Source organism: Flavobacterium tiangeerense (genome assembly GCF_007830355.1).
Lineage (GTDB): Bacteria > Bacteroidota > Bacteroidia > Flavobacteriales > Flavobacteriaceae > Flavobacterium > Flavobacterium tiangeerense.
Map to the genome: position 1 here is coordinate 115343 of NZ_VLKO01000006.1, position 57671 is coordinate 173013.

The 57671-nt window shown below is 32.8% G+C and carries 47 protein-coding genes, 1 tRNA gene and 1 pseudogene (2 of these 49 running past the window's edge); 16 read left to right on the forward strand and 33 right to left on the reverse strand.

From position 1 onward, the window contains the following. Positions 1-142 carry the 5' end (the start) of a YeeE/YedE family protein gene (locus IQ05_RS08255; RefSeq protein WP_144891891.1) on the reverse strand. It extends 419 nt beyond the left edge of the window, so only the first 142 of its 561 coding nucleotides appear in the window; its start codon is at positions 140-142; the stop codon falls past the left edge of the window. 169 nt (positions 143-311) lie between these two features. Here IQ05_RS08255 and IQ05_RS08260 point away from each other — a divergent pair, with 169 nt between their 5' ends. From IQ05_RS08260 to IQ05_RS08275, 4 genes are all read left to right on the forward strand, one after another. After that, positions 312-761: a 2-dehydro-3-deoxyphosphooctonate aldolase gene (locus IQ05_RS08260; RefSeq protein ID WP_144891893.1), complete on the forward strand. Its 450-nt coding sequence runs from the start codon at positions 312-314 to the stop codon at positions 759-761. A 146-nt stretch (positions 762-907) separates the two neighbouring features. Continuing rightward, the gene (gene kdsA / locus IQ05_RS08265; RefSeq protein WP_144891895.1) at positions 908-1726 is read left to right on the forward strand and encodes a 3-deoxy-8-phosphooctulonate synthase; all 819 of its coding nucleotides are present in this window, start codon (positions 908-910) and stop codon (positions 1724-1726) included. Positions 1727-1789: 63 nt separating this feature from the next. Then, positions 1790-2590, forward strand: a complete 801-nt coding sequence (locus IQ05_RS08270) for a hypothetical protein (protein WP_144892111.1) — start codon at positions 1790-1792, stop codon at positions 2588-2590. 167 nt (positions 2591-2757) lie between these two features. Further along, positions 2758-3852, forward strand: coding sequence for a PAS domain-containing sensor histidine kinase (locus IQ05_RS08275; protein WP_144891898.1), 1095 nt, complete (start codon positions 2758-2760; stop codon positions 3850-3852). 35 nt (positions 3853-3887) lie between these two features. Here IQ05_RS08275 and IQ05_RS08280 read toward each other — a convergent pair whose 3' ends face one another. The 7 genes from IQ05_RS08280 to corA all read right to left on the reverse strand — a co-directional run bounded on the left by IQ05_RS08280 (position 3888) and on the right by corA (position 13791). Next, positions 3888-5267 (reverse strand): M28 family peptidase, encoded by a 1380-nt coding sequence (locus tag IQ05_RS08280; protein WP_144891900.1) that lies wholly within the window; start codon positions 5265-5267, stop codon positions 3888-3890. Positions 5268-5521: 254 nt separating this feature from the next. Continuing rightward, positions 5522-6202: an ATP-binding cassette domain-containing protein gene (locus IQ05_RS08285; protein ID WP_144891902.1), complete on the reverse strand. Its 681-nt coding sequence runs from the start codon at positions 6200-6202 to the stop codon at positions 5522-5524. Then, the gene (locus IQ05_RS08290) at positions 6202-7116 is read right to left on the reverse strand and encodes an ABC transporter permease (protein ID WP_144891905.1); all 915 of its coding nucleotides are present in this window, start codon (positions 7114-7116) and stop codon (positions 6202-6204) included. The genes IQ05_RS08285 and IQ05_RS08290 overlap by 1 nt, the downstream gene beginning before the upstream one ends. Positions 7117-7182: 66 nt before the next feature. Continuing rightward, positions 7183-9282 carry a glycoside hydrolase family 97 protein gene (locus IQ05_RS08295; protein WP_144891907.1) on the reverse strand — a complete coding sequence of 700 codons (2100 nt, stop codon included), beginning with the start codon at positions 9280-9282 and terminating at the stop codon, positions 7183-7185. A gap of 11 nt (positions 9283-9293) precedes the next feature. Further along, complete coding sequence (locus IQ05_RS08300; RefSeq protein WP_144891909.1) at positions 9294-10493, reverse strand: acetate/propionate family kinase; 1200 nt, start codon at positions 10491-10493, stop codon at positions 9294-9296. Between the two features lie 84 nt (positions 10494-10577). Further along, positions 10578-12671, reverse strand: coding sequence for a phosphate acetyltransferase (gene pta / locus IQ05_RS08305; protein WP_144891911.1), 2094 nt, complete (start codon positions 12669-12671; stop codon positions 10578-10580). A 49-nt stretch (positions 12672-12720) separates the two neighbouring features. Continuing rightward, positions 12721-13791: a magnesium/cobalt transporter CorA gene (corA, locus tag IQ05_RS08310; RefSeq protein WP_144891913.1), complete on the reverse strand. Its 1071-nt coding sequence runs from the start codon at positions 13789-13791 to the stop codon at positions 12721-12723. Between the two features lie 310 nt (positions 13792-14101). Here corA and IQ05_RS08315 point away from each other — a divergent pair, with 310 nt between their 5' ends. Beyond that, the gene (locus IQ05_RS08315) at positions 14102-16666 is read left to right on the forward strand and encodes a zinc-dependent metalloprotease (protein WP_144891915.1); all 2565 of its coding nucleotides are present in this window, start codon (positions 14102-14104) and stop codon (positions 16664-16666) included. 565 nt (positions 16667-17231) lie between these two features. On the opposite strand, the gene IQ05_RS08320 is transcribed toward IQ05_RS08315, so the two are convergent. After that, on the reverse strand, positions 17232-17957 hold the full coding sequence (locus IQ05_RS08320; RefSeq protein WP_144891917.1) for a bacteriorhodopsin-like: 726 nt from the start codon (positions 17955-17957) through the stop codon (positions 17232-17234). 106 nt (positions 17958-18063) lie between these two features. Here IQ05_RS08320 and IQ05_RS08325 point away from each other — a divergent pair, with 106 nt between their 5' ends. Continuing rightward, positions 18064-18963 carry a Brp/Blh family beta-carotene 15,15'-dioxygenase gene (locus IQ05_RS08325; RefSeq protein WP_144891919.1) on the forward strand — a complete coding sequence of 300 codons (900 nt, stop codon included), beginning with the start codon at positions 18064-18066 and terminating at the stop codon, positions 18961-18963. A gap of 107 nt (positions 18964-19070) precedes the next feature. On the opposite strand, the gene dnaK is transcribed toward IQ05_RS08325, so the two are convergent. The 4 genes from dnaK to IQ05_RS15405 form a co-directional block, all read right to left on the reverse strand. Then, entirely contained in the window at positions 19071-20954 is a 1884-nt protein-coding gene (gene dnaK, locus IQ05_RS08330) for a molecular chaperone DnaK (RefSeq protein WP_144891921.1), read from the reverse strand. A gap of 252 nt (positions 20955-21206) precedes the next feature. After that, positions 21207-21590 carry a YchJ family protein gene (locus IQ05_RS08335; protein ID WP_144891923.1) on the reverse strand — a complete coding sequence of 128 codons (384 nt, stop codon included), beginning with the start codon at positions 21588-21590 and terminating at the stop codon, positions 21207-21209. 28 nt (positions 21591-21618) lie between these two features. Then, on the reverse strand, positions 21619-21849 hold the full coding sequence (locus IQ05_RS08340; RefSeq protein ID WP_144891925.1) for a hypothetical protein: 231 nt from the start codon (positions 21847-21849) through the stop codon (positions 21619-21621). 6 nt (positions 21850-21855) lie between these two features. Beyond that, a complete protein-coding gene (locus IQ05_RS15405) occupies positions 21856-22005 on the reverse strand; it encodes a hypothetical protein (protein WP_167496932.1) in 150 nt (49 codons plus the stop codon). A gap of 251 nt (positions 22006-22256) precedes the next feature. Here IQ05_RS15405 and IQ05_RS08345 point away from each other — a divergent pair, with 251 nt between their 5' ends. Both IQ05_RS08345 and IQ05_RS08350 read left to right on the forward strand, forming a co-directional pair. Continuing rightward, a complete protein-coding gene (locus IQ05_RS08345) occupies positions 22257-25100 on the forward strand; it encodes a PAS domain S-box protein (protein WP_144891927.1) in 2844 nt (947 codons plus the stop codon). Further along, positions 25097-25492 carry a response regulator gene (locus IQ05_RS08350; protein ID WP_144891930.1) on the forward strand — a complete coding sequence of 132 codons (396 nt, stop codon included), beginning with the start codon at positions 25097-25099 and terminating at the stop codon, positions 25490-25492. Before IQ05_RS08345 ends, IQ05_RS08350 begins: the two co-directional genes overlap by 4 nt. Before the next feature lie 15 nt (positions 25493-25507). On the opposite strand, the gene IQ05_RS08355 is transcribed toward IQ05_RS08350, so the two are convergent. Further along, on the reverse strand, positions 25508-26050 hold the full coding sequence (locus tag IQ05_RS08355) for a hypothetical protein (protein WP_144891932.1): 543 nt from the start codon (positions 26048-26050) through the stop codon (positions 25508-25510). Positions 26051-26135: 85 nt separating this feature from the next. On the opposite strand from IQ05_RS08355, the gene IQ05_RS08360 reads away from it, so the two are divergent. From IQ05_RS08360 to IQ05_RS08380, 5 genes and pseudogenes are all read left to right on the forward strand, one after another. Further along, positions 26136-26381 carry a hypothetical protein gene (locus IQ05_RS08360; RefSeq protein WP_144891934.1) on the forward strand — a complete coding sequence of 82 codons (246 nt, stop codon included), beginning with the start codon at positions 26136-26138 and terminating at the stop codon, positions 26379-26381. Positions 26382-26543: 162 nt separating this feature from the next. Further along, entirely contained in the window at positions 26544-26984 is a 441-nt protein-coding gene (locus IQ05_RS08365; RefSeq protein ID WP_144891936.1) for a KTSC domain-containing protein, read from the forward strand. A 213-nt stretch (positions 26985-27197) separates the two neighbouring features. Further along, a complete protein-coding gene (locus tag IQ05_RS08370; protein ID WP_144891938.1) occupies positions 27198-27962 on the forward strand; it encodes a DUF4369 domain-containing protein in 765 nt (254 codons plus the stop codon). An 18-nt stretch (positions 27963-27980) separates the two neighbouring features. Then, a pseudogene (locus IQ05_RS08375) lies at positions 27981-28367 on the forward strand (TlpA family protein disulfide reductase); the annotation flags it as partial. A 173-nt stretch (positions 28368-28540) separates the two neighbouring features. Next, a tRNA-Tyr gene (locus tag IQ05_RS08380) sits at positions 28541-28621 on the forward strand. Positions 28622-28767: 146 nt separating this feature from the next. Here IQ05_RS08380 and IQ05_RS08385 read toward each other — a convergent pair. Continuing rightward, the gene (locus IQ05_RS08385) at positions 28768-31896 is read right to left on the reverse strand and encodes a TonB-dependent receptor (protein WP_144891942.1); all 3129 of its coding nucleotides are present in this window, start codon (positions 31894-31896) and stop codon (positions 28768-28770) included. Positions 31897-32076: 180 nt separating this feature from the next. Here IQ05_RS08385 and IQ05_RS08390 point away from each other — a divergent pair, with 180 nt between their 5' ends. Continuing rightward, complete coding sequence (locus IQ05_RS08390; RefSeq protein WP_144891944.1) at positions 32077-32409, forward strand: ArsR/SmtB family transcription factor; 333 nt, start codon at positions 32077-32079, stop codon at positions 32407-32409. Positions 32410-32491: 82 nt separating this feature from the next. Here the strand turns inward: IQ05_RS08390 and IQ05_RS08395 are convergent, their stop codons facing one another. From IQ05_RS08395 to IQ05_RS08430, 8 genes are all read right to left on the reverse strand, one after another. Continuing rightward, positions 32492-33223: a rhamnogalacturonan acetylesterase gene (locus IQ05_RS08395; protein WP_144891946.1), complete on the reverse strand. Its 732-nt coding sequence runs from the start codon at positions 33221-33223 to the stop codon at positions 32492-32494. 7 nt (positions 33224-33230) lie between these two features. Next, positions 33231-34577 carry a glycoside hydrolase family 28 protein gene (locus IQ05_RS08400; RefSeq protein ID WP_144891948.1) on the reverse strand — a complete coding sequence of 449 codons (1347 nt, stop codon included), beginning with the start codon at positions 34575-34577 and terminating at the stop codon, positions 33231-33233. Positions 34578-34807: 230 nt separating this feature from the next. After that, positions 34808-35830, reverse strand: a complete 1023-nt coding sequence (locus IQ05_RS08405) for a pectinesterase family protein (RefSeq protein ID WP_244289547.1) — start codon at positions 35828-35830, stop codon at positions 34808-34810. 44 nt (positions 35831-35874) lie between these two features. Next, positions 35875-37062: a glycoside hydrolase family 88/105 protein gene (locus tag IQ05_RS08410; RefSeq protein ID WP_144891952.1), complete on the reverse strand. Its 1188-nt coding sequence runs from the start codon at positions 37060-37062 to the stop codon at positions 35875-35877. Positions 37063-37082: 20 nt separating this feature from the next. Continuing rightward, positions 37083-38042: a DUF4861 family protein gene (locus IQ05_RS08415; RefSeq protein ID WP_144891953.1), complete on the reverse strand. Its 960-nt coding sequence runs from the start codon at positions 38040-38042 to the stop codon at positions 37083-37085. Between the two features lie 116 nt (positions 38043-38158). Continuing rightward, positions 38159-39814, reverse strand: coding sequence for a RagB/SusD family nutrient uptake outer membrane protein (locus IQ05_RS08420; RefSeq protein WP_144891956.1), 1656 nt, complete (start codon positions 39812-39814; stop codon positions 38159-38161). Positions 39815-39825: 11 nt separating this feature from the next. Continuing rightward, on the reverse strand, positions 39826-42966 hold the full coding sequence (locus IQ05_RS08425; protein ID WP_244289548.1) for a SusC/RagA family TonB-linked outer membrane protein: 3141 nt from the start codon (positions 42964-42966) through the stop codon (positions 39826-39828). Positions 42967-43000: 34 nt separating this feature from the next. Further along, the gene (locus tag IQ05_RS08430) at positions 43001-44446 is read right to left on the reverse strand and encodes a glycoside hydrolase family 28 protein (RefSeq protein WP_144891958.1); all 1446 of its coding nucleotides are present in this window, start codon (positions 44444-44446) and stop codon (positions 43001-43003) included. Between the two features lie 306 nt (positions 44447-44752). Between IQ05_RS08430 and IQ05_RS08435 the strand changes: the two genes are divergently transcribed. Further along, entirely contained in the window at positions 44753-45781 is a 1029-nt protein-coding gene (locus tag IQ05_RS08435; RefSeq protein WP_144891960.1) for a LacI family DNA-binding transcriptional regulator, read from the forward strand. Between the two features lie 81 nt (positions 45782-45862). Here IQ05_RS08435 and IQ05_RS08440 read toward each other — a convergent pair whose 3' ends face one another. The 10 genes from IQ05_RS08440 to IQ05_RS08485 all read right to left on the reverse strand — a co-directional run bounded on the left by IQ05_RS08440 (position 45863) and on the right by IQ05_RS08485 (position 56621). Continuing rightward, positions 45863-47479, reverse strand: coding sequence for a UxaA family hydrolase (locus IQ05_RS08440; protein WP_144891962.1), 1617 nt, complete (start codon positions 47477-47479; stop codon positions 45863-45865). Positions 47480-47506: 27 nt separating this feature from the next. Beyond that, the gene (locus tag IQ05_RS08445) at positions 47507-48952 is read right to left on the reverse strand and encodes a tagaturonate reductase (RefSeq protein WP_394345200.1); all 1446 of its coding nucleotides are present in this window, start codon (positions 48950-48952) and stop codon (positions 47507-47509) included. Positions 48953-49138: 186 nt separating this feature from the next. Then, positions 49139-49954 carry an SDR family oxidoreductase gene (locus IQ05_RS08450; protein ID WP_144891966.1) on the reverse strand — a complete coding sequence of 272 codons (816 nt, stop codon included), beginning with the start codon at positions 49952-49954 and terminating at the stop codon, positions 49139-49141. Beyond that, the gene (locus tag IQ05_RS08455) at positions 49955-50635 is read right to left on the reverse strand and encodes a bifunctional 4-hydroxy-2-oxoglutarate aldolase/2-dehydro-3-deoxy-phosphogluconate aldolase (RefSeq protein ID WP_144891968.1); all 681 of its coding nucleotides are present in this window, start codon (positions 50633-50635) and stop codon (positions 49955-49957) included. A gap of 11 nt (positions 50636-50646) precedes the next feature. After that, on the reverse strand, positions 50647-51669 hold the full coding sequence (locus IQ05_RS08460; protein ID WP_144891970.1) for a sugar kinase: 1023 nt from the start codon (positions 51667-51669) through the stop codon (positions 50647-50649). A 14-nt stretch (positions 51670-51683) separates the two neighbouring features. Continuing rightward, positions 51684-52031 (reverse strand): cupin domain-containing protein, encoded by a 348-nt coding sequence (locus IQ05_RS08465; RefSeq protein ID WP_144891973.1) that lies wholly within the window; start codon positions 52029-52031, stop codon positions 51684-51686. Between the two features lie 11 nt (positions 52032-52042). Then, positions 52043-53443, reverse strand: a complete 1401-nt coding sequence (gene uxaC, locus IQ05_RS08470) for a glucuronate isomerase (RefSeq protein ID WP_144891975.1) — start codon at positions 53441-53443, stop codon at positions 52043-52045. Positions 53444-53459: 16 nt separating this feature from the next. After that, positions 53460-54245 (reverse strand): gluconate 5-dehydrogenase, encoded by a 786-nt coding sequence (locus IQ05_RS08475; protein WP_144891977.1) that lies wholly within the window; start codon positions 54243-54245, stop codon positions 53460-53462. Positions 54246-54250: 5 nt separating this feature from the next. Beyond that, positions 54251-55087 carry a 5-dehydro-4-deoxy-D-glucuronate isomerase gene (gene kduI, locus IQ05_RS08480; RefSeq protein WP_144891979.1) on the reverse strand — a complete coding sequence of 279 codons (837 nt, stop codon included), beginning with the start codon at positions 55085-55087 and terminating at the stop codon, positions 54251-54253. An 88-nt stretch (positions 55088-55175) separates the two neighbouring features. Beyond that, on the reverse strand, positions 55176-56621 hold the full coding sequence (locus tag IQ05_RS08485; RefSeq protein ID WP_144891981.1) for an MFS transporter: 1446 nt from the start codon (positions 56619-56621) through the stop codon (positions 55176-55178). An 846-nt stretch (positions 56622-57467) separates the two neighbouring features. Here IQ05_RS08485 and IQ05_RS08490 point away from each other — a divergent pair. Then, on the forward strand, positions 57468-57671 hold the start of the coding sequence (locus tag IQ05_RS08490) for a DUF547 domain-containing protein (protein WP_144891983.1). 516 nt of this gene lie beyond the right edge of the window; only the first 204 of its 720 coding nucleotides appear in the window; its start codon is at positions 57468-57470; the stop codon falls past the right edge of the window.

The window sequence follows — 57671 nt, forward strand, 5'->3', positions numbered from 1 at the left end:
TGCCTAAACCTGCAATAGAACAAAGCGATCTTAAATTAGAAGACATTCCGAAAGACTTCCCAAAATAAATAAGTGCTAACATAATAAATCCTATCAGTAAACCAGAAACATACCAAGGCCATGTTTGAAAAACTATATCCATATTCTATTTATTTAATTTCTGCAAATATAATAAGCATTGATACACACTTGGAAATAAAAATTGGCTAAAGCTCAAACATAATAATTTACGACAACAAAAACCGTTATAATAAGGGTTCTGATTATATTTGTATTATCAAATCAAGATTAAACACAGAAAAATTTAAGCTATGAAAAATACACTAGTTATATTTATACTCTTCATTACTTTATCGGGGTGTACGAGTACAAAATCTACATTACAAAATACCGACGACAATGCTCCAGACTTACAACTCACACAGAAAAATACATTTATTATAACTGAATATAGCACGGATAAAAAATACGGTTACAATAAAGATTATCCTGTCAATATTTTTTTTAATAACACCAATAACGAAACTATTAATCAAGAGCGTTTTATAAATGCACTTGCAGGACCTAAAGGAGAAAAAATCACCTTTACCAAACTAGAAAGTTGTTGCCCTTTTCCTACTAAGCGAAGCGACATGGGTGCAGGTCTGCTTGATGTTTATGAATTAAAATGGAATGGCCAAAAAACACCTGTATTGCTATATCTAAATATCTATGAAAAAGGAGTCATCAAAGTTCCTGTAGGTCTTACTTTAAAAAAATGAAGAATTTCTATTAGGTTATTATCTCAAAATAAGTTGAAAAACAGAATTAGCATAGTAATTTATTATTAATAATACTTTTAAAAACTTTATGATTTCATCAATTTAAAATAAATCATAACTACATTTGCAAACTGAAAACACACACTATGAATATTCAAAATATCCCACAAATCAAACATACTGACAGCGGTAATTTCTTTTTACTTGCGGGTCCTTGCGCTATTGAAGGCGAGACAATGGCTTTACAAATTGCTGAAAAACTAGTTGGAATTACGAATGATTTAAAAATACCTTTTGTTTTTAAAGGATCTTTTAAAAAAGCAAATCGCTCTAGAATTGATAGCTTTTCTGGAATTGGAGATGAAAAAGCATTAAAAATACTGAGAAAAGTTTCTGAAACATTTAATGTACCAACTGTAACGGATATTCATACCAATGAAGATGCTGCAATGGCGGCACAATATGTTGATGTGCTACAAATTCCAGCTTTCTTGGTAAGACAAACTGACCTTGTAGTAGCTGCGGCTAATACTGGTAAAGTTGTAAACTTAAAAAAAGGACAATTTATGAGTCCAGAAAGCATGAAACATGCTGTTCAAAAAGTATTGGATTGCCAAAACACAAATGTAATTGTGACAGATCGAGGTACCATGTTTGGGTATCAAGATATGATTGTAGATTTTAGAGGCATACCTACTATGCAACAATATGCTTCAACTGTTCTAGATGTTACGCATTCTTTACAACAACCAAATCAAACTGCAGGTGTCACAGGTGGCAGACCAGACATGATAGAAACTATTGCGAAAGCCGGAATTGCTGTAGGAGTTGATGGAATTTTCATTGAAACTCATTTTGATCCTGCAAATGCAAAAAGTGATGGCGCAAATATGTTGCATTTAGATTATTTTGAATCGCTTATGGTTAAACTTGTTGCCATAAGACAAACCATTAATAACTTTTAATTTAGAAAATTTCAATCATTGAAAAAAATAGCATTATACATCGCAATCGTAGCATTTTCAAGTATACAAATTGTAAATGCACAGCAAGACGAAAAGATTCAAGAAAGGTATACCGCTCATAATAAGGGTAAATTTTTTGTTTCATGGGGAGGTAATAGAGATAGTTATATCAAGTCTGATGTTACCTTTAAAGGAAAAGATTACAATTTCACATTAGATAATATTACTGCTGATGATAAACCGAAAGGTTGGCATATTGACTATTTGAATCCTACAAGAATGACTATCCCGCAAACTAACCTCAGGTTAGGTTATTTTATAAACGATCATTACAGCATTGCAATTGGAGTAGACCACATGAAATATGTCATGACACAAGGGCAAACTGCAAATATCTCGGGTACTATTTCAGCTGGCACTCCTTATGATGGTGTTTATAACAATAGTCCAATTGTTTTATCAAAAGATTTTTTAATGTACGAACATACAGATGGTTTAAATTATGTTAACACAGAATTTTCTCGACACGATGACATTTCTAAATTATTTAAAATTAAGAACACAGATAAAATTCAAGTTAATGTAACAGAAGGTTTAGGTCTTGGACTACTATATCCTAAAACCAATACTACATTATTAGGAAAAGAAAGACATGATGATTTTCATGTTTCAGGCTTCGGAACTTCACTTAAAGCAGGATTAAATGTTACTTTTTTTAAACATTTTTATATTCAAGGAGAATTAAAAGGAGGATATATTAACATGCCGGATATTAGAACAACAAAAAGCGCTGAAGATAGTGCATCACAGAATTTTTTCTTTTTTCAAAGAATCATTGCATTTGGAGGGATTTTTAAAGTCTAACATTACATTAACATCCAACACATAAGCTATCAAATTGATAGCTTTTTTTTTATACAAACAATTTTCAATTCAATACATAAATTTATGACCATTATTAAATTTTATTATTTAAATTTATAAATCGTTTTACTTTATAAAATTTAAGACAAATAAAATAAAAATCCTCAATGTACAAGGAAACAATCCATGAAGCTTCATCAAGAACAAATTATCATTTTGACAATTTTTTTAATATCTCAGCTGATTTCATATGCATTGCTGGTTTTGATGGATATTTCAAAAGAATTAATCCTGCAGTTTCAAAATTATTAGGTTTTACAGAAGAGGAGTTGTATGCCAGACCAATTAGTAGTTTTGTATACGCTCCCGACCTGCAAATTACTATAGAAACTAGAGAAGAAGTTTATAAAAACAACCCACTTTTAAATTTTGAAAACCGCTATTTAACTAAAAGTGGCGAAATAGTTTGGTTATCTTGGACATCAATGCCTGTTCAGTCGGAGAAATTAGTGTATGCCATCGCAAAAAATATCACTCATAAAAAAAAGGTTGAAGAAGAGCGCAATTTACTCCTTACTAATCTTACGCAAATTAATAAAGAACTAACTCTGTTGTCTCACAAAACATCGCATGATTTAAAATCTCCCATAAATAACATGCTCTCGGTTTTCAGTCTTATTGATGTCTCAAAAATAAATGATCCTGAAACATTAGAATTAATAAATATTCTAAAACAAACTAGTGAAAATTTAAAGCAAACTCTAAATGAGTCAATTGATGATTTAGTAGACAAAACAAATATTAATACAGCAATTGAAGAAATCAATTTAAAAGAATCCCTTACTGAAGTTCTTGAATCTATAAGTTCCTTAGTAAATGATTCCAAAGCAGCAATTCATATTGACTTTTCAGAATTTGAAAATGTAATATTTAATAAAGCATATATAAAAAGTATTTTTTTGAATTTAATAACTAATTCCATAAAGTATGCTAAGCCTAATCAATCGCCCGTAATAACTATTAATTCTAGAAAAATAAATGGAGTACACCAATTAATTTTTGCTGATAACGGAGTCGGTTTTGATATGGATAAAGTAAAAGATAAAATTTTTGGACTATATGAAAAGTTCCATAGTAATATTGATAGTAATGGAATAGGATTGTATTTGGTTTACAATCACATTACCAGTTTAGGCGGAAGAATTGCGGTAGAAAGTAAAATAAATGAAGGTGCCACATTTATTATTTCATTCAAATATTGAAAAAAATAATTGTGACACCTCCACAAACATTGAATTTATTTAGCTATTCCGTTTTGATCCATTAAGTATACTAATGAAGCCATAGCTGCAGCTCCTAGTTCTAGCTCTCTTTTATGAACTGCATCAAAAGTATCATTAGACGCATGATGATGATCAAAATAACGTTGTGAATCTGGCTGTAACCCCACTTTTACTATGTGTTTTGATTGCAATGGACCTATGTCAACACCAGAATTACCTTTGACGAACTTATGTATTAAAAAAGGTTCAAATAAAGATCCCCAACTTTTTATCTGATTAAAGTTTACCTCATCGGCATCTATTGAGAAACCTCTTGGAGAAAATCCACCCGAATCACTTTCTAAAGCAAAAATATGATTTTCCTTGTTTTTGCTAGATTGAATTTCATATTCCTTACCGCCTTTAACACCGTTTTCTTCGTTCATAAATAAAACTACTCGCAAGGTATTTTTTGGTTTATACCCAATATTCTTGAAGATATTTAATACTTCCATACTTTGCACACAACCTGCACCATCATCATGAGAACCGTCTCCTAGATCCCAAGAATCAAGATGCCCACCTACAACCATAATTTGCTCTGGATGTTCTGTACCTGTCATCTCGCCTACCACATTATAGGACAGTACATCGTCAAAAGTTTCACAAGATTGTTTTAAATAAAAACTAGCATTCGGATTGGTTTTTAAACTTTTACTTAAAAGTTCGGCTCCGTTTGTACTTATTGCGGCAGCAGGGATTCGTTGTTCCTTAGCAATATCTCCGTAATTAGTAGCGCCAGTATGTGGTAAATCGTCTAAACGTAAGTTCATAGATCTCACAATAACTGCCAAAGCACCCAGTTTTCCTGCCTCTCTAGCACCAGATGATCTTTGGTCTACGCAACCACTGTATGCTTTAAAAGTCTCCACAAACTCAGGATTCATGGGTCTATTAAAAAATATAATTTTTCCTTTTACTTTCGCTTCGCCAAGTGTTGCAAGCTCTTCTAAGCTTTTTACTTCAATAACGGCAGCTTGCAATCCTTTTTTCGGAGTTGCTACTGAACCTCCCAAGGCACAGATAGGAAAACTAATTTTTTGTTTCCCTAGTTGTAAATAGCCTATTTCTTTTTCACCTCTTACCCATTTTGGGACCATTACCTCTTGCAAGTACACTTTGTCTAATCCTAATGTTTCTAATTGCGCTTTAGTATATAAAACGGCTTTCTCAGCTCCTGCAGAACCTGATAATCTGGAACCAATAGCATTTGACAAGTGGTCAAGCCAAGGATAGCACTTTGCATTAGTTAAAGACGATTTATATATATCTTTTAAGGTTTGTTCTTCTTTTGATTGTGCAAAGAGGCTACACGTAGCCATAAAAAGTGACGCAACAACAATTGATTTTTTCATAGTGAATTTAGACTTTCTAAGAATTCTTAATTATAATTTAGGTTTTGGTTTTCGTTGCAATTTCGTAATTCCAAACGAATAATGTAAGGGTAATTTAAAAAAAGTAAATTTTATGTTGTTTCAGGATTATTTGTTTTGTGGCTATTAAGGTCTTTTTTTAAATAATTTTCATTGGAACAGTGGGATATCGAATTCATGGATATTTCTCATGCATCTATTTTATAATTCGCATTTAACAAAACCTCAGAAGATGATTATTTTAAATTCAATCGCTCAATTTTATTACCAATTGTAAATAATTTCATCTCATTTTCTAAAATACTAAACTCATCTTTCAAAACGCTTTGAATAATTTTCCCGCTTTTTAAAAGCATTATTTCATCGCAAGTATCACTTAAAGTCGAAAAAATATGAGACGAAATAATAATTGATTTCCCCATTTCTTTGAGTTTTTGAATTATTTCAATTATGATTATATTACTTTGAATATCAACGCCGTTAAAGGGTTCGTCTAAAATAATAACTTTATTTTCTTGCAATAGCAAAGCAGTTAATGCCAGTTTTTTTTTCATTCCTGTTGAATATTTTACAGCATATTCATGTAATGGTAAATCAAAAATATTTCTTTCACCCAAATCAGTAATCGAAATATTTCTAGCATTGCATAATAACTTGATGTACTCATTACCAGTTATTTTTGGAAAAAAGAAAGGTTCTGTTTGTAAATATCCTAAATAATTTTTTAGCAATCCAAATTCATATTTTACTATTCCTTCATGTTTTTCTAATCCAGCAATACAGTTAAATAAGGTTGTTTTTCCTGCCCCATTTTCTCCGACTATTCCATACACTTTGCCTTTCAAAAAATTTAAATTTATGTTTTCTAAAACTATTTTAGATCCATATGATTTTGACAAATTTTCAATACTAATCATTATAATATCTCTTTTAATTTTTTAAGTGACTGCATGTATAAATAGTGAATAATAAACAATAACAATGGTGGAAGCCATAAAGTTAGTCCAAATACAATTCCATATCTGATATTTAATTTATCAGGGAAAATGGAGTACTTTGCTAACATGGCTGTTAAGATAAACAGGTATCCTAAAAATTGAAAAACTAAAATAATTTCAATCTCAGAATAGAAGAACACTGATAAACCTATAATTATTGGCAAACATAAAATTGTTGCGTACAAGATTATGATCTTTAATTTGTATCTAATAAAATCTTTAGGAGACTTAGAAAAAATCCAGACATAAAATTTATCTTCAGTAGTTGTGTAATAGTTTAAACAGGATAGCATAACAACTATGAGTGAAAAAATTCCTAAATTAAAATTATGCACACTAATAGCCATAAATGTCAAAAAATAAGCGAATATGTAGATGTAATAATTTGTTCTAAAACCAACAGCAAACTCAAATGGGTATTTGTAAAAAGGAGTTGGAAACGTAAAATTAGCTTTGGTTTTAAAACTCATTAGTGATAAAAAACAAACTGTAATAAGAAGAATAACCGCATTAAAATATTTTTCTTGATAACATAAAAAAATTATGAATGCACTAGAAATAATTAAGTTTTCGAGGATTCTTATTTTGAAACATTCAACTCTTGAAAAATGAAGCTTTAAAAATTCATTTTTACGTATTTCATTTAAACTTACTATAACACCTAAAGAAATTACCATGAAGATATAGTCAGCATATTGCGTTTTTTCAAATAATTTATTTGATGAAAATACAAATACACAAAAACCTACCACATAACCTATTATTGGTTCAATTCCCCACTCGGTTAACTGTCTGTTAAACATTCTAAAACGTAAAATAAAATAGTCTTTCATTGTAATAAATGGCAAGATTGCAATTATCTAGTAACTAATTTCATTATTTGATCGGATCTGTTGCAACTATTTTTCTAATGGCTCAAAACTAACAGCTGTACCTCCGCCCGCTGCCAAGATTAATTTTAGTTTTGATTTATTAGTGACCGTCATTGTTTTTATTAGATAGGCAATTGGATTGTTTTTCCAGTCTGCATTTGCTGCATCGGCATATACAGTTGCTTTGTACTTTTTACTTGGAGTAAGAAAATCCAATTTCACTTCTGAAGTTCTTGCATTTTCATCCGTGATTGCTCCTAAAAACCACGTTTCTTTTCCTTTTGTTTTTCGGGCAACTGTTACGTAATCTCCAGGTTCAGCTTCTAAATATTTGCTTTCGTCCCAATCTGTTTCAACGTCTTTGATAAACTGAAAAGCATCCGGATATTTTTCGTAATTTTCTAATAAATCAGCAGCCATTTGTAACGGAGAATACATGGTTACATACAATGCTAATTGTTTGGCTAAAGTGGTATGAACCTGCTCTGTTTTGTTTTTGTCGTAATAACTCATTTTTATTTCAAAAATTCCTGGCGTATAATCCATAGGTCCACCTAATAGTCTGGTAAATGGCAAAATAGTTTCGTGCATAGGAGGATTTCCAACACTCCAAGCATTGAATTCATTTCCACGAGCCGCTTCGGCAGCAATATAATTTGGATACGTTCGTCCAAAGCCGGTTGGTCTTGACGATTCATGAGAGTTAATCATAATCTTGTAATCGGCAGCGCGCTTTGCAACGAAATTAAAATGGTTTACCATGGATTGCCCGTCATGAAATTCTCCACGTGGAATAATTTTACCTACATAACCCGATTTTACGGCAGGATAATCGAATTTTTTCATCAAATCAAAAGCGCGATCCAAGTGTCTTTCATAATTACTGACAGAACCCGATGTTTCATGATGCATAATCATTTTGACGTTTTTTTCTTTGGCGTAAGCCGAAAGTGCTGCGATATCAAAATCTGGATATGGCGTTGTAAAGTCAAAAACCTCTTCTTTCCAGTTGCCATTCCAGTCTTCCCAACCTACATTCCAACCTTCAACTAGAACACCATCAAAACCGTTTTTAGCAGCAAAATCAATGTATCGTTTGGTATTTTCGGTAGTAGCACCATGTTTTCCTGAGGCTTTTGGCGCATCCGCAAAATTAGTAGCATTTTGAGAACCTGCATAATCCCAAGTTGATTTCCCGACATGCATTTCCCACCAAATTCCAACATATTTCATGGGTTTTATCCAAGAAGTATCCTCAATTTTTGAAGGTTCATTCAGGTTCAAAATCATCTTTGAACCAACAATATCTCTAGCATCATCGCTAATCATTATGGTTCTCCAAGGCGATACACAAGGCGTTTGCAAGTAGGCTTTGTCACCAATAGCATTCGGAACTAATTCGGCTTTTAATTTATAATTGGTCACATCAGCATTCAAATGCATGACTGGATAATTGACTACAGCCGCTTCAAAAATATTGAGATACAATCCGGATGGTGCTTTCATCATCAAGGGCGTTTGAACCATAAATTTCCCTGGAATAGATTTTACTCCAATACCATTGTTCATATTGATTTTGCTATTATCAATTTCTGAAAATTTAGTTTCGTTGTATTCGTATTCATTGCTGTCAAAATCACCTGGAATCCAAAAAACTTTATTATTTTCAGTAAGATTAAATTGGGTAACCTCATCAGAAATGATGAAATAATTCAGCTCCGCTTGTTTTGGGAAATCATATCTAAAAGCTACCCCTTCGTCAAAAACTCGGAAAATGATATTCATTTTTACCTTCGTTTCCTTATTAAGGAGCGAAACAGTAAGTTCATTATAGTGATTTTTAATACTCGACTGCTCTCCTAAAACGGGCTTCCACGATTCGTTAAAGCTAGAAGTTTTTGAATCCAGAATATCAAAATTAGCATCTAAAGCTGGTTTCTCTTTTAATTTGATACCTAAAGCACTTTCTAAAACGACAGTCTTGTTTTTGTAATTTACAGAATAGCTTGGTTGACCATTAGGAGCTAGAGTAAAATTTACGGCTATTTTTCCCGATGGAGATTGAATGCTTTGAGCATAGCCAAAATAGGACAAGACTAGCAAGGAAATAATTATAAATTTTTTCATATTTTATTTTTTTAACTAGTCAGCAATTCAAATACTTGTTTGGCAATTTCTACTTCTTCATTTGTAGGAACCACTAAAATTTTTGTTTGTGAATCAGCGGCATTAATTTCTCGAATCTCTTTGGATCGAATTTCATTTTTGGATGCATCTAATACAATTCCGAAATACTCCATATCGGTGCACACTAACTTCCGGATATATGATGAATTTTCACCTATTCCTGCAGTAAAAACAATCGCATCTAATCCGTTTAAAACCGCTGCATAAGAACCTATGTATTTCTTGATACGGTAGGCATTCATGGCCAAAGCCAATTGGCAATCAACATTTCCGTTTTCAGCATTGGCTTCAATATCCCTTAAATCACTGTAACCGGTGAGGCCTAACATGCCACTTTGTTTTTGCAGCATCGTGTTTACAGAATCTAGTGAATAGCCTAAAGTGTTTACCAAGTAAAAAATTACGGATTGATCCACATCTCCACTTCGTGTACCCATAATCAATCCATTCATGGGACCAAAACCTAAAGTATGATCCATACTTTTTCCTTCTTTTATTGCTGTCATGCTACAACCATTTCCTAAATGAATGGTTATAATTTTAGAACTTGAGGTAAGCGAATTTTGTTTTAAATATTGAATGGCGTTCTCCGAAACATATTTGTGACTCGTGCCGTGAAAACCGTATACCCTAATTTTATTTTCGGTCAAAAGATACTTTGGAATTGCATATTGATGTGCTACAACGGGAATACTTTGATGAAAAGCCGTGTCAAAAACAGCAACTTGTTGTGCTGCTGTAAAAATTTCTTCGGCAACAATTATTCCTTCAAGATTAGCAGGATTATGCAAGGGAGCCAACTCAAATAGTTGTCTTATTTTATCTTTAACAGCATCATTAATAAGTACTGTATTCGAAAAATCATTCCCGCCATGTACCACTCGATGTCCTACCGCTTTAACTTCATCAGTACTTTGAATAACACCAATATTAGGATTCATCAGGAGCTGAGCAATTTTCTCTAAGCCGATTTTATGATTGGGAATTGAAAGTGTTTCTTCTAATTTAGTGGTACTCGTTACGTATGTTAAATTGGAAGTTTCAAGACCTATTCTATCAATCATCCCTGAGCAAATAACCTCGTTTGCTGGCATGTTAAGCAATTGATACTTTATCGATGAACTTCCTGAGTTTATGATAACTATTTTCATTTAAATTTTATTAAAAGATTAAAAAATTGAAATATTAACTGATTAATTTTTTAATCTTTTAATACTTCAATCTTTAAATTAAAACTACAATCCTTGTGCTTGAATTGCTGTAATTACAACTGTATTTATGATGTCATCAATGGTACAACCCCTACTTAAATCATTTACCGGTTTATTCAATCCTTGTAACATCGGACCAATAGCTAGCGCACCTGTTTCTCTTTGAACTGCTTTATACGTGTTATTTCCAGTATTTAAATCCGGAAAAATAAGAACACTGGCTTGTCCAGCTACTTCAGAATTGGGTAACTTACTTTTCCCAACGGTCATATCCACAGCGGCATCATATTGTATTGGACCTTCAATTTTTAAATCAGGACGTTTTTGGCGAACAATTTCGGTAGCGGCTCGAACCTTATCCACTTCATCCCCTTTACCTGAAGATCCGGAAGAATAAGAAAGCATGGCAATTTTGGGTTCAATTCCAAAAGCCAAACTCGAATCGGCAGATGAAATGGCTATTTCGGCAAGCTGTTCTGCTGTAGGATTAGGATTGATGGCACAATCCCCAAAAACGGAGACGCGATCCTCCAAACACATAAAAAATACTGAAGAAACCACGGAGGAATTCGGTTTTGTTTTAATAAACTGTAAGGCTGGCAAAATAGTATGTTGTGTAGTATGAGCAGCTCCAGAAACCATTCCGTCAGCATGACCTTTGTAAACCATCATGGTGCCAAAATACGAAACATCTTCCATCAAATCTTTAGCCATACCAAGTGTTACGTTTTTGGCTTTTCGCAACTCAAAATAGGTATTCACATAATCGTCATAATGTTTTGATTCAATGGGATTAATTATTTTAATTTTCGAAAAATCAAAATTCAAACCCAACTCAACAACTTTATTTTCTATTTGTTTTTTGTTTCCAATGATTGAAATATCAACTACATCCATTTCTAGTAATCGAGAAGCTGCGGCCAAGATTCTATCATCATTGCCTTCGGGCAATACAATATGTTTGCGGTGTTGTCTGGCTCTTTTTACCAAGTTATATTGAAACATTTTAGGAGTCATTCCATCAGCTTCAAACGTTATTAGTTTCTCGGATAACGTATCAACATCCATATACTTCTCGAAAGTAGCGATAGAAATTTCAATTTTCTGTTTGTTGTTGGCATAAATTTTAGATTTAATACCGCCTATTTTATTCGTAATATAATACGTTCCTTCCTCTACGGCAATGATCGGCACTACGGTTGAAAGTCCTTCAATTAACTTTAAAATACTTATTTCTGGCAGAATGTTTCCAGTTAATACAATACCGGAGATTGTAGGATAGTTGACCGATTCATTGGCTTGCAAAGCCCCTAGGATTATATCGGCTCTATCTCCGGGAGTAATAACAAGACTGTTTTCTTTGAGATGCAATAAGTAATTCCTTAATTGCATAGCTCCTACACTAAAGTTTCCTGTTTGATTGTTCAAGTGAGCCTCTCCAAAAAGTACTTTTGCATCCAGCTCTTTTACAATTTCTTGTACTGTAGGATTATTTAAATGATGAATCATAGGAATACTACTCACCATCACAGTATTTGGCAAGGTTTTTAATAATCCATTGGTAACTAATGTTATGTTTTCGGGTTGCACTTTATTGGCAATTACGGCAAGAACTTCTACGTCTTTCACCTTGAAAGAATCATAGGCTAGATACAAACTGTCTAATAATTCTTCGAGAGTTTTCCCTACTCCAGATCCTACAATAATGGTGGGAATTCCAAGATTTTTGGCAATAAGCACATTCATATCGAGCTCAATTACGGTTCCTTCACCACTAAACCCCGTTCCTTCTACTAGTATAAAATCAAAACGTTCTTCTAGTTTTTTATATTTTTCGATAATTAAATCTAGGACCTCCCCTATTTTTCCTTTATTTTTTTTCTTAATTAATTTGCTTTTGGTAATAGCAAAAGCATCTTCAAAAGCGATATCAAGACCAAAATGACCTAATACGGTTTCAATATGATTGTCAAAACCTCCTTCCTCGATGTCCTCAATGATAGGTCTAAAATAACCTACTTTGGCTGTTTTCCCTATAAGCATGCTCATAAGTCCAAGAGTAACAATCGATTTTCCACTATTTTGCTCGCTGGTTGCGATATATATTGCTTTGTTCATTTTTTATTTTTTTAATTATCAAAAGGAAAACTAAAGTTATTAAACAGTATTAAAACCAACGTCTTTTTTTAAAATAAATAATCATTCCAATTACTATTAAAAACATGAAACCCATTACGGTTTGATAGCCATATTTGTACTTTAATTCTGGTAGATTTTCAAAATTCATTCCATATACACCTACAATAAATGTAAGCGGAATAAATATTGCAGATACAATAGTAAGCGTTTTCATAATTTCGTTCATCTTATGCGTTTGAGCAGAAAAAAAGAAATTAGAGGCACTCTCCAATGAGTCCATATCCGAATCAATTTGCTCTAAAAGTTCTAAGCACTTTTGATGTAAACGAGCAAAAAAACTAAAAGTATCCGCCTCAACTACATTAAAAATAGAATCATCTTTTATGCTTTTAATATCGTACAAGGAATCTCGAAGTGGAATAATCGCTCGTTTTAACACATTCAAGTTGTCACGGTGTTTCTCTATTCGCTCTAAAATTATAGGATCGGGATTTTCTTTAGTTAGATTTATAAGCTCTTCTACTTTATCCTCTTCGCTTTCTAGTGTAATGTAAAAATTTTCAATAATGGCGTCTAGCAATATATACAATAAGTAATCAGGACCTTTTACACGTACAAGACCTGAATGGGTTCTAATCCTTTCTCTAATGTGTGAAAAAAAATCACTTCTTTTTTCCTGAAACGAAATTAGAATTCCATCTTTTAACAAAAAACTAATTTGTTCAATACTAATGTTCTCTGAATTCTCAAGAGGTAAAAGCGATTTAATATTGAAGAATAAAAAATCATGTGATTCTTCAAATTTTGTTCTTCGTACCGTGTTTAAAACATCTGATAAAATAAAATTATCAATATTAAAATGTTTTCCTATGGCTTGCAACCAATCTACATTATTAAGTCCGTGAATGTTGAGCCAGTTTATTTTAGAAAAATCAATTAACTGATTTAATTGTTCCACTTTAAAATCAGTGTACTCTGTAAAATCAATATCATTATAAACAAACAATTGCATCTCAGACTGCATGTCCTTGTGAATACCGGTATATTCAAGATGATACGGTACTAATTTCTTGCCCTTTTTGTATTTAATTTTTCTCATTAGTATTCAGTAAACTTCTTGTATAACGGTTTGGGGTTGTTGTAGTGATTTTAAGTAAAATCGCCACTATTTCTCACTCAAAACAAAAGTAATGAGAATTAAATGAGTACGTAATAAAATGACTCTCGAAAAATAATAAAGTTTCAAAAATCAAACGAATGTTAATTTATGTTAATTATTATCGTTTGGAAATTTTAAGAGTTCATTATTAAAAATATATCAATAGATTTGGAAATTAAAGATGAATAAATACGAATGCGCTCTATTTATTTACATAAAACTAATTATTAACTATAATATGTAGAATTACATGCTCAAAAACAAACTAACCCTAATTATTGCGTGTATCGCACTTTTTGCTGCTCCTGAGACATTTGCTCAAAGCAAAAAAAAGAAAAAAAATGACAAGACAGCTGTTGCTCAACCAGTAGCTAAACCCGCAGAGGCTAAAAAAGAACCTAAACCTTATAAAAAAGTTATAGACTCCACTGCTGTAACCCAAAAAGGATTAATTGATGTTCATAAAACAGATAACAAGTACTTATTCGAAATTCCGGATAGCTTACTTGGTAGCGAAATTATGACCATCACAAGATATTCTAAAACACCTGCTGGTGGAGGAATTTTTGGTGGTGAAGAAATTAACAGACAAGTAGTTCGTTTTGAAAAAGGAATGAACAACAACATTCTTTTACGATCAATTACCTACGTAATTATGTCACCAGATGAAGATAAACCAATGGCACAAGCCGTAAAAAATTCTACATCTGATCCTATAATTGGGAACTTTGACGTACTTGCGTACAAAAAGGATGAAGCTGGAAAAATTACAGGATATGTACTTGATTTAACTTCAACTTTTGATGGAGATGTTCAAACCTTTTCACTTGATCCTATCAAGAAACAATTGTTAAACATTCAAGCCTTTCAAAAAGACAGGTCTTATATCTCTAAGATAAGTAGTTTCCCAATTAATACTGAAATTAGAACTGTAAAAACATTTACAACAGTACCTCCTAGAATTAGCATTACTCCTACTCCACAAATTGGTGTGAACCTTCCATCAGCACTTGATGCAGGTGTAGTTACGGTAGAGATGAATACGTCTATGATTTTGTTACCAAAAAAACCCATGCGTAAAAGAGTTTTTGATGCTCGTGTAGGTTATTTTGCAAATGAATACAGTGTTTTTGAGGAAGAATCTCAAAAATCAGAAAATAAAGTATTTGCTGTAAGATGGCGTTTAGAACCAAAATCTCCAGAAGATGCTCTAAAACAAAAAAATGGAGAATTAATTGAGCCTTTAAAACCAATAGTATATTACATTGATCCTGCAACTCCTGAAAAATGGAAAAAATTCATCAAACAAGGTATTGATGACTGGCAAGTAGCTTTTGAAGCTGCAGGTTGGAAAAATGCAATTCGTGGAGAATATTGGCCAGAAAACGATCCTACTATGAGTTTAGAGGATGCTCGTTTTTCAGTACTTCGCTATTTTGCTGCCGACATTCAAAATGCTTATGGACCAAATGTACACGATCCTAGAAGTGGAGAAATTCTAGAAAGCCACATTGGTTGGTACCATAATATCATGAGTTTATTGCGTAACTGGTACTTAATACAAACGGCTGCGGTAGATCCTGCAGCGCGAGCAAAGAAATTTGATGACAAATTAATGGGAGAATTAATCCGTTTTGTATCATCACATGAAGTAGGTCATACTTTAGGATTACGTCATAATATGGGAGCTAGCTCAGCAACTCCTGTAGAAAAATTGAGAGATGCAGCATACCAAGAAAAAAATGGCCATACATCTTCTATAATGGATTATGCTCGTTTTAATTATGTTGCGCAACCAGAAGATGGAGTAAAACATTTGTTCCCAAGAATTGGTGATTATGATAAATGGGCAATAAAATGGGGTTATTCTTATTTTGAAGAGAGCAAAACTGAAGCACAAGAAAAAACAGTTTTGAACGATATGACTAAAGAAGCCTACAAAAACAATCGTTTATGGTTTGGAACTGAATCAAGCCCTTATGACCCAAGATATCAAACAGAAGACATTGGAGACAATGCTATGAGAGCATCAGAATATGGTATTAAAAACTTAAAAAGAATTTTACCTAATTTAATTGAATGGTCTAAAGAAGATGGAGAAAGCTATGCTGAATTAGATGAACTTTACGGAGCACTTACTGGACAGTTTAGAAGATACATGGGACACGTTACTAAAAACGTGGGTGGTATTTACGACAATCCAAAAACTTACGATATGACAGGAAATCAATTTCAAATAGTTCCTAAAACTATTCAGAAAGATGCAGTATCATTTCTAAATACTCAATTATTCACCACTCCAAAATGGTTATTGGATCCAAACGTTCTTTCAAAAATCAATCCTGATAGTGGCGTAGAAGCAATTAAATCAATGCAAGATGCTACGTTGTCAAGCTTAATGACAGGAGATCGTATGGTAAGACTAATGGAAAGTGCTACAGCGAGTAAAGACAACTACAGCGTAGATGAATTATTATCTGACTTGAATAAAGGAATTTTCTCTGAACTTAAAACAAGTAGCTCTATTGATATCTTTAGAAGAAATATTCAAAAAATTTATGTAGATAAAATGATTGAACTTTTAAAACCTGGTACTACAACGGTACGATCTGTACCTGTAGGAGTTACTTACGGATTTAATTCAAGAAGAGTAAACCTAGCGCAAACTGATTTACCATCTATTGCAAGAGGTCAATTAATTGCACTGAAAAATGATTTAAAAATGTCATCTTTAAAAATGACTGACAAAATAAGTAAATACCATATTCAAGATTTAATTTATCGCATAAGTGATGCTTTAAATCCTAAACAATAAATACTAAAGGGAAACTGTGTTAATGACAGTTTCCCTTTTTCTTTTATTAAAAAGTTGTAATAGACTGCTCATTTGAGTTATATAAGTTTGTACTCCTGAAATAAAATAAGCCCAATAGTATCGTAATACTTTTGGGCTTTTTTTGTGCTTTATAGCATCCCTAATTAAACCGTAGGGAGAAAGTAGATTTCCCTATAAATAACCAATCATAAATTTATATAAACGCAGTTTTAATTTACTTAAACAGACAAAATAGCCATCAACATCCTATAAATATCTACCGAAATTACATTCAATAGCGAGTTACAGTTTAAACTAAAAACTAAAAGAAATTGAATATGCTAAATATTGAAAAATCAAGTTCAAATTGTACATAAAAGATCAAAAACACCAATTACATATAATTAACTATTTTTGTTAAAATAGCAAAAAGAGCAACTTTTATGAAAAATGAAAATTTGTTTAATAATTTTCATAGAAAACCAGCACATAAAACTTATAAAAACAAAAAAACCGAGCTATTAAAAGCTCGGTTTACTAACATTAAATATAAAAAAAAAGGAAATTAATCTTTTGATGATTTTACAGCAAGGTTATAGATAACCAAACCAAAACCTATCTTATTAATTGCATCAGCAATATTATAAGCAACATCTATGTTCCCTTCTGGGATGATTCCATTGTACCATCCTGTAGTTCCCATCATGTATCCTAATGGATAAATTGACCAACCAACAAGTACAAACCAACATAGAATTTTGTGTGCTTTTTGAACTTCTGCACCAGCTGCTGCAGCAAGTTTTGAAGCCTCACCTAACCAAATTTCATAAACAATTGCAAAATAAGCAGCCCCTGAAACAGCACCCCAAAAAGCAGCACTTTCTGGCGCTACAACTTCTCCAAAATAACCTGTAACTAACATGATTACAGAGTAGATAATCATTTTCCACAATAAAGACTGTTTTGCTCCAGCTACCTTTAAAATTAAGTAAAACTCTAAACACATTAACGGCACTGTTAATACCCAGTCAACATAACGGAAGAATGTTGGTGATTCTCCAAACGAAGCCCAATAATCTCTCATGTAAAAATAATGCACTGCTGCAATAAAAGTAATTAAACCTGAAACTAAAACTGATGTACGCCATTTTTTATCAAACTGGCTCAGCGATAAGAAGAAAAAAGCTGATGCGGCCATCATAGCCATACAGCCTACAAAAAAAGTAAATCCTACATAATCTGTTGGTAGCATTTTTCCAACTAGTCCTGAAATAAACATAAAATTTGTCATAAAAATAGTTTTTAATATTTTGTTTAACCAAATATAACAAAAGTTAAACGAATAAAATAATTTTTTTTAATTTTTTTTAACTATTTTTAGACAATAATTAAAATTTATGAAAAATTATTCAAATATCGTAATTGTAGCAAGCTTTTTCGGGCTTTGGATAGATTCGTATCTTACAAGTCAATTTCAAATAATTTTGGGTTTTTTCTTAATATTTACTTTTGGAATATTGCATGGCGCCAATGATATTCTTTTAATTCAGCATCTAAATCCTGCCCAAAAAAAGAATTCTCAAAATAAAACACTTCTATATTATGTTGTAGTTGTACTTGTGGGTGTTTTATTATTCTACACTCTACCACAGATTGCCTTACTTCTATTTATTATAGTTAGTGCCTACCATTTTGGCGAACAGCAATGGCATAGTGTAAAAACCAAACTTCATAATTTAGTTTGTATTCTGTTTCAGTTTTTATACGGTTTAGTTTTACTGTTACTTTTATTTTATTTTCACAGTAACCAGGTTCAAGATATTGTACATAAAATTACGCATGTGACTGTTCCTTTAGCTGCATTCACTATAGCTTTACAAATCACGGCTATACTATTTGGACTTTTTATCTGTTACCTGTTTTGGAAATTTGAATCCTTAAGAAGTAAAATTGCTCTAGAAGTATTTTTTTTGATATTATTTGCAATACTTTTTAAGGCTTCTAGTTTAATTTGGGGATTTGCATTATACTTTGTGCTCTGGCATAGCATTCCGTCTATTATAGACCAAATTATTTTTTTGAATGGTACTTTTACATTTAAACATTTTAAAGCGTACTGTAAAGCCGCTTTTATCTATTGGTTTGTTTCAATTTTGGGGATTGCTATTTTGTTTTTCATTTGTAAAGATGAACATTTTTTTAATGCACTCTTTTTCTCCTTCTTAGCAGCAATTACATTTCCGCATGCTGCAGTCATTGCTAATATGTCTATTGAGGAAAAAATCAATACACAATAGAAAAAAAAAACCGAGTAATTGCTTACTCGGTTTTAATATCAGGATAATTTTAAATCAATTTGAAATACTATCAAAATTGATTTCCATTTACAGAATGGAATTTAAAATTATTTTACTTCTTCAAATTCTACATCTTCTACGTTATCTCCTTGATTAGCTTCACCTTGTGGTTGCTCTCCTTGTGGTTGTTCTCCTTGAGCATACATAGCTTCAGTAGCTGTTTTCCAAGCTGCATTGATGTTATCAAGAGCTGTTTGAATTGCAGGAACATCTTGAGACTGGTGAGCCATTCTCAATTCAGTTAATGCATATTCTACTGCTACTTTATGATCATCAGCTAATTTAGAACCTAATTCTTTCAATTGAGTTTCTGTTTGGAAAATCATAGAATCAGCTTCATTGATTTTCTCCGCTTTCGCTCTTAAAACTTTATCAGATTCAGCGTTAGCTTCAGCATCTTGTTTCATTCTTTCGATTTCTTCAGAAGTTAATCCAGAAGAAGCTTCGATACGAATATCGTGAGATTTTCCAGTTCCTTTGTCAGTTGCAGAAACTTTGATGATACCATTAGCATCAATATCAAAAGTTACTTCAATTTGAGGAACTCCTCTCGGTGCTGGTGGAATACCGTCTAAGTTGAAACGACCGATAGTTTTGTTATCAGCAGCCATTGCTCTAGCACCTTGAAGAACGTGTAATTCAACAGTTGGTTGAGAATCAGCAGCAGTTGAGAAAACTTGTGATTTTTTAGTTGGAATAGTTGTGTTAGCTTCAATTAATGTAGTCATAACACCACCCATAGTTTCGATACCTAAAGACAAAGGAGTAACGTCAAGTAACAATACATCTTTTACATCTCCAGAAAGAACTCCACCTTGAATAGCTGCTCCAATTGCAACAACCTCATCAGGGTTAACTCCTTTAGACGCTTTTTTACCAAAGAATTTTTCAACTTCGTCAGCAATTCTTGGCATACGAGTAGAACCTCCTACAAGGATCACTTCGTCAATATCAGAAACAGATAAACCTGCATCTTTTAATGCTCTAGCTACAGGAGCCATAGAACGTTTTACTAAAGAATCTGATAATTGCTCAAATTTAGCTCTAGATAATTTTTTCACTAAGTGTTTTGGTCCAGAAGCAGTAGCTGTTACGTAAGGTAAATTGATTTCAGTCTCTGCAGAAGAAGACAATTCAATTTTAGCTTTTTCAGCAGCTTCTTTAATTCTTTGTAATGACATTGGGTCTAAACGCAAATCAACACCTTCTTCTGATAAAAATTCATCAGCTAACCAGTCAATGATTGTTTGGTCAAAATCATCTCCACCTAAGTGAGTATCACCATTAGTAGATAATACTTCAAATACTCCGTCTCCTAATTCAAGAACAGAAATATCAAAAGTACCTCCACCTAAATCGTAAACAGCAATTTTTTGATCAGTACCTTTTTTATCTAATCCGTAAGCTAATGCAGCAGCAGTAGGCTCATTGATGATACGCATCACTTTAAGACCTGCAATTTCACCAGCTTCTTTTGTAGCTTGACGTTGTGCATCATTAAAGTAAGCAGGAACAGTAATAACTGCTTCAGTAACTGTTTGACCTAAATAGTCTTCAGCAGTTTTTTTCATTTTTTGAAGTGTCATAGCTGACAATTCTTGAGCAGTGTATAAACGACCATCAATATCCACACGTGGTGTATTGTTGTCTCCTTTTACTACACTGTAAGGAACTCTTTTTGATTCAGCCGAAACTTCACCAAAACCTTGTCCCATAAAACGTTTGATAGAAGCAATAGTCTTAGTTGGATTAGTTACTGCTTGTCTCTTAGCAGGATCTCCTACTTTGATCTCTCCACCTTCAACAAAAGCGATGATAGATGGTGTTGTTCTTTTACCTTCTGCATTAGGGATAACAACTGCTTCATTACCTTCCATTACAGAAACACAAGAGTTGGTAGTACCTAAATCAATTCCGATTATTTTACCCATTTTTATTATATTTAATTTTACTTTATACTTATTTAAAGGCTCGAAAACCAATAGTCAATCTTTGTGCCAACACTTTGTCAGTATGAAAAATGTCAGTTTAACCACTTATTGGCGGAAAATTGCTGACAACTTGACATTTTACTTTCATTTAACCATTCATACAATAAATTAGAAGATAAACATAAGAGTCTAAAAAATTATTCACTAATAAACTTTTAGTTTAAAAATTACGAACAAAAAATGGTGCCTTTTTTAATCAAAAAAAACACCATTTTCGTAAAACCAATCTCCATTTTCATTTACAAATGTAGATCGTTCATGATGAATATGACTTTTATTATACGCATCTTTATAGTACGCCTTAAACTCTACAATAGTAGGCGTAGATTCAATTATTTCTAGTTTAAGCCAAGTATTGCTTTTAGCCCACTGCAAAATATCATTAAAAGGATGCAACACTCTTACATGAGGTACAGTAGTTGCAACGAGATAAGTAGCATTATGAGTGGCATAAGCGCTGTACCTAGATCGCATTAACTCTTCGGCAGAAATAGCTTTAACACTTTTATTCAGTATTGGTCCACAACATTTTTCAAATGATTGCAAAGTTCCACAATGACATTTAATTGTACTCATAAATCATTATTATTAAACCTCGTGAAATTTAAAGTTCAAGAGAATTATTAATTTTTTGATGCAACTGATTCAGTAAAACTTGATATTTACTAATCTCTATTAAGTCCTCGTCATCATCTGAAAAATCAAGAAGATCATCAAGAGCTTCACTTACTTCTACTAATTTGTTTTTGGCGTCAAGCATATTCTTAGCAGCAATACAATCTATAATTTCTTGAACACTTAGTTTCAAGCTAGAAAATTTATTTATGTTCTCCATGACACCTTATTGCTCTGTTGTTTTATCCTCATTAAATTTTTTGGCAATCAATTTAAGCTTTTCTTTTCGCAATAAAACAGCTTGTTTGGCTTTATCTTGTGCTTTATGCAACTTATCATTGTGCTTTTTTATATTTTTCTCGTTGTTTCTACCCATAACAATTTGTATTTTGTAAATTACAATACAAAGGTCGGATATATTTGTTAAATCAAGAATTCTTTCTTTTAAATATAACAACATCAAAATTTCGATCTCTACATTTATCTTTCAAAAAAAAAAGATTTTACTATTACTAAATATTTGGTAAGTATATAAAGACATGTTTTTTTACTATCTTAAAATTATTTCATAATTTATTGTTATATTTATATTTTTGTTAATCATTACTTAAATTACCATATTATTAGATGATTTTAAAAAGGAAACACATAAAATTTTTAAGATGGTTTATAGTACGTCCTAGAACCAGTGGTGTTTTATCCTTTTTATTTTTGTGTGCTGTTACAATAATAATTACCATTCAACAATACCAATTAGTTAAGGAGCAAGAACAACGTGAAATGAATAATATCCTAAACGTGGTTCATCAAAACATTGATCAATCCCTAAAAAATTATTATACTGCTACCTTAACCCTTGCCTTAACAATAAATGATGAAGGCATTCCAAAAAACTTTGAGTATGTAAGTAAAAGATTGATTGAATCAAACAAATCCATTTTTTGTGTTCAATTAGTTCCGCAGGGAGTTATTAAATATGTGTATCCGCTTGCCGAAAACAAACCAGCATTAAACCTCAATATTTTAACCAATCCTTACTTAAAAAAAGAAGCCTTTAAATCTATTGCCGATAAAAAAATATATTTTGCAGGACCATTACAATTAAAACAAGGAGGATTAGGAATTGTGGGACGCTACCCTATTTATAGACATAATACTTTCTGGGGATTTTCGGCAGTGATTGTTAAACTTAACACTTTTCTAGCTACATCTGGCATTCAAAATATTGACAATTCAAAATATTACTTTCAATTTTCAAAGTACGATAGTGACAAAAAAAAGGAAAAATTTTATCTCAACTATTCAACTGATTTAAAAAGTAAATATTATATATCAACAGAAATATTAGATGGCGACTGGAAATTATATTTAATTTCAAAAAATAAATATTACCTGTATTCTGCTATTTTAATCCCATGTATTTTAGGCTTTATTCTCGCAGGTATATTAGGATTACTGGTAACTACATTGTTAAAAATACCAAACGAACTTCAATCATTAGTTAAGCTTCAAGCCAATAAAATTTTGGATACCGAAATGAAGTTCAAAACAATTTTTGATCAAGCCGCTCTAGGTATAGCAAGTATAGAACCTGTAACTGGAAATTTCTTGGAAATCAATAGTAAGTTTTGTGAGATGCTAGGATATACTGAAAAAGAAATGAAGCTTAAAAACTTTCAATCTATCACCCATCCAGATGATCTTGAACAAGATATAACTAATGTAGATCACTTAAAAAATGGACGTATCAATGAATATGCTATGCAAAAAAGATATTTTACAAAAAAAGGTGATATACTCTGGGTTAATCTTACGGTAACACCTTTATTAGACACCAACCAAAATAGAGAAAATCTTATTGCTATCGTTGAAGACATCACACTAAAAAAAACTACCGAAAAAATTATTAAAAAAAGTGAAACTAGATTTAAAAGCTTATTTGATGACAGTCCGCTACCGCTCCGCGAAGAAGATTTTTCAGAAGTAAAAAAATACTTAGAACAAAAAAAATTAATTCATAAAAGTACCGAGACTGTTTTAGAGTATTTTAATCAAAACCCAAATGATGTTGATGAATGTCACTCGTTAATAAAAGTGATCAATGCTAATAAGGCCTGCTTAAAACTTTATAAAGTCAAAAATATTGATGAACTAATAAGTAATAAAAACGAGCTATTTAATTTAAAGTCTAGAAATGATTTCATTAATAATTTAGTAGCCATCACTCAGGGAAAGAAGCAATTTATTATTGATACACTGATTCGCAATGGAAAAGGGGAATTCAGGGCTATTAATTTAAGATGGAATCTAGTGCAAGGATACAAAAATACATTTGAACGCGTTATTGTATCAACAGAGGACATAACTAATAGACTTGAATCTGAAAGAATTATAATCGATACAAAACAAAATGTAGAATCATTAATAAATACTATAGATGGAATTGTATGGGAATGTGATGCAACTACTTATAATTTTGGTTTTATTAGTGATAAAGTAACTAACATTTTAGGTTACACACCAGAAGAGTGGGTAAATGATCCGCATTTTTGGAGCAATCACATTTATCCAGAAGATAAAGAATGGGTACAGAGTTACTGTAAAATAAAAGTAAATGAAAATCTAGATCACGATTTTGAATACCGCATGATTGCTAAAGACGGAAAAATTGTATGGCTTAGAGATATAGTCAATATAATCTATGACCATGGAAAACCCAACATGCTACGCGGAATCATGATTGATATTACCCATAGTAAAGAAGCTGAAAATGAACTTAATACCTCTTTTGAAATTGTTAGCGAACAAAACAAACGCTTGCTCAACTTCTCCTATATTGTATCTCATAATTTAAGGTCTCATACCAGCAATATTGCCTCGATTGTTTCATTTCTCGAAAATACAGACTCTCAGGAAGAGAAAAATGAAATGCTTCAGTTATTAAAAACGGTATCAAACTCTCTAAATGAAACCATGCTTCATTTGAACGAAGTCATTAATATAAGAACTAATATTAGCTTAGTTTTAGTGCCATTAAATCTAAATGAATACATTTCAACAGCACTAAATGTTCTAACTGAACAAATTTCAAAAAATGATATTTCAATATTAAGCCACGTTCCACTTGACACGATCATAAATTACAATCCGGCTTATTTAGAAAGTATTCTTTACAACATAATTTCAAATTCCATTAGGTATAGACACCCAGATAGAACAGCGATTATAAAAATAAGTTACCATATAGAAAATAATTTAAAATTTCTTGAAATATCTGATAACGGAATAGGAATCGATCTTATAAAAAACGCAGACAAACTTTTTGGAATGTACAAAACCTTTACTACAAATTCTGAATCTAAAGGGATTGGATTATTCATTACAAAAAATCAAATAGATGCAATGGGCGGAACCATCACTGTTGAAAGTGAACCTAACATAGGAACAACATTTAAAATTTATATTAGATGACAAATAAAACGATATGGATTGTTGATGACGATCCTATTTACCAAATAATTGTTAGTAAAATAATAAACAGATCAGCTATGTTCTCAAAAATTATTCCATTTAAAAATGGAAAAGAGGCAATTGATCAACTCCAGGAAGTTATTAATAACAATGAAGCAGTACCTGACATCATTTTATTAGATATAAATATGCCAATTATGGATGGATGGGAATTTATGGAGGAATTAAACAACTTAAAACCAAAATATCTTGATAAAATCCGTATTTATATTGTAAGCTCGTCGATAGCTGTTGAAGATAAAACAAAATCAAAAAAATTTAAAACAATATTAGGATACATTTCAAAACCGGTTACAGTAAATGATATAGTATTAATTGCATCCGATGAATAATTAAAATTTCTAAAACTACTTGCACTCTTTCTTTATTTCGTCAAGTGTTTTCTCACTGTATATTAATTGCTCTACAATTTGCTTTCTCAAATCATCAATATCCGAATCAAAATATTTAGCCCATGAAGATAACTGCAGTACATTTCTAACTTGTTTGATTCGTTTTCTAGTTTCAGAACTAGTTCGTAGAACTGCTTTTTTATCAAAATCCGGATTGTTTTTATGCTGATATTGAACAAGTTCTTTATCATAATTTACTTCAAGATAATACAATAAATCAATGTCATTATCTGGATAAAAACTTTCCCAAGCTGCAAATCCTAATTTAAATTTAGAGTCCGTTTCTTGTTCCTGTGACTCTAGTCTCCATTTACAATTGGCCAACCTTCCCCAATGATTGGATAAGCGATACATTCCTTTTTTAGTATAATAATACTTGCTACCGGATTTGCTATCATATTGAACTTTAAAATCATTTATAGCGTCCAGTGACGTTTCTTGGAAAACACAAAAAGTATTTTTAAAAGAATTAGGGCTAGGTCTAAAGTTGTTTTGCATAGTGCAAATATAATCAAGAAGAGTATTTACTGATAATTCAAATTAAAAATGATTAAATTTGCTCACTTAAATAAAATAGATAAAGATGACAAAAGCTAACGAAGAAAGAATGTTACAAAAAGGAATCTACACGGGAGTTATTGAAAAAGATGAAAATAATAACTTTTTTTGTGGAGAATATTTGTTAGACTACAAAATGGCAACAAAATTCAATGTAGGTGATATGGTTACTATAAAATCAATCATTGAAAACCCAAGTGACATTAGCCATAATAAATACCCAAAGAAGTCAAAGAATTTTGATAAAGCAAATTACAAGCCACAACAATAAAGATATTAAGCAGAGCTTAAAATATTTTTCATTAAAACTATTCGAAGATTTTTTTTAGACAAAATCGCAAAAAATAAAAAAAAGTGTACCTTTGCAAAAAATTTGTCCATTTAAAACAAAATTGTATTCCTTATATACAAAAAGACAAGTAGTTACATATTTATGAAAAAAATAGTTGAATACCGCAAATTGCTAAATGTAGATAAAACTGCTGAGCTGAAAGATTTGAAGACCATTTATCGTAATGCGATGAAGGAAGCACACCCAGATAAATTTCAAGGTGATGAAGCTGGATTAAAAGCAGCTGAAGAAAATAGTAAAAAAATTATTGAAGCCTACCATTTTTTGGTTAGCATCAATCCTGAAACTATCAAAGCAAACTTACCTGAATATACTGAAACTATTTCAACATCAACAATTACAGATTATAAATTTGTTGAAGGTAGATTGATTATCAATTTTTCAAATGGCAGCGTATATGAATACATTAGTGTTCCTAAAGCTACTTATGTAAAAATGGTAAATGCTGATTCACCAGGAAGATTTGCAAAAAGACACATATTAAATGCTTTTACTTGGAGAAAAACCATCAATCAAGACTAAGCACTTATAATAAACATTCAAGCACTCCTTATGGGGTGCTTTTTTTTTTGAAAAAATTGAAAAGTTGTAAAATATACCTTCTTTATTGATTACTAAACGCTATGTTTATACATAATAAATAGCACTTTATAACAAAAAATTAGGTAGTTATTATATTTGTAATTTATTATTTTTAAATACTTTTGCAGATATAACTATATTAACTAATTTATAATGAAAAAAATAATTTTATTACTTTCTGCTACTGTCGTATTAATTTCTTGTAGCAAAGTTGGGAAAGATGAATACTTGATTACAGGTACAGCAACAGGTGTTGATAATGGTAAAACAATTGTTCTAGAAACTCAAGATGCTACTGGAATGATGCTTGCAAAAGATACTGTTAAAGTTGAAAATGGTAAATTTGAAATGAAAGGTAACATCACTGAACCTGCTTTTTATACCTTACAATTAGAAGGAGCTCAAGCTAAAATACCATTTATCTTAGAAAATGCTGAGGTAACTATTGCAATAAACAAAGACAGCATTCAAAAATCTAAAGTTTCAGGGACATATAATAATGATGAGTATATGACCTTTAATGAAGAAATCACTAAGGTTCAAAAGAAACTTATGGATTTTCAAACCAAAAACATGGCAGCTATGAATACTGCGCAACAAACAAAAGATACTGTTGTGATCAATAAGTTGATGCAAGAGTTTTCTAAAATTCAGGAAGAAGTTAATACTGCTTCAAAAAACAAATATTTGACTTATGCTGAAACACACCCTAAATCATTTATTTCAGCTTTGATTATTCAAGGTATGTTAAATGATCCTTCAACTGATGTTGCAAAATCAGAAAAACTATACAATAGTCTTGAAGAATCATTGAAAAAAACAAAACCTGGAATAGCAATTAAAACTAAAATTGCTGAAAGAAAAGCTCCTGCTGCTGTAGGTGCTGCTCCTGCTCCAGCAATGCCAGGAAGTAACTGAAGAGCAGATTTTTCAGCACCAAATCCACAAGGAAAAATAATTTCTTTGAAGGAAAGTTTAGGTAAAGTTACAATTGTAGATTTTTGGGCCTCATGGTGCGGACCATGTCGTCAAGAAAACCCTAATGTGGTAGCTTTATACAAAGAGTTACATACTAAAGGACTTAACATTATAGGTGTCTCTTTAGATAAAGATGCCAAAGCTTGGAAAGATGCAATTGCAAAAGATAATTTAACTTGGAACCAGGTTTCAAACTTAAAATTTTGGGACGAACCTATAGCTGCACAATATAAAGTAGAATCTATACCCGCTACTTTTATACTAGATGGATCTGGTAAAGTAGTTGCAAAAAACTTGCGTGGCGAGGCTCTACGAGAAAAAGTACTAGAACTTTTATCCAAATAAATATACTTTTTTGAAAAAATAAAAAAATCTCCGTAATGGAGATTTTTTTATTTTATTCAATACCAAGTGATTAAAAAAAATAGCGAAATTAAGTTCAAAATTTGTTTGGAAACTTAAAAACTGTTGTTATATTTGCACCCGGTTAGCACAACGAGTTATACTTGTTAAGTCTTGGGGAGATACTCAAGCGGCCAACGAGGGCAGACTGTAAATCTGCTGTGTAAACTTCGCAGGTTCGAATCCTGCTCTCCCCACTAAAGCGTTGCATTTGCAACGCTTTTTTTATGGATTGTTTTCATGTATTATTTCCTGCCTAATGTTACAAGTCATGAAAATACGAATTATCCATATGTCTCAAAAATATTTCTGTTGGCTCATTTTAGAGTTTAAAAAATCACTCTTACAAGAAATGATAACTCACACTAAGTTGTCCCTGCCATCTTGAGTTTAAATTATCAACTAACCAAGGAGTACCTTTTGGATTTTTAAATTGAAAAATGGGTTGTTGATTTTCTATTCGAACAAAATCAAGCAAAGCATAACCTGAATTGTTAATATTAGGAACATAAACTTGAGTACCCCAATTTTTTGAAACTAGGTTGCCTACATTAAATAAATCAAGCGCAAACTCTACTTTATTTTTAAAAAGTTTTGTCTCATACATGAGTTTTAAATCTACTTGATGATTCCATGGTGTTCTTGCCGCGTTTCTATTGGCATATTTACCTCTGTTTTTACTCAAATAATCATTGTCATTGATGTATTCATTAAGCTGCTGCCATTGCTCAGCTGCTGATACAATCACAGTATTATTCCTGTCTACTATATTTTGAAGTCTAATTTCCGATTGATCTCTGGGAATATAAATAATATCGTTCTTGGCTGAACCATCTCTATTAATATCTCCTTCATAAACAAATGTAAATGGACTCCCTGATCTACCGTTGTATAATAATCCTACTTTAAAACTGCTCGATTTAAAATGAATATCATAAAAATGATAGGAAACAAATTTATGACGCAAATCAAAATTTGAAGCGGTGAGTTCAGGTGAATTGGCTACTAAAGCTTGGTTCCATTCAAAATTTGCCGCATGTGAATTCCTATTGGTGCTTGAAATGTCTTTACTCACTCCATACGTATACCCTAAAAATCCATTGTAATTGCTTTCTGTTTTAGTAAGCCCTATTGTGAAGTTGTATCTATATCCTTGAGAAGTATTAGTCAATAAAAAAACATTTGTGAAATTAGGATTGATTTTAATGCTCTCTGCTGAGGTATTGTAATATGGGCGTTGATCTGCTCCTAAAAAATTACTTTTTTGATCCTCTCTCCTATTTATGGATTTAAACAATAACCCATCTAAAGTTTTAGTATAAGTAGCCTCCAAGTTTAAAGCAAAGTTATTTTTTAAAGCTACATCAAGCGCAATGTTACTTTTCCAATCACGTGGTAAATTGAAATTAGTGTCTACTAAATTTACTTCGGTCAACTTTCTATTTTGCAAAGGCGCTAACTGACTTAAATCTTCGTTGATATCTAAATTTGTTGTAGGGCGGTAATCAATGTTAAAATATTTAGTTCCTGAAATGTAATATTCATAAGCATACCACACAAAAGGCATTCTTCCAGTAAAAAACCCAGAACCGCCTTTTAAATTGTATTTTCCATCTTTATCTATAGTATAATTAAAGCCAAAACGCGGATTAATTATTGGTGTACTATTAATTTTATTTTTATAACCCGAAAACTCTGGTGTACGTTGAATTTCATCAGAAACAGGAAAAGCGGTAGGCGTATTTTGCCAATCTAAACGAATTCCTGCTAAAATAGCAAACTTTTTTGAGAGTCTAATTTCATCTTGTAAATAAACACTACCTAATACGACTCCATAATCTGCTGATGGGGTCTTTTTATTAAACTCAAAATCGTTATTCTCAATATTGTACACTCCACGAACACGATTGGGTTGATCTGCCAGGAAACTAGCTACAGAGTTGTATTGCCACCTACCATTGAAAGCAGTTAAAAAACGATATTCAATACTATTAATTTCAGATGAAACTCCAGCAGTAAATTTATGATTTCTGTGATAATAAGTAAGATTATCTGTAAACTGAATAGTATTTAAACTTAAACCGTAAATAGAAGCTTCTCTATACGTTCCTGCAAAAACAGTATTTGAGGTATTGTCAATAATTTCTAAATGCGGAAAAACACGACCTTCATAAGTCCGATCATCATTTACCGTTGATAAAGAAACTGTCATTTTATTTGAAAGCTGATTTGTGAATTTACTTTTTAGCTCTGCTACAATACTATTTGTAGTAGAATTGTGCCTGTATCCTTGATTTGTAAAATTAAAAACAGTGGGAGTCCATTCTAGATTATCAGCATAGCCTTTAACAAAATTATTTCTTAACGTTAATTTATGATCATCACTAATATTGTAATCTAACCTTAAAAAAAGTTTGGTATTCTTGCGCTCTATTTGGGCATTGAGTGCAGTTCCTGGATCATAATTATATTTTGTTTTAAGTCTATCAGCTATAAGGGCAACCGTTTCAGCAGAAATATTGGAAGTTATACTTCCAGGAGCATTAAATACCGTTTCATTTCTATCGGCCAATTCTGCATTAAAAAAATAAAACAATTTGTTTTTAACTAGGCTTCCGCCAATACTAAAACCGTAGGTATAGTCATTAAAAGCTGCTTTTTGTTGCTTAATACCATCAGCGTAAGTACCTACTAAATTTCTATTTTTCACAAAGGTGTAGGCAAGACCAGTTGTTTTATTCGTTCCACTTTTAGTAACTGCATTGATGCTTGCACCTGTAAAATTCCCAAAAGTTACATCAAATGGGGCAGTTTTTACAGAGAGTGCACTTATGGCTCCAAAACCTATCGGTTGCGTACCTGCTAAACCCCCAGGCGTTCCGGAAGCAGTTGATCCTGATGCACCACTCGCTGGCTCTTGAAAGCCCAAAACATCATTTGTGGCGCTCCCATCAATAGATAAATTATTAAACCTATAGTTAGCCCCTCCAAATGAATTTAGGTTTGCCTCTGGTAGTAATCGCGTAGCATCTTGAATACTTCTATTTGCCGTAGGAAGGTTCGTAATTACATCTATTTTTAAACGCTTTTCATTTCCTTTTTTAGACTCAGCATTGTTTACAACTACTACTGATTGCAATACTTCTGCTTTTGCAAAAAGTATAAAATCAAGTTTGATAGTTTTACCTAGTTGTACTTGAATAGCATCTGAAAGTAAGGTATTAAACCCTTCTGCCACAATTTTAATTTCATAATCATACGCTGGCTGTAACTGATTGAATTCATAATACCCATCTGCTTGTGATTGCGTTGCATATTTTATTCCTGTTGACTTTTGAAGAATAGAAATAGTAGCAAATGGCAAGGTATTATTTTGCTCATCTGTTATGGTTCCTTTTACTATTCCAGTAGTTTCTTGAGCGAATAATAATCCTGAACAAAACAGAATTAAAAAAGTGAAAATGTACTTCATTTTTATAAAATATAGATTTTATAAAACTACGTAACTAAATGTGTTTAAGTTTTAATAATTTATCGTATTTTTACGATTATACTTCGTTAAAATCAACATAAAATACTGAATAATAAAAACTTACACTGAATTAATATTTTTTATAATGTCCAAACTAATTATCTATAAAACACGATTAATATGAAAGGAAATAACGATTTTAACAGTTTAGATCTAGAACTTTCACAATTGGCAAAATGTTTATCCCATCCTGCAAGAATCCAAATTATAGCCATACTCTCAAGACATAAGGATAGAACCTGCAAGGAAATTGTGGCCGAGTTACCCTTGTCTCAATCTACCGTTTCTAAACATTTAAAAGATTTGCTTGAAGAAAATCTAATATGTAGAAAATTAAGTGGGACACAATCTTTATATACTCTTGAATGGAATAAGCTTGAACGTGTTTTTACCATTTTTGAACGATTTAATAAAAAAACGATGGTTCACCGCCCAAAAAGAAATTGTTGTTAAAATAAATCAAACTAATTTTTAACATCAATTCACAAGCAACACTTCCTGTTATATGGGATAAAACATTACGGTTTTATCTGGTTTATTTCACTTCTTTGGATAAGCGAATGTCGAGTGCTTTTATTTGTTGCGCAGCAATTTTAGCAATTTCTGTGGCTCCTTTTACAGACAGATGCGTATTATCCTCAATTCCTTTTGGGATATAGCTATTTTCTCCCGCGGCAAAGTGTAGATGTAACTCTTTTGATTTTTCCACTCCGTAGGATTCTTCCAGAAGTTCTGTATAGTATTGCATGTCGATAAAAGGAACTCTATATTCTTGTGCAACGAGCCTTAATTCTTGTGTATAATCGCCGTGTGAATCAATCAAAACACCTTGTTCATTGAAAGTTCTTCGGGTAATAGAGGAAAACAAAATAGGAGTTGCACCTTTTTTTCTTGTTTCTTCTACAAAACGAATCAAATTGTGTCTATAGCTTGTGTGCGGGTTGGTATAACGGGTTGGGTCGGTTACTTTGCCATCGTTGTGACCAAATTGGATAAAGACATAATCCCCTTTTTTAAGTGAATTGTACACAGCGTCCCATAATTTTAGATCAATGAAACTGCGCGTGCTTCGGCCATTGACGGCATGGTTTTCTATCACCACATTATCTGAAAAAAAAGAAGGTAGCATTTGTCCCCATCCTCTTTCGGGGTTTTGTTCTGGGGCTACTTTGTTGGCCATAGTCGAATCGCCAATGGTGTAAATGGTCGTTTTTTGTGCCCAACCGTTTAGGGTGATGAACACAATTACTAGGAAGTACTTTTTCATTTTAATGTTATTTTACAGAGGTTGGAACTGTAGCTTTATCTCCAATAGTGACTTCATTCAAAACAACATTTTCAGCGTTTTGGCTTGAAATGCCGTTTTTAGCCCATTGAATATGAATGTTGTTAAAAAAAATGTCTTTTATTTTTAATTCAGGATAGCCTTGAATCACAATGCCGGTTTGTGTGGCTTTGTTGCAAACGATATTCGAAAAATTGATGTTGTTAATGCTTGAAGCAAAACCACTGCCTTCTCCGTGGTAGTTGGAGGTTATATGCAAGACATCTTCTACCTCGTCGAGTTGTAGATTATTCACAAACACATCTTTGATATAGCCGCCACGATCGGCATTGGTTTTTAGGTAAATGCCTCTTTTGAGGTAGCCAGTAGTTTTGCAGTTTTCTACGAAAATATTTTGAATTCCAGCCGACATTTCGCTGCCCAATACTACTCCGTGTAATCCTTTAAAATTGCAATTTCGGATGACAATATTCTGGCTTGGAGTGGCACTATTGGCTCTTCCTTCGTGGTCTCTTCCTGATTTTATGGCAATATTATCATCGGCATTATCAAAAGAAATATTTTCGATTAGGACATCACTAGCATATTCGTGATCAATTCCGTCGTTATTGTTATTGAATGCTTTGTATTTTAAACCTCGAACCGTAATGCTTTTACTTTTAAACAAATGAATGCACCAAAATGGTGAATCTTCGATTTGAACATTTTCGATAAGTATATTTTTCGAGTCGATGAATTGAATAAGTTGCGGTCTCAAGTAATGCCCATCTCCAAAAACTCGGTCTTTGACGGGAACATTTTCATGATTCATTTCTCTACTCAAAAGTTGGTCTTTCTTTTCTAGCGGTTTCCATTTGATCCAAGTGTTTTTGGCTTCTCCATCGATAATTCCGTTTCCGGTAATGGCAATGTTTTCTAAACCAATTCCATAAATCAATGGACTGTAATTATATAGCATTGTTCCTTCCCAGCTGGTCAAAACTAGCGGATAATCTTTTGGATTAGAACCAAATCTGATTTTGGCACCGTCCTCTAAATGCAAGCGAACATTGCTCACAAAATGAAGCGGACCTTGTAGTGTATAGACACCTTTTGGGACAATGATTGTTCCGCCGTTTTTCTTTTTACAAAGCGCCATTGCTTTATCAAAAGCAGGTTTTGCATTGCTTATCGAATCTCCTTTGGCTCCCAATGCGGTTACTTTTATGGTAAAGGCAGGAATGGTGGGTAACACGATACGATTTAGGATAGCGTTGACTTTTTCTGTGGGAAAAGGTTTGTTTTGTGCCCAACCACTTAGGGTAATACAGGTTAAGAATAGAAGGTATTTTTTCATTTTCGGTTAAATTTATAGTCTTGTTTTAGGTTCTGAAGCCAAGAGTGTGATTTATTTGTTACTAGCCCCGATTGCTTCGCCAGTTCGCTATCGCTCGGGTGTAGTGGAAATCCTTTTTTTTATACCTGTCAGGTTTTAGAAACCTGACAGGTATAAAAAAAAGATTGTAACGGATAGCGGGACTTTGTTTCCTGAAAAGCGTTTTGTTGCTGCTCCAAAAAAAATAGTAACTAATTACTAGTGGTTACGTACCAATTTTTTATTTTGTCATTAAGAATGTTATCTATGTTGTAATTTTTAGCTTCTTTTTTAGATAGTTGATACGACCACGGGACTCTTTTTTGCGGTTGAAAGCCAGAACCAGAACAGTTGTATTCGGCATAAAGGCTGGTTTTTTCGGCTTCGGGTTTTGACCAATTGTGCCATCCTTGCGGGAGAATATGGGCATCCATCGTGCAATCGATGAAAACGGTTTTCGCATAGATGCGCCAAGGTCTGCCTAAATAGACTTCTTTGACACTAGCGTCTGCCGTGAGTTTGCAGTTTTTGAAAACGTAGCCAAATGTGCCGTCCTGAGGCGTTGAAGCTGCGGTGATATAAGAATCTTTTTTGCTGTGCAGCGTACAGTTTTCGAACAAAACTGTAGCATCGCCAAAAATAAAATCGGTGGTGCCCTCGATGTAGCAATCTTTGAAATAGTTTTTGGTTCCCTCGCCTGAGGTGTAAAGCGTGTCCTGGTTTCCTAAGAGATTGCAGTTTTCAATTTTTACCCGATTGGCGTTTACATGGAGCGCAACAGCTTGTCCCACCTCGCCCGAACTATTTTCGATGGTTAAATTTAGAGCCATAAAATCGTTTCCTTCTACCAAAACGGTGTAGGTGTGAAATGTGCTGTTGCGTCCCACATTCACTTTTTTGAAGTGATCGTCAAAAGTAATGATAGTGTTCTCTTTGCTTTCACCAATGAGGGAAATTTTGGTATTCCAAGCGTGGATTTTTACTTTTTCGTAGTATTTTCCGTTTTTGATATAGATTATAATGCGCTGATCGGGATAGGAACGAGCCGCATTAATGGCGTCTTGAATCTTGGTGAAATTGCCAGATCCTTTAGCATCTACCACAAAATAATTTTCATTGGTTTGTACGTCTACCTTTACTACTGTACTCGTATTTGGGATCTCGCTGGAGCTTTGAGCCAGAATATTTATATTAGAAACAAAAATACAAACCATAACATTTATAATTCTTTGCATGTACCTCATTTCAAAAAGCATTATAAAAAATTAATATGATGAACTTACTTATTCAACTCTAAAGCAGCTAAAATAAAAGGCCCAGTTGCTTTTGGGTCGTTGTCTTTTTTCTTTTCGTTTACATAGTACTCAAAAGAGCCATCTCGGTAAGGATTTCCACCAAGTCCAGCCACTGCACAGGCTTGAGTGATGATTACTTCGCCATTTGCGCCAATTTTAACCAAATTTCCTGTAAGACCATTAAAAGCTTTTTGAGCAATCTTTTTGTATTTTTTGCGCAAGTATCCCTTATTTGCTCCTTTTGCAAAAGCATAACTAAACATTGCCGTACCAGAGGCTTCTAAATAATTTCCGCCTTGATTTCCCTTATCTGTAACTTGATACCAAAGTCCTGATTCATCTTGAAAAGGGACTAATGATGAGGCCAATTGTTTCAAATAACTTACTAATTCTTTATGTTTTGGATGATTTTTGGGCATATAATCTAAAACATCCACCAATGCCATGGCGTACCAACCCAAAGAACGAGACCAGAAATTTGGAGATGTTCCAGTCGTTTTATTGGCCCAAGGCATTTGTTTACTTTCGTCCCAAGCATGATAAAGCAAACCGGTTTTAGGATCGCGATCATTTTTTTGAATGAGTTCAAATTGTTTAGCGATGTCATCTAGACTTTTTCCGTTTTCAAAAGTCATGGTGTATTGGATATAAAAAGGCTCTCCCATATACAATCCGTCCAACCACATTTGGTTAGGATATATTTTTTTATGCCAAAATCCACCACTCGCAGTTCTAGGTTGTTCCTCGATTTGTTTTCTGAGCATTTGCAATGCTTTTAGATACTTTTCCTCTTTAGTTTTAGCATAAATATCAAACAATAATCTACCAGCTACTACCATATCAATATTGTACGAATCAAATTTGTAACTATCAATAGTTCCATCTTTTTGGATGAGTTTGTCTACATATGATTTTATGTATTCGGTATATTTTGGGTTGGGATGTTTTTTATTCAATTCTTCCATTGCAGTCAAAACCAGTCCGTGAACATAATCCCATTTTGGAAAAGTCGCATGATCTATCATATACGATTCTTGGTGTTGTAGCATTACGGTAGCGGCCATGCGCTCTGACCATTTTAGTTTTGGAGATATGGTTTGCGCATTCAAAATACTAGCCTCACATACTCCTAGAACAATTATTAAAAGGGTGATAAAACTATTTTTTCTCATGATTAAATTGTTCTTTATGATTAAATTTTGCCTTTTTTGTTGAGTTCGATTAGTTTTTCGTCCAAATATTTTACAAAAGCTCCTTTATTTTTAATTCCGTCCTTTTCCTGTTCCCAAGCACCTAAAAAATAAAAGGTTACCCCTTTTGTTGAAGGTTTGAAAACTAAAAGATGATCGAATTCTGCGCTAACTTCAGCTTCTATAGTATTCACTTCGTAAAAAATGGCCATGCCTAGTTGATCCGGAATTAGCGATTGAGTGCCATAAGTGGCGAGATAAGCCCATTTTTTGTTTTGGCTCACTTTTTTGAAGATTTCCGTATTTTTTTGTTTAACAATTCCAGTACAAATTCCACTTATTGCTTTAGAAGCTTGAATGGTGTGCTGGGTATGACGTTGATCTGAAGCAATAGTTAACTGAGAAGTGAAATCAATTTTTTCTCCCGCTGTTTTCCAACCATAGTAATTGATTTTTACCGCAGATGATTTGGATTTATTCTCCACCTTTGCTAGGGTAGAATCGACTTCATAAAAGTGTAATCTTTCGTTGTTTAGATATCGATCTATAGATCCTATACCGATACCTTTACCTGCTTTTAAAATATCTGAACCCCAATCACTCATTTCGTGATAAGAGTCAAAACCATCTTGACCCACTTGAGGTAAAACGACAGCATCTGTTTTTTTTCCGAAAATATCAATGGCATTTCTCCAATCTAGATACAAACGGTAGCCAATTTTGTTGCTTTCCCAACCTGGACCTTCGTAACGAATATCAAACGAATGATCCGTATGTTCTGGCGCAAGTTTCAACTTTTGAACGTTTTTGAACGTACCACCAATGTATTTTCGATCTTCCCATTTTCCGCCTTCTTTCACAGATATTTCAGCGTAGGTTTTTTTATTATTATGAGGATTTTGTGCTAGTGCAAAAAGTGAACTCAGCAAAAAAACACCTAGTATTATTTTTATATTTTTCATAACTGTCTTTAACTAAAAAAATGATGAAATGTAAGAGAAAAAGGAGCTTGATACAAACATCAAACCCCTTTTTTAACAAACTCAAAAAAAATTATTGAACCAAAATCTTTAAATTATTAATAAGCTGGATTTTGTGGATAATTGGTACTTCTATTTAAATCTAATACCGATTGTGGTATTGGTCTTAAAACTTTCAAATTCCCATTTTTCCCATTAAAAACAGCAGCACTAGTTATTTTTGGGTTGTATAAAACCGTTCTAGCTACAAGAGTGCCAGTACGTTTTAAATCAAACCATCGGTGGTACTCACCCAGTAATTCACGACCTCTTTCGTCAAGAATAGTATTAATATCAATAGTTGTAAGCACTGGAATTACTCCTGTAGTTCCTCCACCGGCTCTTCTTCGTACTTCGTTAAGTCGTTGTAAAGCTGTTGCAGGATTACCCGCTTTCAAATACGCTTCGGCAGCAACTAAATACGTTTCACCTAAACGCGATATGATAAAATCTCGGGTACTTACTCTGTTATTAGTAGCAGTTCCGTAAGGTGCCGTTGGATCATCAAATTTACGAACTGGAATTGTCGCATAATCCGCACTAACATTAGATGACGATGCGAATGTTCCCCAATTGTGGTATCTAAATGTAGCTGCATTTTGATATCTTGGAGTATTCGCCGTTTTCCAAGCAGCTCTGTCAGCTAATGTGAACCAGCTAGGCTCATAAAAGTCAGTTATTTTTAAAGTTGATTTATCTGCCACCTCATAAAAAGCATAGTATCGCGTATAAATTTCGGTCATAAAAGAACCTTCCCAACGACGATCTCCTTTTTCGAATAAAGATAATGCATATGGTGTAGGTAACAAGGTGTAGCTTCTGTTTGGATATGGATTTCCAGTTGCTGCAGGTCCTAAATAAGGTCCAAAATAATACACTTGGGCATTTCCTAAAGTTGTAACTCCAGTTGAATTTGCAAGTGGTGAAAATTGAACCGAGAAAATAGTTTCAGCATTCATTTCATTTCCTGGTCGAACAACGTTATCAAATGACACATTTAACTGTTGGCCACTAATTACTTGGTCAGCTAATGATGCAGCTGTTGCAAAATCATTTGAAGCTCCAAAAGTTTCATAACCTCGTGTTAAATATACTTTTGCAAGCAAATTTTGAACTGCTCTACGATTAACCCTTCCTGTGTATCCGCCAGTAGCTACTGCAGGCAAAGCCTCTGTTAAATCCTTTAAAATTTGTGTATATACCTGTTCAGCAGTATTTCTATCAAATGATTGAATTGGACTTTTAAAATAGTCAAGAACAAGAGGTACACCACCGTAGGTTTGAACTAATAAAAAATAAGCATTAGCACGTAAAAACTTCAATTCACCTACTCTAGTATTTAAATTAGTATTTGGTGCAGTTAATGGAGCAAAGTATAAGCCTGTATTGGCTTGCTGTATTGCGGCATAACACGTTTTATACAATTGATCTACTCCATCCGATGTCGAATCTAAATTAGCATATTTACTCAAACCATCAGGTTCCATATTCCTTCCTTCAGAATATAAGTCGGTACCCGCTTCAAACAACCACGGATTACCCCCATAAATATCTTTCAGCATGAAATAATTGGTATTTACTAAAGCTTCAAATCCAGGATTGGTTAAGTAAAACTCTTCTGGATTTCCCAAAGATCTGTTGTCTTCCTCAATAAAAGAGGAACAAGAATTCATTGATAATGCTAGAATCCCTATAATTACTATAATTTTTTTCATTTTAATTTAATTTAAAATTTTAAACTTACTCCCATTTGAATAGTAGTAGATGCTACACGATTGATTGCTTGTGACGCTGTAGCCCACTCTGGATCATATCCCTCATAATTTGTAAACACAAATGGATTTAAAACATTTACATACAATCTTAAATATTTAATTTTCAATTTTTCTAATAATTCGTCATCAAAACTGTAACCAAATGACATGTTTTGGATTTTAACAAATGAAGCATCTTTATAAAAAGCAACATCATTATTTGTATAATACACACCAGCAGCTCGTGGCAAAGGATTCGTATTTGAAAATTGTTGCGGAATACCTGCACCGTTTGCTGGTACGTACCAATCTTGAAGATCTAATTTTTGGCGTCCACGATCATTCACATCTGCAAAGTTGTTGTGAAAATCACTAAAAACAGTCATCCCTTGATTTGCTATTAAAGACAATCCAAAATCAAATTGATGCACTTTTAATGAAGTAGAAAAACTTCCTGTCCACTTTGGATCAAAATTACCTAAAATCGCTCTGTCATTGTTCCCATCTATTCTTCCGTCATTATTTAAATCTTTCACACGTGCTTCACCCGGCAATTGATTGTAAATTGCTGCTTGAGCTCTTTCGCTCTCTTGCCAAACACCATCAAAAACAAAATTATAATATGAATTAATATTTTCACCTAGGAACAAATTATTTCCCACATCACTAACCTCTTTTTGGTTGTAAATAGAAACCAATTTGTTTACGTTTTTAGTGAAAGTAAAACTTGTCTCCCAAGTAACATTTTTAGTTTGAATATTTTTAGTAGAAAGAGCAACCTCTACACCTTTATTGCTTACAGATCCTACATTTGAAGTAATGATAGGAATTCCCATTTCTAAAGGAAGCGCTTGTTGAAACAACAAATCATCCGATAATCTATCATAAACATCTACACTTCCCGAGATTCTGTTTCTTAAAAACCCAAAATCCAAACCAAAATTAGTTTCTCTTGTTCTTTCCCAAGTAAGCTCTGGATTTCCTAAACTTGAAGGAATAAAACCATTGCTTAAAGTGGTACTATTGTAATCATAAAAAGTTGAATTTCTTAGTACACTCAAACTTGAATAAGGTGTAACATTATCGTTACCTGTGTATCCTAAACTGGCTCTCAATTTTAAATTACTAATGAAAGAAACATCTTTTAAGAAACTTTCTTCATTTACCTTCCATCCTACTGCAACCGATGGGAAAGACGCCCATTTGTTACCTTTGGCTAATACTGATGAACCATCGGCTCTTATAGTACCAGTTAATAAATATCTTCCTTTCAGGGTATAATTCAATCTCGCCGCATACGAATTCAAAGTGTTTTTAAAGAAGTTTGAACGAACATTATACGTGTTTTGAGGACCTGATCCAAGATTGTTAAAATCAGTATCAAATGGGTTTTCACGAGAAGATAAAAAAGAAGTTTCGGTTGTATTACTGTATAAACTTTGCAATCCTAAAAAGTTGAAAACATGATCCGTATTTAAGGTATAATTAATATTGAATTGATTATCCCAAGTATAATTGAAATTTTGAAGATTGTCAATTTCTCCTGAAAGTAAATTTTTATTCGCTATTCCAATATTAGTTAATGGACCAAAAGCTTTACCTCTTTTTGAATCTAATTTACCAGCTGAGAATGTAGTTTTGAAGGTAAGCCAACTAGTAGCTTTGTACTCTGCAAAAACATTACCTATCGTTGTCCAGTTAACACGTTGATCTGTTGAATTTTCAATTTCAAGCAATGGATTTATAGATCCTGTTTTATTGATAGCCAAAGTACCGTTTGGATATCTTAATGTTCCTGGCTGTAACGCCAATGTTCCAATGATTTCATTACCTGCCGCATCAATTGCCCAAGGTGAAGTAAATGGATTTTGTCTAAAAGCTTCTTGCATAGCGGTTGGGCTACCTAGTTGCTCATCTGTTTTTGATAAAGTTAAATTTACCCCTAAACCAAATTTGCTATTAACTTGATGATTTATACCTGCTTTGAACGTATATTTATCAATACTTTCATTTTGAACGTTTCCTGTTTCTTTTTGTTGTCCTATTGCTAAGTTGTAAGCCATCCCCGATTCTCCTCTACCTGAAATAGATAAGTAATTGTTTTGTGTCATAGCACCTCTCAAGACTGCATCAGTCCAGTCAAAAGTTTGGTTTCTAGCAACTCTTTGTAATAAAACATTGTTTGTCCCAGTAGCTCCTACATTAGCAGTCAATAAAGCTGGAGTTATACTAGCATAGTTAGGTACTGTTGAGGAAAGTGATGTAGGCAAAAAAGCCGCTTGATGGTAGCTCCACCATTTTTCCCCACTCATAAATTGTGGTAATCGTGCCACTTGCTTGTTTCCATATGAAGTTTCATAAGAAAAATTGATTCCTGATTTTGCACTAGCGCCACCTTTTGTAGTAACAATAATTACTCCACTAGCTCCTCTTGAACCATATATTGCTGCAGAAGAAGCGTCTTTCAATACATCCATTCGTGCAATGTCCTGCGGATTTAAGAAATCCATATTATCAGTAGGAACACCATCAATAACAAATAAAGGCTTTGAACCGTCTTTATTAATAGAATTAGAGCCACGAATAACAACATTAAAACCATCCCCTAATCTACCTGAGTTCGATGTTACTTGAACTCCTGCAATTCCACCTTGAATGGCTTCTAGAGGATTAGTAACATTTCTTTCAGTAATTTTAGCCGATGATAAAGTGTTTACTGCACCTGTTAAATCCGTTTTTTTTACGCTACCATACCCCACAATCACAACTTCTTTCAAGGATTGAGATTCCTCAACTAGAGTGATTTTAACAGTACTTTTTCCTTTTACATTTACTTCCTGAGTAACAAAGCCTACAAAACTAACCTGCAACACTGCAGTTTCCTTAGTTAACTTTATATTGAAATTTCCAGAGAAATCTGTACTTGCGCTATTACGTGTTCCTTTTTCAACCACATTTACACCAGGCAATGTCAATCCAGCAGCGTCTGTAATAGTTCCTGAAACAGAGGAAGGTTGCTGAGCCTTCATCTCCTGAACTGTAAACAAGCTCAGTAATAAGAAAAAGGCAACATAACATGCAGAGCCTTTTTTTAATAAATGTCTGAAATTCATAATTTAATAATTTGGTTAGTTAGTATAATAAAATTTAAATCTTTGTTGGTGTGTTTACTTTTACACCATTGATATAGGTATTGGTTAGTTTAAGCCCCACCAGATTCTCTATGGAAAAAGCTTCTTTTACTTTTATAATTTTTACATTTTTAAAAGTCACATTTTTTATAGGAGATTGTTCATATCCTTTAGCAAGTATACCATACATTCCACCGTTTTGGACTGTTATGTTTTCTAAATGTATATTTTGAATTTGAGGGATAAAAGTGCCTGGTTTAGCGCCATAAACTTCATAAAACATGTTTAATTTTAAAACCGCTTCTTTAACTTGTCCTATTTTTAAGTTTCTTACAAAAACATTTTCAATAAGTCCACCACGATTTGAATTCGTTTTAATTCGAATTGCTCGCTCTAAATTTGGACTGTCCATCACACAATTTTCAACAAAAACATTACTCACTCCTCCGGATATTTCACTACCTATCACCACACCGCCGTGACCGTCAATCATCTTGCAGTTTTGAACAATAATATTTTGACTTTTCATAGCCACACGTCTACCATCAGCATCTCTTCCTGATTTTATTGCAATACAATCATCTCCTGTATTAAAAACACAATTCTTAATTAATACATTCTTAGAATATTCAGGATCACAACCATCATTATTAGGACCATGACTCTCTACCGTAATTCCATCAATGGTAACATTTACTGATTTTATAGGATGCACAATCCAGAAAGGAGCATTTATTATTTTCACATCTTTTAAAAGCACATTTTTACAATCAAAAAACTCCACAAAACTAGGTCTTAAGTAATGGCCTTCGCCAAAAATACGCTCTTCAACGGGCACTCTTTTTTCAGCCAAATCAATCAATCGCAATCGGTTTAGAGGATCGTTTTGATTTGGTTTTCCTTCTTTCCATCCATATTCTTTTTTCGAACACCACCACCACCAATTTTCATTATTGGCTTGACCATTTAAAACTCCTTTACCCGTCACGGCAACGTTCTTTTTTTGATAAGCATAAATTAATGGAGAATAATTCATTAATTCAGTTCCTTCCCAAGAGGTATGTACTAGTGGGTACTCTTTTCGGTTAGTACTAAACACTATTTCTGCACCTTGCTCTAAGTGTAAATTAACATTATCCTCAAGATGAATAGGTCCCGTTAAAAACTTTCCCGCAGGGACAATCACTTTTCCACCACCATTTTTTGTACAAACGTTTATTGCTTTTTTAAAAGCCTCACTTGCATTCATTACCCCACCAGATTGAGCACCAAAATCAGTAATAATGTAATTTTTATTTGGAAATTGAGGAGCCTGGATACTATCTAATATCAAAGCCATTTCTTTCCATGGATTTAAACCTTCAACTTCTTTTGTTTTAGTTGTGGAACAAGATAATAACACTACACTCACTAAAGCGATAGATAAGAATAACTGAACTGTATAAGAGTGTTTTACTGTCATTTTATTTTTAAAAATTAAAAAATGCGTATACTTATTAAATACTGTAATCAAGTAATGCAATCGATTACACAAACGTATATATTTATTTTCATTTTACCAAAATTAAAATCATAAAAATAGCAGTACTATAAAAAAAAGATTGTTTTTATTTACTTAATGCAATATATTATCATTTAAATTACATTATAAACAGGTGTACATTCGTGAAAATGAAACTAAATTTGGTTTTATACAATCGATAACATAGCTGTATTATTAACAAAAAAGTATTAGTTTTACACCATCAATATAAACTACTGATTCCCAATGAGTGAGAAAATAACAATTTACGATATCGCAAAAGAGCTCAACATATCAGCAGCCACTGTATCAAGAGCTTTGAATAAAAATCCAAAAATTAGTGAGTCCACCATTAAGCTTGTTCTAGATACTGCCGAAAAAATGAACTACAAGCAAAACCGACTTGCACTTGCTCTACGAAGTGGAAAAAGCGGAAATATTGGTGTAATTGTTCCTCGTATCAATACTAATTTTTTTGGATCTGTTATTCGCGGTATCGAAGAGGAGCTTCACCCTAATAAATACAACGTCATCATTTGTCAAACTCATGAAGATGAAAATAGAGAAATTGAAAACATAAACACCTTACTTGACGCACAAGTAGATGGAATTATGATTTCTATTACAAACGAATCAAAGAAAAATGAAAAAATAATTCATAGAGTTTTAGAAAAAAAAGTACCCTTAATCTTTTTTGATAGAAAAAAAAATATAGATGGCGTAAGCTCCATTACTATTGATGATTTCAAAGCGGGTTATATGGCTACTAAACATTTAATAGATCAAGGCTGTACGAAAATTGCACATTTGAGTGGTGATCAATCTCTTGAAATTTATGAAAATCGTTTTAAAGGATATCAAAAAGCATTACTAGACCATGGATTTCCTTTTATAGAGGAATATGTTATTCGTTCTAAAAGTAATTTAGAAGAAGGAGCATTGGTAACCAAAACATTATTACAACTAGAAACACCTCCTGATGCTATATTTTCGGCGAGTGATTTTGCTGCATTAGGAGCCATACAAGAATTAAAAAGTCAAGGTTTTACTTTGCCACAAGATTTTTGTGTGGTGGGTTTTGGAAACGAACCTTTTACAAAATTCATGGAACTCTCTATTACAACCATAGATCAATCTCCCCAAGAAATGGGAAAAATGGCTGCAAAAGTATTTTTAGAACAAATGAATTCTTCAGATAATTTTAAAATTGAAAAAAAGATTGTTCTCAATCCAATATTGCACATCAGAAAATCTTCCTTAAGAAATCAGGAATAAAAAAACGGATGTTGCAATTAAGCAACACCCGTTTTTAACGAACTCTACTTGGTATTCAAATACTTACATCTTTATATTAAATTATAAAGAAACGCCTCTTTTCCATGGTATAAAATCATTCTGATTTAACAAAGCGGCTTTTGTTTTTATCTCACCGCTTGCCACTTGAATAATAAACTCTAGCATTTCATCGGCCATTTCATCAATTGTTTTTTCACCAGTTATAATACCACCAGTATCAATATCAATAATATCAGACATCTTTTGCGCTAAGTCAGTATTAGAAGAAATTTTTACAACTGGTGCAATAGGATTCCCCGTTGGCGTTCCTAAACCTGTGGTAAAAAGAACCATATTAGCTCCTGATCCTACCATAGCAGTAGTGCATTCTACATCGTTTCCTGGAGTGCAAAGTAAATTTAAACCTGGTTTTGTAATATATTCTCCATAATCAGAAACACCAACAATAGGTGAAGTTCCACCTTTTTTGGCTGCTCCAGCAGATTTCATAGCATCTGTAATTAAACCATCTTTTATGTTTCCAGGTGACGGATTCATATCAAATCCTGAGCCTGCATCAACTACTGTTTTTTCGTACCATTTCATTAGTTCCAAAAATCGAACACCAGCCTCATCATCAACACAACGGTTCACTAATTCTTGTTCTACTCCACACAATTCTGGAAACTCTGAGAGTATGGTAGTAGCACCAAGAGCCGTCAACAAATCTGAGGTAACGCCCAAAGTTGGATTTGCTGATATACCTGAAAAACCATCAGATCCACCGCATTCTAAACCAATAGAAAGTTTAGACAAAGGAGCGGGTTTTCTTTCCAATTCATTGGCTTTTTTTATGGCTTCAAAAGTATCTTTAACAACGCTACTCAACATAGCTTCAATAGTACCTATTTGTTGCTGATCATAAATCAAAACCGGTTTTGTACTCGTAGGATTTATTTCGTGTAGCGCATCTTTAAAAATTTGGATTTGTAAATTTTGACACCCTAAACTTAAAACAGTTGCACCAGCAACATTAGGATTATTTACATAACCAGCTAATAATTTAGCTAAACTATGTGAATCTTGACGAATACCACCACAACCACCCTGATGAGTTATAAATTTAACTTCAATATTTTGAAACAAATCTGAATTTTGTTTATTTGAAATCGTTTCGTTTTCCCCGTTTTCAGCACTTACTAATGACCTTAATAACAATTGATAATCATTCTCTTTAGGCTTCATGAGTTCTTTTTCAAAAATATCTTTTAAGATTTCAATATTTCTGTTTTCACAAAAAACAAGCGGAAAAAAAAGCCACACATTTTCTGTACCTACTTGCCCATCTTCTCTGTGATACCCATTAAAAGTTCGACTTTTCCATTTATCAATATTAGGAACTTCCCAACCAATAGTTTCTGTTTTTCCAGATACAGCATCACTTTCATGCTTTACATTATCAGTAGAGAGTAATCCACCTTTTTCTATAAATGCACTCGCTTTACCAACTAAAACTCCGTACATGATGATTCTATCCCCTAAATTTAAATCATTCAAGGCAATTTTATGCTTCATTTTTACTGCAGCAGTAATGGTAATTGTATCATTTTCAAAATTGATATTTTCACCAGCTGTAAGATTAACTAATGCAACTGCTACATTATCTGATGGGTTTACTTTTATTAATTTCTTTTGCATAATAAAAAATGTAATTCGTTGATGAAGTTATTTTTTTTGACTGAAATTAGCATAGCCCTTTTCAATCCCATTTTTTTCAATTTCCGTCAATGCTAACACTAAATCATTGGATAATCCATTAATTGCATTTAAATCTTGCCCCCAAAAACCAATATTTGAAAGCGTTTTTTGAACTACTTCCTCTAAACTATTTGTTTTCCAAACATCCTCAAAAAAAGTTATAATTTCGGGATTGTCATCAAGGGGCAGTTTTTCTCCGTTCCAAGTTCCTTGATAAAACCTAATGAGACAAGCAAAAGAAAACGTAAGATTTGTAGGTGTTTTGTTAAATTTTTTAACATATTCCACAATACTTGGTAGCACTCTAACTTTAAATTTATCAATAGAATTTAGCGCAATACTTGATAAATTATGTTTTATGAAAGGATTTCTAAAACGGTCTAAAACATCCTCTGCAAAAAGATCAAGTTCTACCTTGTCCATTGCTATGGTTTCATTTATTTCTTTAAAAATAGCATCATTGACAAAAGAGCCTGTAAAAATATGATCTACAGTTTGTTTTACAGTTTCATTACCAAATAGCAATGAAAATGGAACCATTGCAGTATGAGCACCATTTAAAATACGAACTTTTCTCGTTCTATACGGTTGCATATCATCTACAATTTTCACATCTAAACTGGTTTTGTGAAAAGGTAATTTAGCTCTTAAAGCGTCACCACCTTCAATAACCCACAGAAAAAAGGTTTCAGCAGTTACAATTAAATTGTCGGTATACTCTAATTGATTGTTGTATTCCTCAATTTCAGTTCTTGGATAACCAGGTACAATCCTATCAACTAGCGTATTATGAAAACTATTATTTTGGTTTACCCAATCCATAAAATCAGTGCCTAAATTCCAATCATTACTGTATTTGATAATGAATTCCTTAAGCGTATCTGCATTATTATTAATTAATTCACATGGAATAATACACAAACCTTTACTAGGATCCCCGTTAAAAAAATTAAATCTTTCGTATAAAAGAAGTGTTAACTTAGCGGGATAAGAACTAGGTGGTTGCATTGTAGGAGTGTCTGATGAGACATAAGCAATTCCAGACTCAGTAGTATTAGAAATCACAAATTGAAGCTCCTTTTCTTTGGCTAAAGCCAAAAAATCCTGAAAGTTTACATATGGATTAATCCCTGTAACCAAGTTTGTAATTAATTTTTTCTCTTGGATTTCTTGTCCTTTAGTTAATCCTTTCAAGAATAGCGTATACAAACCATCTTGATTGTTAAGCATGTCGACCATACCATTCTCTATGGGTTGAACAACTGCAATTCCTGCATTAAATTCTAAAGAATCATTAAGCTCTTGAAAAGCATAATCAACAAAAGCTCTTAAAAAATTACCTTCGCCAAATTGCACCACTTTTATAGGATTTAAGACCTCTAGGTTTGTATTTTTTCTATTTAAATTCATGATTTTAAATTATTTAAAACTCTTTTACGGTACTTATAATAGACCTAAAAAAGTAGAAATTTTATGAAAGAGTATTATAAACGACTTACTTTTATGCTTACATCCTTTTATTCTCTATGAGGAGTTAAGAATAACGATCAAAAAAACACGGTATAAGTCGCTTATTATACCTTTACTATAATACTATATTTATACTCCACTAAAAATTGTAAAGCCTCCATCTACTGTAATTTTAGAACCGGTGACAAATTTTGATGCGTCACTTAACAACCATATTAATGCTCCTGCAAGTTCATCAGGATGACCAAAACGTTTGAAAGGAGTACTTTGCAATACTTGATTTCCTCTATCAGTAAGAGTTCCATCTTGGTTTGTAAGCAAGGTTTTGTTTTGTTCTGTTAAAAAAAAACCTGGCGCAATAGAATTCATTCTGATGGCATCTCCATACCGTTTGGCAAGTTCTGTAGCAAACCATTTAGTGTAACTGTCTATTGATGATTTAGCTAAACTATACCCCAAAACTTTAGTTACCGCCAGTTGAGATACTACAGATGAAATATTAACTATACTGCCCGATCCTGCTTGTTGAATACTTGCACCAAAAACCTGTGTAGGTAAAATGGTTCCTAGTAAATTTAACTGCATCACTTGTTCTAAGGCATTAATATTAAGACTAAAAATATCCTGATCTGGTTGCACAACGGCATCTGGAATATTTCCTCCTGCAGCATTTACTAAACCATCAATCCTACCAAAAGCATCTAAAATTTTATCCCTTGCTAAAAGCAATTGGGCTTCATTTGTAACATCTGCAAGTAAAGCAATGGCACTTCCACCTTTATCTTGTATTTCTTGAACTCGTTGATGAGCTATTTTTTCATTTCTGCCTAAAATACCAACAATACCTCCTGCACTAACAATACTTTTTATAAATGAATACCCTATAATTCCAGTTCCTCCAGTGACTACAATCACCTTCCCTTTTAATGAAAAATTAGTTTCCATTTACTTTTTATTTTCGTCTCGAATTTGTTTTATATTTTCAAGGGTATTTCTTACTGTGTTTTCAAGTCCAAGAAAATCTTGATTTTCTATTACAACTTTTGATATTAATTGAGAACCAATACCCACACAAGTCACACCTGAATCAAACCAACTTTTTAAGTTTGCTTTATCTGTAGTTACACCGCCAGTAGGCATAATACTAGTCCAAGGACAAGGACCTTTGATTCCTTTGACAAATTGAGGACCGTATACATCTCCAGGAAAAAGTTTTACAATTTCACATCCTAATTCCTCTGCACGAGCAATTTCTGTAAGGGATGCGCAACCCGGTGACCAAAGCACTTTCCTGCGATTGCAAATAAGTGCAATTTCTTCCCGCAATACAGGCGTAATAATAAAATTAGCTCCAAGTTGCATATACAGCGATGCTGCAGCAGCATCTGTAACAGAACCAACACCTAGAATCATTCCTGGCAGTTCTGATAATGCGTATTTATTCAAGACTCCAAAAACTTCAAAAGCAAAATCACCACGACTGGTAAACTCCATCAATCTGGCACCACCATCATAACATGCTTTTATAATTTTTTTTCCAAGTTCTACGTCATTATGAAAAAACAATGGGACTAAACCCGTTGCCGCCATTGCATTTGCTACTTCAATTCTAGAATATCGTGCCATATATTACTATTTTATCGTGAAACTAAACCAGACCCGTCTCCATCTAGCATGTTTTCTATTTCTTTTATTGTAACCAAGTTATAATCTCCAGCAATGGTATGTTTTAAACAACAAGCTGCAACTGCAAAATCTAAAGCACGTTGATTACTTACTGGAAAATTCAATAATCCATAAATTAAACCACCCATAAAAGCATCCCCACTACCCACTCTATCCACCACAGGCGTTACTTCTTTTACCGCTGCATTACTTATATGCTCACCATCATATAATATCCCTCCAATTCTTTGATGTGATGCACTCACAGAATAGCGGAGTGTCGTAGCTGCAATTTTCAAGTTAGGACATAGCTGAAATAATTTACCGTATAAGGACGGCAATGAAACTAAGTCTTGATAATTAGGTTGCACTTTAGATAAACCCAACATAAAATATGCTGTATCAATATCACCTAAAATGACATTACTGTATTTAAGAATTTCTGGCATAACTTCACTAGGAGTTTTACCATATTGCCATAATTTAGATCTATAATTTAAATCACATGAAATAGTTAATCCCAATTTATGAGCCACAAGAACAGCTTCTAAGCAAGCTTCGGCAGCACTATTAGAAATTGCTGGAGTAATACCACTCCAGTGGAACCATGTTGCACCCTCAAAAACCTGTTCCCAATTAATTAACCCTTTCGTAATTGTAGCCATAGCGCTGTGGGCCCTATCATAAACCACATTACTACCTCTTGTTCCTGCTCCAGTTTCTAAAAAATAAGTACCCAAACGTTCCCCGCCACGAAGAATATTTTTAGAACTTACGTTCATTTTTCTCATTTCTTTCTCTGCACAAACTCCTATCTCATTATCAGGAATTCTAGTAACAAATTCAGCTTCAATTCCATAATTTGCTAATGATGCCGCTACATTAAATTCACCGCCACCGTAAGATGCTGTAAAAGTTTTGGCTTGTTCAAAACGCAAATGTCTTTCTGTTGAAAGTCTTAACATTATTTCGCCAAAAGTGACTACTTTACTCATTCAATATTCCTTTACTATTTAATAAAATCAGCTCTCATAGGACTAAAAACATCAATCAAAATACCTTCTTCTAAGCATAAAACACCATGCAAACTATTAGAAGGAACCTGAAATGAATCCCCTTTTTTTAAAACACAGGTATCAGATTCTATGGTAACCTCAAATCTACCCTCGGCTACATACGTCAGTTGTGTATGTGTGTGCTTGTGTATAGGTCCTATAGCGCCTTCTTTAAACCTAACATTCACCATCATAACACGATCATCAAATCCTGTTAGCTGTCTTAAAACACCAGTACTAGCAATTTCCCATTGCATTTCATCTGCCAAGAAAAATAATTGATTGGAACTATTTTGAGACATAATCTTTTTAATTACAAATTAAAATACTCTTTTGCATTGTGGTAGCTAATGTCTGAAACCATTTTACCAATCCATTCCATATCTGGTGGTAACTCTCCCCTTTTAATTTCATCACCTAACAAATTACACAAAATTCTACGGAAATATTCATGTCTCGGAAATGATAAAAAACTTCTTGAATCAGTCAACATTCCTATAAAACAACTTATTAACCCCATATTAGAAAGTGCGTTTAATTGTTTTGTCATTCCATCCTTTTGATCCAAAAACCACCATCCTGAACCAAATTGTACTTTTCCTTTTACGCTACCATCATTAAAATTACCAATCATAGTAGCCATAACTTCATTATCAGCAGGATTCAAATTATAAATTATCGTTTTTGTTAATTTATCTTGGCTATCCAAAGCATTTAAAAAACGAGAAAGTTTTAACGCTTGCGGATAATCTCCTATAGAATCCCATCCTGTGTCTGGCCCTAAAATACGGTGCATTCGCTCATTATTATTTCGTAATGCTCCTAAATGAAACTGTTGCACCCAGCCATACTTGTGATACGTTTCGGATAAAAACAATAAAATCGCTGATTGAAATTTAAAAGCCTCCTCAGTAGTTATAGACACGTTTTCTTTTTTCTTTCTAAAAATACGATTTACTTCAACCTCAGTAAAACTTTCGAAATAAATTTGATCCAAGCCATGATCACAAAGTTTACAACCGTTTTGATCAAAATAATCAATTCTTTTTTCTAAAGCTACGCACAAATCAGCATACGAATCAATTGAAATACCTGCAGCTTCACCTAATGAATTCATATAAGCATTATACCCATCGTTTAGAATAAGAATAGCTTTATCTGGTCTAAAAGCAGTACTAACTTTAGTTTCAAATGGGTTTTTAGTCAAAAACTGATGGTGTTCTAAGGTGTCAATTGGATCCTCAGTTGTACACACAAAACTGGCATTTACTTTTTTTAACAAGTTTTGAGTACTGTATTCTTTTGAAGCTATTTTTGCCGATGATTCCTCATAGATTTTTTCGGCTGTTTTTTCATTTAACAGCTCATGAATATCAAAATATCTGGCAAGTTCTAGGTGTGTCCAATGAAACAATGGATTACGCATAGTGTAAGGAACCGTTTTAGCCCATTGTAAAAACTTATCTTTATCAGTTGCATTACCAGTAATAAATTGTTCTTTAATACCCAGAGTTCTCATGGCACGCCACTTGTAATGATCTCCATTTATCCAAACTTGAGTTATGTTTTCAAAAATTTTATCTTCAGCAATATACTGTGGTGACAGGTGATTATGATAATCTATAATAGGCTGATTTTTAGAAAAATCATGATACAACTCTTCTGCATATTTATTTTCTAATAAAAAATTATCGTGTATGAAAGGCGCACTCATTTTTTTAACTTTTGAATTAATTTTCGTTTATAGGTTTCCCAATAGTGGCCAAAATTCCACCATCTACATATACAATTTGACCGTTTACAAAGTCACTAGCTTTTGAAGCTAAAAAAACAGCTGTACCTGCTAAATCTTCAGGATTTCCCCAACGTGCAGCTGGTGTTCTGTTGATTATAAAATCGTTAAACGGATGACCATCTACGCGTATAGGTTCTGTTTGTGTAGTGGCAAAATATCCCGGACCAATCCCATTAACTTGAATATTGTACTTTGCCCATTCTGTAGCTAAATTTCTAGTAAGCATCTTGAGTCCACCTTTTGCAGCAGCATAAGCAGATACGCTATTGCGTCCTAGCTCACTCATCATAGAACAAATGTTAATTATCTTGCCTTCTTGTCTTTCAATCATTTGTTTAGCAACAAGTTGAGACATAATAAACGGACCAACAAGATCTACATCAATCACCTTTCTAAAATCAGCAATAGGCATGTTAACAGCTAATTCTCTCTTAATAATACCCGCATTGTTTATTAAAATATGAATTTCACCTTGCTCTTTTGTAATGCGTTCAAGATTTTCTGCTGCTGCATTCTCATCCGTAACATCAAATAAATAACCCGAAACGGTATATCCTTTTTGTGAATAATAGTTAAGAGCTTCTTCCATTTTAGAGGGTGTTGTTCCTGTAATGACAAGTGCTGCACCAGCTTGAGCGAGACCTTCGGCCATAGCCAAACCTAATCCGTGGGTTCCACCGGTAATCAAAGCTCTTTTTCCTTTTAAATCAAATAAATTCATAGGTATTATCTTAGTTCATTAGGTGCTACAATATCCATATCTCCATAATCTAAATTCTCTCCTGCCATACCCCAAATAAAAGAGTAATTGCTTGTACCCGCACCTGAATGTATAGACCACTCTGGTGATAAAACTGCTTGGTGATTTTGCATAAAAAGATGCCTTGTATTTTGTGGCTCTCCCATAAAATGACACACTGTTTGCGGAGCTTGAATATCAAAATAAAAATAAGCTTCCATTCTGCGATCATGAGTATGAGCGGGCATGGTGTTCCAAACATTACCCGGTAACAACTCTGTTAGTCCCATTTGAAGTTGACAGGTTTGTACAATACTATTTACTATCAACTTATTTAGAATGCGTTTATTAGCTGTAATTTCATTTCCCAGCGGAATGATTTCTGCATTTTCTCTACCAATTTTTTTAGTTGGATAACAAGTATGCGCTGGTGCCGAATTAATATAAAACAAGGCTTGTTGTCCATCAGCATTTGCAAAAAAAACCTCTTTACAACCTTGGCCTACATAAAGTGCTTCCTTAGTATTCAATTCATAGACAACTCCATCAACGGTTACAACTCCGGCTCCACCTACATTGATTATTCCCAATTCTCTCCTATCTAAAAAGTTTTCAGACTTTAAATACGGAATTGTTTCTAATTTTAAGCTTGATTGTACTGGCATAACTCCACCAACAACATACCGATCATACATGGAATACGTAAGCTGAATTTCATCAGGAACAAATATATTTTCTATTAAAAACTGTTCTCTCAATTCATCGGTTCCATACTTTTTAAAATCAGTAGGATTGGTTGCATATCTAAAAGAAAAATTTGTCATGTATTATTTTTTTATGTAATCGATTGCACAAAGGTACTTGATAATATAAAACTTTGGCAACATAGTTTATAAATATTTTTAATTTGAACTACAGAGAGGTAATAGGACTGTATTTAGGAACCAACGACTTCATTACTATCCAGCCCGTTAAATAACACACAGCACAGATTGAAAAAATAATAAAATATCCAGCCTCAATACCTTTGAAACCCATAAAAATCATATTCGTTTCTTTTGAGTAATCAAATAAAACTCCAGAACCTTTATTTATTAATGTCGATCCAATTCCACCTGCAAGACCACCTATTCCTGTTATGGTAGCAATGGCTTTTTTAGGAAACATATCTCCCACAGTTGTAAAAATATTAGCAGACCACGATTGATGTGCCGCTCCTGAAATCCCAATAATAATTACTGGAAGCCAATAACTAATATGCCCAAGTGGTTGCGCTATGAGTGCTAAAAGTGGAAAAAAAGCAAATATAAGCATGGCTTTCATTCTGCCCTCATAAGGATTCATTCCTTTCTTTTCTACGAAATAAGTAGGCAACCAACCACCAATAATTGATAATAATGTAATCATATAAAGCACAAACAATGGCAATGCTGATTGTGTTGAATCCATATTATAAACAGAACTTAAATAGGCTGGTGTCCAAAATAAGAAAAACCACCAAACTCCATCAGTCATGAATTTTCCAAAAGCAAATGCCCAAGTTTGCTTATATTTAAAACAATCACTCAAAGAAACTTTTGTTGTAGTCTCAGGAACATAGCCCGCTAGTTTACTATCGGCAATATCATCTTGTTGAATGTATTCTAACTCCGCTTGTGAAACTTTAGGATGCTTTTCAGGTTTATCATACATAAAAACCCAGAAACCCATCCATACAAAACCAAGTGCACCAATAATTATGAAAGCCATTTCCCAACCAAATGCTTTAGCAATAAACGGAATGGAGATTGGAGCTGCTAAGGCACCTACTGTTGCACCAGCATTAAAAATACTGGTTGAAAAAGCTCTATCTTTCTTAGGGAAATACTCTGCCGTAGTTTTTATTGCAGCAGGAAAATTACCAGCCTCACCCACCGCTAAAACAAATCGGGCAAAAATAAATAAGGTTACACTAACATTTATGATTAATCCCGTGTCATTGACTGTTTTTAAAGTTTCTTTTGCGCCTTCAAATCCCACAAACCAATTGCCAGTGATAATTCCCGAAGTGGCAATACCACAAAAAGCATGCAAGCAAGCACCAAATGACCAAATTCCGATAGCCCACAAAAAACCTTTTTTGGTATCCATCCAGTCCACAAAACGACCTGCAAACAACAATGAAACCGCATAAAAAATAGAGAATAAAGCTGTTATGTTTCCGTAATCATTATTAGTCCAATGAAATTCTGGTGCTATAAATTCACTCCAAGTCAAGGATAAAACTTGTCTGTCTAGATAATTAATTGTTGTTGCAAAAAATAGCAATCCACAAATTGACCAACGATAGCTTCCAATTTTATTACTTTTTTGATTCATATTGTTGTAGATATGATTTATTATATTAATTCCTGATTATTGAGCGATGAAACATTTTACCAATAACTATTTAAACTTTAAAAAAATAAAAATATAAAATGTAATCGATTGCACAAATATAGATGTAAAAAATGATTATCCAAATTAATTACATATAATTTTAAATAAACAACTCAAAAAAATGTATTAATTAAAAATAACAATAAACAAATACATATTTTATAAGTTAACTGTTAATAAAGGTAAATACAAGCCTTTCAGCGACATCAATATACTTTAGAAAAAAAACCAAATAGTGATATTTTATTTGAGTATTTTTATAACTGCCCAATACATTAAAATACAAAGCAATAGCGTACTAACTACTTTAAATAAATAAGTATTTGCTATCACAAATAGAAAATGAAAAAAACTAAAAATGTTAAACTCTCGTAAATGAACCTATAAAGTGAAACAGTACTGTCTACTTTGTCAAATTGGATCCATTAGTACATGTTATCATTTAAAGAAAGTGAATGTATTGATAAATAAATGAGTATTTATTTAATATAAGTTCATTGAAATATTGGGAATTGTCGAATTAAAAGCTAAATCAACAATATTTTAGATTGTCTATATAATTATTATATCTTTGCGCAAAATTTGGAATAGAGTTTGAAGTACTGAATTCTAAATTGTAAAATGAATTGCATCTCCGTAGCATTATTTTTTAGTTATATAAGTTAAAATATTTATAATTAATAAGTTAATAATAATACGTTATTGATGAAAATTCACTGACAACTTTAAAAATTAAATTTTAAACTAAATAGATTTTATAACCAATACTAATTAAAGAATTTCAAAATGAAAAAAATTATTTTAACGCTTTGTTTTTTTGGCTTGACATTGATTTCAAAAGCTCAAACAACAGAATTATTTTTTGAACAGGCAACGATGTTCTTGAAGAAAAATGTAACTCCAGAGGGTAAAGTAGATTACTTTTCAATCAAAAAAAGTCCTGGAGAACTTGTTTATATTTTGAGTAATATAGAAAAACTAGACACTAAA

What these genes read in the sequence shown, in the direction of transcription:
- IQ05_RS08315 (WP_144891915.1), top strand. Translation starts at nt 14,102, where the DNA reads ATGCTCAAAAACAAACTAACCCTAATTATTGCGTGTATCGCACTTTTT.
- kdsA (WP_144891895.1), top strand. Translation starts at nt 908, where the DNA reads ATGAATATTCAAAATATCCCACAAATCAAACATACTGACAGCGGTAAT.
- IQ05_RS08455 (WP_144891968.1), bottom strand. Translation starts at nt 50,635, where the DNA reads ATGGCACGATATTCTAGAATTGAAGTAGCAAATGCAATGGCGGCAACG.
- IQ05_RS08440 (WP_144891962.1), bottom strand. Translation starts at nt 47,479, where the DNA reads ATGCAAAAGAAATTAATAAAAGTAAACCCATCAGATAATGTAGCAGTT.
- IQ05_RS08340 (WP_144891925.1), bottom strand. Translation starts at nt 21,849, where the DNA reads ATGGAGAACATAAATAAATTTTCTAGCTTGAAACTAAGTGTTCAAGAA.
- IQ05_RS08325 (WP_144891919.1), top strand. Translation starts at nt 18,064, where the DNA reads ATGAAAAATTATTCAAATATCGTAATTGTAGCAAGCTTTTTCGGGCTT.
- IQ05_RS08320 (WP_144891917.1), bottom strand. Translation starts at nt 17,957, where the DNA reads ATGACAAATTTTATGTTTATTTCAGGACTAGTTGGAAAAATGCTACCA.
- IQ05_RS08345 (WP_144891927.1), top strand. Translation starts at nt 22,257, where the DNA reads ATGATTTTAAAAAGGAAACACATAAAATTTTTAAGATGGTTTATAGTA.
- IQ05_RS08475 (WP_144891977.1), bottom strand. Translation starts at nt 54,245, where the DNA reads ATGAATTTATTTGATTTAAAAGGAAAAAGAGCTTTGATTACCGGTGGA.
- IQ05_RS08290 (WP_144891905.1), bottom strand. Translation starts at nt 7,116, where the DNA reads ATGAAAGACTATTTTATTTTACGTTTTAGAATGTTTAACAGACAGTTA.
- IQ05_RS08350 (WP_144891930.1), top strand. Translation starts at nt 25,097, where the DNA reads ATGACAAATAAAACGATATGGATTGTTGATGACGATCCTATTTACCAA.
- dnaK (WP_144891921.1), bottom strand. Translation starts at nt 20,954, where the DNA reads ATGGGTAAAATAATCGGAATTGATTTAGGTACTACCAACTCTTGTGTT.
- IQ05_RS08425 (WP_244289548.1), bottom strand. Translation starts at nt 42,966, where the DNA reads ATGAATTTCAGACATTTATTAAAAAAAGGCTCTGCATGTTATGTTGCC.
- IQ05_RS08420 (WP_144891956.1), bottom strand. Translation starts at nt 39,814, where the DNA reads ATGAAAAAAATTATAGTAATTATAGGGATTCTAGCATTATCAATGAAT.
- IQ05_RS08355 (WP_144891932.1), bottom strand. Translation starts at nt 26,050, where the DNA reads ATGCAAAACAACTTTAGACCTAGCCCTAATTCTTTTAAAAATACTTTT.
- IQ05_RS15405 (WP_167496932.1), bottom strand. Translation starts at nt 22,005, where the DNA reads ATGGGTAGAAACAACGAGAAAAATATAAAAAAGCACAATGATAAGTTG.
- IQ05_RS08415 (WP_144891953.1), bottom strand. Translation starts at nt 38,042, where the DNA reads ATGAAAAATATAAAAATAATACTAGGTGTTTTTTTGCTGAGTTCACTT.
- IQ05_RS08435 (WP_144891960.1), top strand. Translation starts at nt 44,753, where the DNA reads ATGAGTGAGAAAATAACAATTTACGATATCGCAAAAGAGCTCAACATA.
- IQ05_RS08450 (WP_144891966.1), bottom strand. Translation starts at nt 49,954, where the DNA reads ATGGAAACTAATTTTTCATTAAAAGGGAAGGTGATTGTAGTCACTGGA.
- IQ05_RS08400 (WP_144891948.1), bottom strand. Translation starts at nt 34,577, where the DNA reads ATGAAAAAATACCTTCTATTCTTAACCTGTATTACCCTAAGTGGTTGG.
- uxaC (WP_144891975.1), bottom strand. Translation starts at nt 53,443, where the DNA reads ATGAGTGCGCCTTTCATACACGATAATTTTTTATTAGAAAATAAATAT.
- IQ05_RS08390 (WP_144891944.1), top strand. Translation starts at nt 32,077, where the DNA reads ATGAAAGGAAATAACGATTTTAACAGTTTAGATCTAGAACTTTCACAA.
- IQ05_RS08285 (WP_144891902.1), bottom strand. Translation starts at nt 6,202, where the DNA reads ATGATTAGTATTGAAAATTTGTCAAAATCATATGGATCTAAAATAGTT.
- IQ05_RS08260 (WP_144891893.1), top strand. Translation starts at nt 312, where the DNA reads ATGAAAAATACACTAGTTATATTTATACTCTTCATTACTTTATCGGGG.
- IQ05_RS08335 (WP_144891923.1), bottom strand. Translation starts at nt 21,590, where the DNA reads ATGAGTACAATTAAATGTCATTGTGGAACTTTGCAATCATTTGAAAAA.
- kduI (WP_144891979.1), bottom strand. Translation starts at nt 55,087, where the DNA reads ATGACAAATTTTTCTTTTAGATATGCAACCAATCCTACTGATTTTAAA.
- IQ05_RS08395 (WP_144891946.1), bottom strand. Translation starts at nt 33,223, where the DNA reads ATGAAAAAGTACTTCCTAGTAATTGTGTTCATCACCCTAAACGGTTGG.
- pta (WP_144891911.1), bottom strand. Translation starts at nt 12,671, where the DNA reads ATGAACAAAGCAATATATATCGCAACCAGCGAGCAAAATAGTGGAAAA.
- IQ05_RS08410 (WP_144891952.1), bottom strand. Translation starts at nt 37,062, where the DNA reads ATGAGAAAAAATAGTTTTATCACCCTTTTAATAATTGTTCTAGGAGTA.
- IQ05_RS08405 (WP_244289547.1), bottom strand. Translation starts at nt 35,830, where the DNA reads ATGCAAAGAATTATAAATGTTATGGTTTGTATTTTTGTTTCTAATATA.
- IQ05_RS08370 (WP_144891938.1), top strand. Translation starts at nt 27,198, where the DNA reads ATGAAAAAAATAATTTTATTACTTTCTGCTACTGTCGTATTAATTTCT.
- IQ05_RS08485 (WP_144891981.1), bottom strand. Translation starts at nt 56,621, where the DNA reads ATGAATCAAAAAAGTAATAAAATTGGAAGCTATCGTTGGTCAATTTGT.
- IQ05_RS08295 (WP_144891907.1), bottom strand. Translation starts at nt 9,282, where the DNA reads ATGAAAAAATTTATAATTATTTCCTTGCTAGTCTTGTCCTATTTTGGC.
- IQ05_RS08300 (WP_144891909.1), bottom strand. Translation starts at nt 10,493, where the DNA reads ATGAAAATAGTTATCATAAACTCAGGAAGTTCATCGATAAAGTATCAA.
- corA (WP_144891913.1), bottom strand. Translation starts at nt 13,791, where the DNA reads ATGAGAAAAATTAAATACAAAAAGGGCAAGAAATTAGTACCGTATCAT.
- IQ05_RS08385 (WP_144891942.1), bottom strand. Translation starts at nt 31,896, where the DNA reads ATGAAGTACATTTTCACTTTTTTAATTCTGTTTTGTTCAGGATTATTA.
- IQ05_RS08365 (WP_144891936.1), top strand. Translation starts at nt 26,544, where the DNA reads ATGAAAAAAATAGTTGAATACCGCAAATTGCTAAATGTAGATAAAACT.
- IQ05_RS08460 (WP_144891970.1), bottom strand. Translation starts at nt 51,669, where the DNA reads ATGAGTAAAGTAGTCACTTTTGGCGAAATAATGTTAAGACTTTCAACA.
- IQ05_RS08465 (WP_144891973.1), bottom strand. Translation starts at nt 52,031, where the DNA reads ATGTCTCAAAATAGTTCCAATCAATTATTTTTCTTGGCAGATGAAATG.
- IQ05_RS08280 (WP_144891900.1), bottom strand. Translation starts at nt 5,267, where the DNA reads ATGAAAAAATCAATTGTTGTTGCGTCACTTTTTATGGCTACGTGTAGC.
- IQ05_RS08275 (WP_144891898.1), top strand. Translation starts at nt 2,758, where the DNA reads ATGTACAAGGAAACAATCCATGAAGCTTCATCAAGAACAAATTATCAT.
- IQ05_RS08430 (WP_144891958.1), bottom strand. Translation starts at nt 44,446, where the DNA reads ATGACAGTAAAACACTCTTATACAGTTCAGTTATTCTTATCTATCGCT.
- IQ05_RS08360 (WP_144891934.1), top strand. Translation starts at nt 26,136, where the DNA reads ATGACAAAAGCTAACGAAGAAAGAATGTTACAAAAAGGAATCTACACG.